This is a genomic window from Microbacterium sp. NPDC077184, from assembly GCF_040687055.1.
Classification (GTDB): Bacteria; Actinomycetota; Actinomycetes; order Actinomycetales; family Microbacteriaceae; genus Microbacterium.
Genome location: NZ_JBFBMM010000005.1, coordinates 56,505 through 114,175, shown reverse-complemented (window position 1 = coordinate 114,175; position 57,671 = coordinate 56,505). Strand labels below are relative to the sequence as shown.

Genomic DNA, 57,671 nt, shown 5'->3' with positions numbered 1-57,671 from the left:
GGCGTCGTCGTAGCCGACGAGGTCGACCACCACGTCGTCGCCGTCGTCGTAGGCATTCACGTGATGGAAGGCGAAGAACGCCGGGGCACGCAGGGTCCGCACGTGCGCGCCCGTCTCGCGGTCGAACAGGTGGAAGCGCGCACCGCGGCGGGGCTCCCACCGGAAGTTCTCGATGTACGGGCGGAGCCACAGCAGCAGTGAGATCGGGTTGACCACGAGGGGGAACTCCGCCAGCACCAGGTAGCGCCCCGACATCCCGAACGAGTGGATGTACGACGGCTTGGCGACCCGTCGGGTGGCGAGATCGGTGCCGTCCAGCGCGCCGCCGTCGGCGAGATCGACCTGACGGAAGACGTACTGGCTCGACGCGCCGTAGCGGACGACGAGGTTCACGGCTTCGCCGCGGTCGGCATCGACGTGGGGGTGGACCGTCGTCATCCGCCCGAAGGTCGAGGTGTCCCAGCTGTCGACGCCGACGGTCTTCAGGGTCTGGGGGTCGAACTCCACCTGCACCGGCGTCTCCGCCAGCGCCAGGTAGCGCTCGGCGAGGCGGGTGATGTTGACCTTGGCGCTGTCGGTGACCTGCGGGTCGAACACCGCCATCGCACGGGCGAAGAGCGAGCGGCACGGATCGGTGGCGAACTCGGGGTAGGCGATGCGTCCGTCGTCGCGGGCAGCGGAGTAGGCCTTCGTCTCGAGGAATCGGTTCGCGTACGACACGCGGCCGCCCTGCAAGGTGAAGCGGTGCAGCATCGCGAGTCCGTCGAACCAGTGCCGGTAGCGGCGCTCCCCCACCTGGAACGTGCCGGGACCGTTGCGCAGCAGCGTGCCCTCGAGCCAATCCGGCAGGATGCCGCGCACGGGCACGTCGTCGAGCTCGACCTCGGGGCTGTCGCCGAACCCGTGGGTGAGGAAATCCGGGGTGGTCACGAGGCGCTCCGAGCGGATCGGGCCGAACGGGCGGAGGTGCCCGCGCCCGCGCGCTCGGCGATGAGGTTCGCGGCGATCTTGCCGGAGGCGAGGACCGCGGGGACGCCGGCGCCCGGGTGGGTGCCCGCGCCGACGAGATACAGACCGTCCACCTTCGGCGAGCGGTTGTGCGGGCGGAACCATCCGGACTGGAACAGCGTCGGCCGAAGGGAGAACGCCGCACCGCGCGGGGTGTTCAGGACATCGCGGAAGTGCTCGGGGCCGATGGCGTGCTCGACGACGAGATGGTCGCGCAGGCCCGGGAGGTAGCCGGCCTCGAGCACATCGAGCACGCGGTCGCGGACCCGCGCGTCGACGGTGGCGGCGACATCCGGACCCTCGGGCCGCGAGGGGAGCGGCGGCGACGCGACCAGCACGTAGAGCGCCTCGCACCCGGGCGGGGCGATGCTCGCGTCGGTGCGCGTGGGGACGTGGACGTAGAGGAAGAGGTCGTCGGTGGCGTCGGGAGCCGTCCGGCGGCCGCTGCCCGAACGGCCGAACACCCGTCGGAGCGCCCGGTCGGGATCGCCGCGGAAGAGCAGGTTGTGATGGTGGAGGGGCGACGCGGGCCACGTGCGGTCGGCGCCGAAGTAGAGGACGTGCAGCGACATGCTCGGCTCGACGGGGCGACGCGTCGACGTGCGGCGCGCGGCCGGAGCCGGCGCCTTCTGGAGCAGTTCCCCGTAGGTGTAGCCCGGGTCGGCGTTGGAGACGACGACGTCCGCGTCCCACTCCCGCCCGTCGCGCGCACGGACACCGCGCACCGCTCCGTCGTCGACGAGGATGCGCTCGACGTCGACGTCGCAGACGATCGTGCCGCCGAGGCGGAGGAACAGGTCCCCGAGAGCGTCGACGAGCGCGCCGGTCCCCCCGACGGCGTAGTGCACGCCCCAACGGCGTTCGAATTCGGCGATGAGTTCGTACAGCGCCGGAGTGGATGCCGGGTCGCCGCCGATCAGGAGGGGATGGAAGGAGAGCGTGCGGCGGAGGAACGGGTCGCGGATGCAGCGGTCGACGACGCGCCGCACCCCGAGCGCGGCGCCGTGGCGGAGGAGGTAGGGCAGCATCCGCACCATGGCACGCAGCTGCATCAGCGGCCGCTCCGTGTACGGGTAGAACACGTCGAAGATCCGGCGGATGTGCTCCTGGAGCCTCCGGAACCCGGCGGCGTCGCGGGGGCTCCGGCGGGCCACCTCGGCCTGGAGCGCGTCGTCGTCGGCGTGGAAGTCGAACGGCGCACCGTCGCCGTCGAACGCCCGGTAGAAGGGATCGAGCGGCACGAGGGTCACGTGGTCGGCGAGGGTCTCCCCCGCGAGCGCGAACAGCTCCTCGAACATGAACGGCGCGGTGAGAACCGTCGGTCCGGCGTCGAATCGGAAGCCCTCGAGTTCGTATTGGTACGCCCGTCCGCCGATGCGGTCGCGCTTTTCGAGCATCGTCACGTCGTGACCCGCGGCGGACAGCCGGATGGCGGCGGCAAGACCACCGAATCCGGACCCGACGACGACCGCCCGCATGAGGGAATGCTAGTGGCGGAATACACAGCCCGGGGCGGCCGGAGGAAAACCTCAGGGGAACCGACGCGATCCTCCGGGCATAGGGGATCAGCCCCGGAGCCTCCGTGCGGGGTTCGCGAGCGCCAGGGTGCACGCCGCGGCGAGGGCGGCAGCGGCATGGGCGGGATCGACCGCGCGCGCCGACGGCAGCGCCTCCGCCGACAGGCGATCGCGGAGCGCGGCATCCTGAAGCACGCGGACGAGCGTCTCGGCGAGCGCGTGCTCGTCGCCGTCGGGCACGAGTACGCCGCCTCCGCGCGCGAGGAGTTCGCGCGGGCCGTACGGGGCATCGTAGGAGACCACCGGGCATCCGGTCGCCAGCGCCTCGGCGAGGGCGAGTCCCTGCCCTTCGTAGGCGGAGGTCGACAGGAACACGGCGGCGTCGGCGAGGATGCCGACGGGCTCGTCGGTGCGCCCCCGGAGGTGCACGGCCCCCGCGAGGCCGAGGTCGTCGACGAGGTGCTCGAGTGCGGCGTGCTCGGCTCCCTCGCCGTAGATGTCGAGGGTGGCGTGCGGCACCGCGGCCCGCACCTCCGCGAACGCCCGGATCGCGTGGTCGACGCGCTTTCCGGGAGCGAGACGGTTCAGCATCACGACGCGGCCGACGGAACGCTGCGCGGGCGAGGAGACCGCGGGAACCTCGACGCCGTGCGGCGCGACGACCGAACCGGGGGCATCGCCGAACCGGCGCGCGACGTCCGCGCGCTGCGCCGCGGTCGGCCACAGGATCGCGTCGAACCGGTCGGCGACGGCGAACCACCGGCTCCACAGCGCGTTGATCGGGGCATCCGGGGTGTAGGGCGGCTCGAGGTGGATGGTGTGGATCGCGTGGAGGATGCGCGCCCCGGGATCGGACCACGGCACGAGGAGCTCGCCGAGCTGCCGCGACTCGCACACGACGACGACCGGCCGCGGGCCGGAGGGTGCGATCACGCGTTCTCCTGCCACGACGTGGTCGAGCCACGCTCGGTACAGGGCGCCGAAACCGGCGAGCGCGCCCACGACGGAGCCGTTCCGCCCGTGCACCCGCACGGCGGCGGTCGAGGTGTGCCAGTCGGGGTCACCGGCGATGACCGGCAGCCCGATCACCGGAGCCCCGTCCGCGCCGGTGATCGTGCGGTACTCCGGCGCGTCCACGGGAGCCGCGGCATCCGCGTCGGTCTCGCGGGCGAGCGCCGCCTCCCGGAGCCATCGGGCCGCGCCCCCGTCCGGATCGCCGGCCTCGTCGAAGAGGTTCCGCATCCGCTCCGGATGCCGCACGAGACCGCGCTCGGCGAAGATCGTACGGTGCCGCGCGTGATCGGCCGGCGTCCCCGGATCCACCGTCAGCAGGAGCGGACCGGCGCCGGCGGCGACGCCGGCGTCCGCCATCTGCCGCGCCCGTGCGAGGGTCGCCAGGGTGAACCCCCCGTCGAGATCGGGGATGAGCCGGCTCGACAGCACCAGGTACGCGGCATCCGGGAATGTCGCGTGCGGGGCGGGATCCTGCGGGGGAATCACTCCCACTCGATGGTGCCCGGGGGCTTGGAGGTCACATCCAGCACGACGCGGTTGACGTCGCGGACCTCGTTGGTGATGCGGTTGGAGATCTTCGACAGCACGTCGTAGGGCAGACGCGTCCAGTCGGCCGTCATCGCGTCTTCGCTCGAGACCGGGCGCAGCACGATCGGGTGGCCGTACGTGCGGCCGTCGCCCTGGACGCCCACCGAGCGGACGTCCGCGAGGAGCACGACCGGGCACTGCCAGATCTCGTTGTCCAGGCCCGCCGCCGTCAGCTCCGCGCGGGCGATGGCGTCGGCGTCACGCAGGATCTCGAGACGGTCAGCGGTGACCTCACCCACGATCCGGATGCCGAGGCCGGGCCCCGGAAACGGCTGGCGACCCACGATCGCCTCGGGAAGGCCCAGCTGGCGACCGATCGCACGGACCTCGTCCTTGAAGAGGGTCCGCAGCGGCTCGACGAGCTCGAACTGGAGGTCTTCGGGGAGTCCGCCGACGTTGTGGTGGCTCTTGATGTTGGCCGTGCCGCTGCCGCCGCCGGACTCGACGACGTCGGGGTACAGGGTCCCCTGCACGAGGAAGCGGATCGGGTCGCCCTCGGCCGCGGCGTCGGCGATGAGGTCGGCCTGCACCTTCTCGAACGCGCGGATGAATTCGCGCCCGATGATCTTGCGCTTCTCCTCGGGGTCGCTGACGCCGGCGAGGGCGTTCAGGAACGTCTCGCGCGCGTCGACGGTGATGAGGCGCACGCCGGTGGAGGCGACGTAGTCGTTCTCCACCTGCTCGCGCTCACCCTTGCGCAGCAGGCCGTGATCGATGAAGACCGCGGTGAGCTGATCGCCGACGGCTTCGTGCACGAGCGCGGTGGAGACGGCGGAGTCGACGCCGCCGGACAGCGCCGACAGCACGCGACCGGAGCCCACCTGCGCGCGGATCTTCTCGACCTGCTCGGCGATGACGTTGCCGCTGTTCCAGTCGGCGGGAAGGCCCGCGGCCTTGTGGAGGAAGTTCTCCAGCACCTGCTGACCGTGGTCGGAGTGCTTGACCTCGGGGTGCCACTGCACGCCGTACAGCCGACGCTCGTCGTTCGCGAAGGCCGCGACCGCGGTCGCTGCCGTGCGCGCGAGCACCGTGAAGCCCGCGGGGGCCGCGGCGACCTGGTCGCCGTGACTCATCCACACGTTCTGCTCGACCGGCTGGCCCTCCAGCAGCACGTTGTCGGTGATGATCGTGGCGTCGGTGGCGCCGTATTCGCGCAGCCCGGTGTTGGCGACCTCTCCCCCGAGGGTTCGGGCCATGACCTGGAAGCCGTAGCAGATCCCGAGGGTGGGGACCCCGAGCTCGAACACGCCGGGATCGAGGCGCGGCGCACCCTCTTCGTACACCGACGACGGCCCCCCGGAGAGGACGATGCCGACGGGGTTGCGCGCCGAGATCTCCTCGGCCGAGACGGTGTGCGGGACGATCTCGCTGTACACCCCCGCCTCGCGGACGCGTCGCGCGATCAGCTGCGCATACTGCGCGCCGAAGTCGACGACGAGGACGGGACGTTGCGACGTCTCGGTCTGTTCGGTCACCGGGTGCCTTCCGAAGCGGGGACGGTGGACGATGCGGATGCCGCGGCCGCGGCCTCGCGCTCGGAGAGGTAGCGGCGGACCTCACGTGCCACCCGCGCCTCCATGAAGAACGACAGCAGCGGCACGACGCCGCCGAGGGCCAGGGTGATGAAGCGCAGGAACGGCCAGCGCATGAGGCTCCAGATGCGGAAGCACGCGAACAGGTACACGACGTAGAACCAGCCGTGCGCGACGAGGATGAACAGCGAGATGTTGAATCCGTCGCCGGTGGAGATCATCTCGCAGGAGTTCGTGCTCGGGAGGAACAGCGACCACCACTCGCAGTCGGCGCCGGCGATGACCGGAGCGAACCACAGGAACCCGCCCGTTCCCCCGAGGAAGAGCTCGATGTGCATCGGGGTGTACTTCAAGATCATCTCCGCCACGAGGAGGAGCAGACCGACACCGGTGATGATCGAGGCGATCTGATAGAAGGTCAGCGCACCGCGGATGGCAGGGAAAGACGCGAGTTTGGGGGCGCGGGGCATGCCCTCCAGTGTAATCGCGCGCGCGTATCGCCCCGCCCCCGAGGGGACGGGGCGATACGCGCCGGTTCACTCCGCGGCGGGAAGGGTGATGCTCACGAGCCCCGCGGGGTAGCGGTCCCGCGCCGAGACGAACAGCATCCGACGCTCGGCATCCACCGAGACGCCGTAGACCTTGTTGCCGTACTCGTGCGCCGACAGACGGACGACCTCGGTGAGGTCCTCCGCGCGGTAGACGCTCACGCCGGACTGCTCGAACAGATCGGTCTGGCAGCCGACGATCACGGTCCCTCCCGCGGCATCCACCGCGATCGAGCGGAAGTCCGCGTCGGCGAACGGCATCCGCTGCACGAGCGCGTAGTCCGTCCCGGCGTAGACGCGGATCCCGTCGGTGGAGCCGCCGGCGTCGCTCGTCGAGACGTAGATGCGGTCGGATGCCGCGTCGTACGCCACGCCGTGCGTGCGCCACGCGCCCCCGTCGGCCGGGCCGCTGACCTGCTGGATGAGGTCACCCGTGACCATGTCGCGGACTTCGAAGCCGTCGCCGCGCGTGGCGCCGAAGACCCGCCCGCCCGCGACGTCGACATCCATCCCCCGGACGCCGCCGGAGAACGCGAACGGACCCGCGAGCTTCTCGCCCGTGGCGGCGTCCATCTCGACCCAGTTGCTGCCGAACGCGACGAAGAGCCGGCCGCCCTCGGGATCGAGGGCGATGTCGCGCATGCCGTCCTGAACCGGGTCGAGACTCGGCACCGTCATCACGCGCACGACACGGTCCTCGGCGGGGTCGATGACGTGGACGCGCGCCGGGCGCATCTCATCGGCGACGTAGACCAGGCCCGTGGCGGGATCGACGACTGAGCCGACCGCGCGGATCTCCGCCGCCCCCTCGGGGGTCTCGGTGGGGATCGCGGTGAGCGCCGTCGCGACCCACGGCTCGGTCGGAGCCGGGTCCACGGGGTCGGTCGGGTCCGTCGGGTCGGTCGGATCCGTGGGATCGGTCGGGTCCGTGGGATCGGTCGGGTCCGTGGGATCGGTCGGCTCGGCGTCGAGGACGCGCGTACTGACGGTCACCGCGGCAGCCGTCATCTCCTCGCCCGGAGGGTTCAGACGGAAGTCGCGGTTCGCGACGAACACGCGCTGAAGCTCCTCGTCGATCGTGATGCCGTACCCGTCCTTGCCGTAGTCCGGGCCCACCATGTCGACCAGCTCCTGGCCGGTTTCGAGGTCGTGCACGGAGAACCCGCCCGCGGAGGCCGAGGTGCCCGTGTATCCGATGTAGAGCAGCCCGTTGGTGCTGTCGATGTCGACCTGACGCGCGCCGGCCCGGGCTTCGCGCTCCCAGATGCGGGCGAACCCGCGCGTGGAGTCGAACGCCTGGATGCCGATGGCCCCGGCGACGGAGTAGAACTTCGTCGTGACGATGATGCCCGTCGCGGGGTCGGCCGCGACGTAGTACGCGTCCGCGGTGCCGTTGACGACGCCGAGCGACTCGCCCGTCGAGGCGCGGAACACCTCGACCCCGCGCGCCGGAACGGCGACATAGACGAAGTCGTTCACCGGATCGACGTCGAGCGACCGGTTGGACTCGATGATCGGGTACGACCCGCGCACCACCCGCCCGAAGTCCTCGTCGGCGATCGAGACGACGACCCAGTTGCGGTTCTGCTGCCCGACGTACAGGAGCTGACGCTCCTCGTCGACGCCGAGGTCGCGGATGTTCTCCGGGAGCGTCATCTGGCGGAGCACGGCATCCGTGTCGGGATCGATCTCGAAGATCGTGCGGCCGTTCTGATCGCCGAGGTACAGCAGATCGCGTTCCTGGTGGTACGCCACCCCCGCGGGAAGCGCCGCGTTGGAGCGGTTGACCGAGAGCAGGTCCTTCGTGCGCTCGTAGACGAACGACGCGTCGGGGTCGCCGGGCTCGGTCGGATCCGTGGGATCGGTGGGCCCGGGATCGGGGTTCGGCTCGCACCCGAGGCACGGTGCCGGGGTCCCCGGGTCGATGACCTGCGGCTCGACGCCGTCGACGACGAGCTTGCGCCCCTCGGTCTTGGTGATCGTGAAGCCGTCGAGGAAGGCCCCGTCGGCCGTCCGCGCCTCGAAGCGCATCGTGCCGCCCGCGACGTCGATGACCTGGTAGGTCTGCACGCCCGTCACGAGGCGGCGCAGGTGCGCGTCGTTCTCGTTCCAGTGCCGCGGGCCCGCCTCGTAGAACTTCGTCCCCACGCTCGCGCTGACGTAGACCGGTCCGGTCTGGCTGAGCTCGGCATCCGCCCCCGCCGGGAGATCCACCTCGTTCGCACGGAGGTTGCCGCGCCCGTAGGCGTGGTCGTGACCGCTGAGGACGAGGTCGACATCGTGCTCCTCGAGGATCGGACCCCACGACTGACGGATGCCGAGATTGTTGCGGCCCTCGTCGAGCGAGTACACGGGGTGGTGGAAGAACACCACGCTCCAGGGGTTCGGGTTCTCCGTCAGCACCTCATCGAGCCACGCCGCCTGCACCTCGAGTCCCTCGGTGTCGACGACGTTGCTGTTGAGGGCGACGAAGCGCACGCCCTCGTGATCGCTGTAGTACACCGTGCCGTCGAGGCGGTCGTAGACCTCGCCCTCCCCCTCGGGCCCGTTGTCGGCGTAGGGGAACTGGCTGCCGAACTGCTCGGACAGCCCGCCGTCGTACTCGTGGTTCCCCGGAGTGGTGAGGATGTTCTGGGTGCCCAGCGTGTACGAGAACGCGTCGTAGAGCTCGCCCCACTGGTCGTCCGCCTCGGCGTCGTCCACCAGATCGCCGATCTGGACGACGAGGTCGGCGTTGGGCCGGTCACGGAAGGCGTTGCGCACCACCCGGGAGCCGTCGCTCAGGATGCCGTTCTGGATGTCGCCCAGGTAGACGAACGAGAAGCGGTCGGAGGTTGTCGAGGAGGTCTCGAAGTCCTGCCACTCGCTGAAGGTCGTGCCGTCGCCGACGCGGTACATGTAGGCGACACCCGGCTCCAGACCGGAGAGGGTCGCCGAGTGCACGACCTGGCTGTAGCCGAGCGCGGTGGCTTGCTCGACGCGCCGCTCGGCGGTCGCGGTGAGCACCCCGCCCGGGTAGGGCTCGGGGGTGACCGCGCGGTACTGCACGATCCCCTCGGTCACCTGCGTGGACGACCGCCATGAGACGGTCTGCTGCGTGGTCGGGTCCGCCCCCGGGGTGAGGGTGATCCGGTCGGGTTGGCGAAGCGGGGCGTAGCGCTCCGCAGCGGGATCGGTCGCGGCGGAGGCGGTGGGGGCGAGGACGATGCCGCCGGTCGCGGCGATGCCCAGGGTGACCGCCGTGGCGATCAGGCGCTGTCGTGCGCGTCGAGCGCGGGAGGGAGCCATGGCTCAGGAGGCCTTTCGGTTGCGGAAGAACGAGCGGAGGAGGACCGTGGCGCCGCCGGCGGTCAGGAGTGCGCCGAGCGTGATGAATCCGACCGGAGCCGCAGCGCCCGTGACCGCGAGGCCGTCGGAGGCCGGGGCGGCGGAGGCCGTCGGGGTCGGGGTCGGCGAGACGGGTACGTCGATCGGCGCCGAGGGAGTCGGGGTCGGGGTCGGCGTGGCACCGCCGTCGTCAGGGCCCGTCGGGTCCGTCGGGTCCGTGGGATCCGTCGGGTCCGTGGGATCCATCGGGTCCGTGGGATCCGTCGGGTCCGTGGGATCCGTCGGGTCCGTGGGATCCGTCGGGTCGGTCGGGTCCGTGGGGTCGGTCGGGAGGGCCGGGGCCGCGACGCCCTCGCGGGTCGAGCCGGGGCCGCCGAGCCACGCCTCGTCGTTCGAGACGACCTTGCCGTCGGCATCCTTCGTGATGGTGAACGCGTCGAAGAGCGCCCCGTCGACCGTGCGCGCCTCCACGTGCATGCGCCCGTCGTCGGTCACGTCGACGGTCTGGAAGAACTGCAGGTCGCGTCCCATCGTCCGCAGGTTCGCCCCGCTCGTGGTCCAGTTGCTCGTCTCGATCGGGTCGGGCACGTACATCTTCGGACCCGCGACCGAGACGAGGTACACCGGACCGGTGTGGCTGTCGGCGGCATCCGTGCCGGCGGGGAGGTTCTCTTCGTTGACGAAGAGGTTGCCGCGGCCGTAGGCGTGGTCGTGGCCCGAGACGACGAGGTCGACGTCGTACTCCTCGAGGAGGGGCAACCACGCCTCGCGGATCGTGGCGTTGTTCCGCCCGCTCGAGACCGAGAAGAGCGGGTGGTGGAAGGTCACGACCGTCCACGGGTTGTCGTTGTCGCGCAGCTGCTGCTCGAGCCACACGGTCTGCTGCTCCAGCAGCGCACCCGAGGCCCGCATCGAGTTGAGGCTGAGGAAGCGCACGCCCTGGTAATCGACGCGGTAGACCGTCTCGTCGAGGACCTCCGCGTCGGGACCGTTCAGCGGGAAGGCGAACTGGCTCCGCCAGTACGGCGCGAGGTCGGGCCCGGGGTAGTACTCGTGGTTGCCGGGGGTGGCGATGAGGTTCATGTGCTGGTTCGCCAGAGCACCGGCCTCGTTCCACTCGCCCCACTCGGCATCGCTGGTGTCGGTGTCGATGAGATCGCCGACGTGGAGGGCGAGCTTGGCGTAGGGACGGGCTTCGAAGGCCGCGCGGAAAGCGCGCGAGGTGTACGCGCGGTTGTCGTTCTGCGCGTCGCCCTGGATGAGGAAGCTGAACCCGCCCGCATCCGTCGCGGCCGTGCGGAACTCCAGCCACTCGCTCCAGGTCTCACCGTCGCCGACGCGGTACAGATAGGCCGTGTCGGGCTCGAGTCCGGTGAGCGTCGCGGTGTGGAAGCGCACCTCGTAGCCGAGGTCCGCCGTGTGCGCGGTGGTCTGCGCGTCGACCGACCCCGCGACCGTCGCCGGGCCCGTGGTGGGCACAGCCCATTCGACCCGCGGGGTGGTCACGGCATCCGACGTCCGCCAGGTCACCGACTGGGTCGTGGCCGGGTCGGCCGACGGGGTGAGCATGATGCGGTCGGGCGCCGCGAGCGGGCGGTGGATGCCGGCGGGATCGGCGGGCGGCGGGGCGAGACCCCCGCCGGCGGCGACGGCGACACCGCCGGCCATGCTGCTCATGCCGACGCAGGCGGCGACGATTCCCGCCGTGATCAGCGTGGAGTGTCCGATTTTGGGCACGCGAAAGGGCCTTTCCAGAGAGCCGGCTTCGGGAGGCCGGGCGAGAGGAGCGCTGGGGGCGCGAGCCCCGTGGCGGGGCCCGCGGTCAGTCTGGCGGCCCGGCTTCGCCGAAACCGGTGGGTTAGCGCGAACTTCCCCGTCTGTTCACCGGAGGCCGGGCCGCGGCATCCGTCTGCGCCGGCGCCGCCCGCACTCTTCTCCGGGGTGTCGCCGTCACGTGGACATGGCGTCGCCGCCCGTTCACCCGCGCGTCACCGGCCTCTGGACCCTCGTCCGTTCAGTGGCGCCGTGGTGCGGGTGCGACGGGCTCGGACCCGCCGGAAGGCGCCACTGAAGCGCCACCCTCGGGGTCCGCGGGGGCGTCGGGGTCGTCCTCGAGGTCTTCGAGCTCCTTCTCCCACTGGTCGCGCGCGAGGCGGTACCAGAGGTAGAAGGCGAAGCCGGCGAAGATCGCCCATTCCAGCGCGTAGAAGATGTTCAGCCAGTTGACGGGCGAGGAGGCTTCGGGCGCGGGCGAGTCGATCTCGACGAGCCCCGGCGCGGCGGCGTCGTCGACGATGAACGAGCGGAAGACCTCGAGCCCGTCGGTGTCGCTCCACTGCGCAAGGAGCGCCGGCGGCGACATCCGGGTGATGGTCTGCGGGTCGTCACCGCTGTCGGGGAGGGCTGGACCCTCGTCGGAGATGAGGCGTCCCGTGATGTCGACGACCTCTCCCTCGGATGCCGCGGCCGCGGCGTTCAGGTCGTCCACCGCGTCCTGCGCGACGGCGGCGTCCGGTGCCCAGCCGACCGCGACCGCGATCGAGGTGGGGACGGCGGCGTCGGCGAGGCGGAGCTGCCCGGTCACCCAGTACCCCTCGACACCACCGTTGAAGCGGGAGGAGACGATGAGGAAGTCGCCGGGCACCCACGCCCCGCGCGTCTCGACCCGCTGACCGACGAACGGCTCAGGGAGGTACTCGCCCGGCTGGGTGATCTCCTCCAGCGGCTGGACCTGCTCGGTTGCACCGGGCGGGGGCGGATCGGTGTCGATCGCACGCGAGAGCTGCCACTGTCCGAGCCACGCGAAGATCCCCGCGATGACGAGGCACAGTACGAGGAGGGCGATCCACTGCGGCCGCAGCATCACCTCGCGCAGGGTTGGCGGGAACACCTCCACGTCACCCGGCTCCGCGGGCGGAGCATCCGGAGTGCGGGTCGTGCTCATCCGGTTCCGTAGGGGGCGACGACGACCTCGACGCGCTGGAACTCCTTCAGGTCGGAGTAGCCGGTCGTGGCCATCGACTTCTTCAGCGCGCCGATGAGGTTTGCGGTGCCGTCGGCGACGGGGGCGGGTCCGTAGAGGATCTCCTCCAGCGGCGCGACCTGGTCGACCTTCACGCGGCGGCCGCGCGGGAGCTTGGAGTGGTGGGCCTCGGGGCCCCAGTGGTAGCCCTGGCCGGGGGCATCGGTCGCCCGGGCGAGCGCGACGCCGAGCATGACGGCATCCGCTCCCATGGCGAGGGCCTTGACGATGTCGCCCGAGGTACCGACGCCGCCGTCGGCGATGACGTGCACGTAGCGACCGCCGGACTCGTCGAGGTAATCGCGGCGAGCCCCGGCGACGTCGGCGACGGCGGTCGCCATCGGCGCGTGGAGACCGAGGGTCGCTCGGGTGGTGGATGCCGCTCCGCCGCCGAAGCCGACGAGGACGCCCGCGGCGCCCGTCCGCATGAGGTGGAGGGCCGCGGTGTAGGTGGCGGCACCACCGACGATGACGGGGACATCGAGGTCGTAGATGAACTTCTTGAGGTTCAGCGGCTCGTCGACGCTGGAGACATGCTCGGCCGACACGGTGGTGCCGCGGATGACGAAGAGATCCACACCGGCCGCGACGACGGTCTCGTACAGCTCCTGCGTGCGCTGGGGCGTGAGGGACCCGGCGACGGTCACGCCGGCGGCGCGGATCTCGGCGAGGCGGTCACGGACGAGCTCCGGACGCACCGGCTGCGCGTACAGCTCCTGCATTCGGCGGGTCGCGGCGGACTTCTCCATGCCGGCGATCTCGGCCAGCAGCGGCTCGGGGTCGTCGTACCGGGTCCAGAGGCCCTCGAGGTCGAGGACGCCGAGCCCGCCGAGCTGGCCCAGCATGATCGCGGTCCGCGGGCTCACGACCGAGTCCATCGGGGCGCCGATGACCGGGATGTCGAACTGGAAGGCATCGATCGACCACGCCGTCGAGACGTCCTCCGGGTTGCGCGTGCGCCGGGAGGGCACCACGGCGATGTCGTCGAACGTGTACGCGCGACGGGCGCGCTTGGCGCGGCCGATCTCGATCTCCATGGTCACGCCCTCCAGCCTACCCGGCGGTCGCGTCGGGGAACCGGCGCTCGGCGCGGCGCCCGTACAGGCGGGAGAGCAGGGGGTCCAGCGCGAAGATCGCGAAGGCGATCGACCCGGTCCACGGAGCGATCAGGAGAACAAGGGTGCTCAGGGTGACGGCGCTGGCGGAGTCCGCGCCCATGACCGCCGCCTCCTTCGCGGTGACGTCCGGCATGAGCTCTGCGCGTCGCCGCCGCGCCCAGGCGAATTGAAGTCGGCTGAACAGCACCGCTCCGAAGAAGACGACCGGCATCGCCAGGCGTCCGGCGAACCACTCCGAGTACTCGGTCGTCAGCGCGGTGGCGAAGGGGACGAGCACCACGAACAGCAGCCGACCGTTGTTGAGCCAGAGCATGACCCCATCCACGCGGGCGATGAACTCGAACTGCGCGACGTGCACCATCCACAGCAGGCAGAGCAGCACGAAGCTGAGGACGAAGTTGAACATCTGCACGCCCATGCCCGACAGGGCTTGCCACATGCCGGCGTCCGAAGTCACCGTCCCCAGCGAGTAGGACGTCAGGTCGAGCACGAGCAGGGTCGCCGCGATGGCGAAGACCCCGTCGGTGAAGGCCTCCAGGCGGGTCGTGCGCTGGGTCGCCTCGGGGTGCCGTCGCGTCCTGATCACGCGACCAGGGTAGCGGCACCGCGGCGCGCCGCCCCGGGGCGCGTCAGCGCTTGTAGTTGGGCGCCTCGACGACGATCTGGACGTCGTGGGGGTGCGACTCCTTCAGGCCCGCGGGGGTGATCCGCACGAACTTCCCCTTCGCCTTCAGCTCATCGATCGTGCGCGCGCCGACGTAGAACATCGACTGCCGCAGTCCCCCGACGAGCTGATAGGCCACCGCCGAGACGGGACCGCGGTAGGCGACCTGCCCCTCGATGCCCTCGGGGATCAGCTTGTCGTCACTGGGCACGTCGGCCTGGAAGTAGCGGTCCTTCGAGTACGAGGTCTTCTTGCCGCGGGTCTGCAGCGCTCCGAGCGAGCCCATACCGCGGTAGAGCTTGAACTGCTTGCCGCCCTGGAAGACGATCTCGCCCGGCGACTCGTCGGTGCCGGCGAGGAGCGAGCCGAGCATCACGGTGTCGGCACCGGCGACCAGCGCCTTGGCGATGTCGCCCGAGTACTGCAGTCCCCCGTCGGCGATGACCGGGATGCCGGCCTCGCGGGCGGCCTGGAACGCCTCCCAGATCGCGGTGACCTGGGGCACGCCGACACCGGCGACGATGCGGGTCGTGCAGATCGATCCGGGCCCGACGCCCACCTTGACGGCGTCCACACCCGCGTCGATGAGCGCCTTCGCGCCCTCGCGGGTGGCGACGTTGCCGCCGATGACGTCGATGTGCGCGAACGACGCGTCGGCCTTGATGCGACGGACCATGTCGATGACGCCGGCCGACTGTCCGTTCGCCGTGTCGACCACGAGGACGTCGACACCGGCGTCACGGAGCGCCTCCGCGCGCTCCCACGCGTCGCCGAAGAAGCCGATGGCGGCGCCGACGCGCAGACGTCCGTGCTCGTCCTTGGTGGCGAGGGGATACTTCTCGCTCTTGTCGAAGTCCTTGATGGTGATGAGTCCGGCGAGCTTGCCGTCGTCGTCGATGAGCGGCAGCTTCTCGACGCGGTGCCGCGCGAACAGGGCGATCACCTCGTTGGCGCCGATGCCGACGCGTCCGGTGATGAGCCCCTCGCGGGTCATGACGTCGCGGACCTTGGTCGTCTGACGCTCGAAGCCGGAGACGAAGCGCATGTCGCGGTTCGTGATGATGCCGAGGAGGACGCCGTCCTCATCCACGACCGGAAGCCCCGAGATGCGGTACGTCGCGCACAGCCCGTCGACCACTTCGATGGTCGCGTCGGGCGTCGTGGTGATCGGGTCGGTGATCATCCCCGACTCGCTCCGCTTGACGCGGTCGACCATGGACGCCTGCTCGGCGATCGCGAGGTTGCGGTGGATGATGCCGAGACCGCCCTCGCGGGCGATAGCGATCGCCATGCGCGCCTCGGTCACGGTGTCCATCGCGCTGGAGATCAGCGGCGTGGCCACGGTGACGCGGCGGGTGACCCGCGACGAGGTGTCGGCTTCACTCGGGATGACGTCGGTGTGCCCCGGGAGGAGCAGCACGTCGTCGTAGGTGAGACCGACGAAGCCGAAGGGGTCGTGCTGATCCATGGTTCTCCTGCGCTCGGGGGCATCGCGGGCACGCTCGCGCGCGTGCGCGGGCCGTTGCTGACGATTCTAACGTCGGCGTACGAACCGTATTCCCGGCGCGTCGCGGCCATGCACTCTGCTCGCGCGGCACCGCTCCCAGATCACATCTCGGTATCCGCATCGATCGGAAAGTAGGCGAAACACCGACGAAACAGTAACCTCATACCGTCGTTCATCACGGCCGATGCGACCCGGACTTCGGCGTGCGCGTGGTGCTGAACTGGAGGTTCCGTGGGTCCTACGACTGTGACCGCAAAGCAGCTGTCGCGCGGTCGACCACTGCATCGGGTGGTGATCATGGCCGGTGCACTGATGGCGGCGGCCATGATGCTGCTGGCCACCCCCACCGGAGCGAATGCCGCTCCCCCGGCATCCGTCGACGCGGCCGAGACCGCCGAGACCGCCGAGACCGAGTCGACGCTCGTCGCCCCCGATGAGCCCGGGGGTGATCAGGAGCAGACGCAGTTCTACTTCTCAGGACTCATCGACTTCGAGGGTGCACCGGTCGACGGTGTCGAGGTGTCGATCGAAGGCGGCGGATTCGACGCCACGACCGTCACCGACGCCGACGGCCGTTGGCGACTGTACGTGCCCGAGAAGGACACCTACACCTTCATCGTGAACGAGGACACGTTGCCGGACGGGGTCATCGTCGACCCGACCCTCCTCCCGGAAGGGATCGCGCCGGTCCAGGGCACGTCCGCCTCCTTCGAGGTGGAGTTCGGACTCACCAACTCCCGCGTGCTCAACCTCTTCCTCGGCGAGGGCACGCGCGTGACCACGTCGTTCGTCGACCAGTTCGCCGAGCGCATCGTCAACGGCGTGAACTTCGGACTGCTCCTCGCCCTCGCCGCCGTCGGCGTCTCGCTCATCTTCGGAACGACGGGCCTGACGAACTTCGCCCACGCCGAGATGCTGACCTTCGGCGCGGTGATGGCGCTGCTCTTCGCGGGCTTCGGATTACCGATGTGGATCGTGATCCCCCTGGTCCTCGTCGCCGGCGTCGCACTCGGTTGGGGATTGGATGCCGGTCTCTGGAAACCGCTGCGGCGGCGCGGCATCGGGCTGGTGCAGCTGATGATCGTCAGCATCGGTCTTTCACTCGCCGGCCGCTACGCGTTCCAGTTCTTCATCGGCGGCGGCACGTACCAGCTTCCCGGCGCCGGATCGCCCAAGATCGATCTGATCGGGCCCATCAGCCTCTCCGTCATCGACATGTGGTCCATGGGCATCAGCGTCCTCGCACTGGCGGGCGTCGCCTACTGGCTGCTGCGGACCCGCATCGGAAAGGCGACGCGCGCCATCTCGGACAACCCGGGCCTGGCCGCGGCATCCGGCATCAACGTCGACCGCGTCATCCGGGTCGTGTGGATGCTCTCCGCATCGCTGGCGGCGATCGCCGGCGTGCTGTGGGCCTACTTCCGCCCCGGCGTGAAGTGGGACATGGGCATGCAGGTGCTGCTGCTCATCTTCGCCGCGGTGACCCTCGGCGGTCTCGGGACGGCGTTCGGCGCCCTCATCGGTTCGCTGATCGTCGGCATCCTCGTGGAGATCTCCACCCTGTGGATCCCGTCGGACCTCAAGTACGTGGGGGCCCTCGTGGTACTGATCCTCATCCTGCTGGTGAGACCTCAGGGAATCCTGGGTCGCAAAGAGAGACTCGGGTAGGGGCCGACCGTGGACTTCGGACAGATCATCAACCTCAGCCTCGGCTACATCTTCAGCCCGGTCACGCTCGCGTACGCGCTGGCGGCCGTGGGACTGGCGGTGCACTTCGGCTACGCGGGCCTGCTCAACTTCGGTATGGCGGGCTTCATGGCCATCGGCGCCTACGGCTACGCCATCTCCATTCTCAGCTTCAACCTCCCCTGGTGGGTGGGCATCCTCATCGGCTGTGTCGGCGCGATGATCTTCGCGCTGATCCTCGGCATCCCGACGCTGAGGCTGCGCGCTGACTACCTCGCGATCGTGACCATCGCCGCGGCAGAGATCGTGCGCCTCCTCTTCACGACGCAGGTCTTCGACGAGTACACCAACTCGGCCGACGGGCTCGGCGGGTACCACGCGGGCTTCCGTGGCGCGAACCCCTTCCCGCCCGGGACGTACGGCTTCGGACCCTTCACGTACTCGGCCGACCAGCTGTGGGTGCGCGTGTTCGGCCTGATCCTTCTGGCGATCGCGGTCTACCTCGTCTGGGCGCTGATGCGCAGCCCCTGGGGGCGCGTCCTCAAGGGCATCCGCGAGGACGAGGACGCCGTGCGCTCGCTCGGGAAGAACGTCTTCGCCTACAAGATGCAGGCGCTCATGATCGGCGGTGTCTTCGGAGCCCTCGGCGGCGTCGTCTTCGCCCTTCCGTCCGCCGTCGTCCCCGCCGTCTACCAGACGTCGCTGACGTTCTTCATCTGGACGATCCTCCTCCTCGGCGGTGCCGCGACCGTGTTCGGTCCGGTCGTGGGGGCGGTCATCTTCTGGGTGCTGATGGCGTTCCTCGACGCCTTCCTCCCCGCCCTCGCCGCGGTCGGCGTCCTGCCGATCACCTCGATCCAGGCGGCGACCCTGCGATTCATCCTGGTCGGTGTGGCGCTCATGCTCATCGTGATCTTCCGCCCCCAGGGCATCTTCGGAAACAAGAGGGAGCTGACCTTTGTCAAGTAACCCCACCCCGGGCGCCCGTCGCCCGAAGACCACCGGTCTCGCCACCGGCGAGGCGGTCCCCGGCGTCGCCAAGACCGATCCGATCATGGTCATCGACCACGTCACGCGCCGCTTCGGCGGCCTCACCGCCGTCGACGTCGACCACCTCGAGATCCCGCGGAACGCGATCACCGCGCTCATCGGACCCAACGGGGCCGGCAAGACCACCCTGTTCAACCTCCTGTGCGGCTTCGACAAGCCGAACTCGGGCACCTGGTCGTACGACGGGACGCAGCTCTCCGGCATCCCGTCGTTCAAGGTCGCCCGCATGGGCCAGGTGCGCACCTTCCAGCTGACGAAGGCACTGTCGCTGCTGACGGTGCTCGAGAACATGAAGCTCGGCGCCTCGCATCAGAAGGGCGAGAGCCTCTGGGCGAGCATCATCCCCGCCATCTGGCGGAAGCAGGAGACCGACATCGAGGCGAAGGCGCGTGAGCTCCTCGCCCGCTTCAAGCTCGATGCCAAGGCCGACGATTACGCCGCCTCGCTGTCGGGCGGTCAGCGCAAGCTCCTCGAGATGGCGCGGGCGCTCATGAGCGACCCGCAGCTGGTCATGCTGGACGAGCCGATGGCAGGCGTGAACCCGGCGCTCACGCAGTCGCTGCTCGATCACATCCTCGACCTCAAGGAACTGGGCATGACCGTGCTGTTCGTCGAGCACGACATGCACATGGTCCGCCACATCGCCGACTGGGTCGTCGTCATGGCCGAGGGCCGCGTCGTGGCCGAGGGCCCGCCGGACACCGTCATGAACGACAAGGCCGTCATCGACGCCTATCTCGGCAGCCACCAGGACGTCGACCTCGGCGTGGTGACCGGCCGCGTCGAGGGGAAGATGAACACCGAGGCGATCCAGCTGGTGGAAGAGATCAAAGAGGCCGAGGAGTCCGCCGTGCACGAGGCCGAAGAGGAGCAGAAATGACCGCCGACCCCGCCGCCTCCCCCACCCCGCCGGCCGCCGCCTCGACGGCGGCGGAGGACCTGGTCGTCAACGTCAAGGACCTCTATGCGGGCTATCTCCCCGGCATCAACATCATCAACGGTGCGAACCTGACCGCCCGCAAGGGCGAGCTGATCGGCATCATCGGTCCGAACGGCGCCGGGAAGTCGACTCTCCTCAAGGCGATCTTCGGCATGGTGAAGGTGCGCGAGGGCGAGATCACCGTCGACGGCAAGAGCGTCGTCGGGCTGAAGTCCGACAAGCTCGTCGCCCGGGGGATCGGTTTCGTGCCGCAGAACAACAACGTGTTCCCCTCGCTCTCCATCGAGGAGAACCTGCAGATGGGGCTGTACCAGAAGCCCAAGGCGTATGCCGAGCGCCTCGAGTTCGTCACGGGCATCTTCGCCGAGCTCGGCAAGCGCCTGAAGCAGCGCGCGGGGTCGCTCTCGGGCGGCGAGCGCCAGATGGTGGCGATGTCGCGCGCCCTGATGATGGACCCCTCCGTGCTGCTCCTCGACGAGCCCTCCGCGGGACTGTCCCCCGTGCGTCAGGACGATGCGTTCATCCGTGTCTCCGACATCAACAAGGCCGGCGTCACCACGATCATGGTCGAGCAGAACGCCCGCCGGTGCCTGCAGATCTGCGATCGCGGGTACGTCCTCGACCAGGGTCGTGACGCCTACGAGGGCACCGGCCGCGAGCTGCTGAACGACCCGAAGGTGATCGGTCTCTACCTCGGCACGCTCGGTTCCGAAGAGGACTGACCGCGCACGCACACGCACACGACATAAGAGAGGAGCCCCCGGGATGACTCCCGGGGGCTCCTCTCTTGCTGTGTCAGCGAGACTCAGAGGTCGATGCGGTTGAAGATGTTGTCCGCGTCGAACTCGAAGATGCCGATGGTCGCACCGGTCGGGTCGCCGTTCTCGTCGAACGAGATCGGTCCGGAGTAGCCGTCGTAGTCGGCCACGCCGCCGCCGAGGATGATGTCGGCGCACTCCTCGTAGGTGGTGCAGGTCTCACCGTCGCCGGTGCCACCGGAGACCTCCTGGAGCTTGCCGGCGATGTCGGCGGCATCCGTGGAGTTCGCCGCGAGCGAGGCGAGGGCGAGCAGCACGACGGCGTCGTAGGACTCGTTGGCGTACGCGAACTCGGCGAGGTCGGAGTTGCCTTCGCCGACCCACCACTCGTTGAGGCGCTCCTGGAAGTCCTCCGGGGTGTTCGGGCCGGCGGGCGTGGTGCCCTTGGCGCCCTCCAGGCTCGCACCCTCGGGCCAGTCCTCGGACTCGCCGAACTGGGCGAGGTTGCCGTCGACGAAGTAGAGGTCCTCACCGGGGAAGCCGGCGTTGATCAGCGCGGGAGCGATCGTGTAGACCTCGTCGAAGGTGATGAGGACGATCGCCTCGGGGTCCTCGGCGAGGACGGCCGAGATCTGCGCGTCGAACGTGGTGTCACCGGCGTTGAACGACTCGGAGGCGACGACCGTGCCGCCGGCGGCGGTGAACGCGTCGGTGAAGAACTGGTTGAGGCCGGTTCCGTACGAGTCGTTGAGGTAGATCGTCGCGACGTTCTGGCGGCCGTCTTCGGCGACCAGGTTGCCGAGGACCTCACCCTGGAGCACGTCCGAGGGGGCGGTGCGCCAGTACAGGCCGTTGTCGTCCCACGTGGTGAACTCGGCCGAGGTGTTCGCCGGCGAGAAGGTGATGACGCCCGCGGCGACGTGGTCGTCCAGGAACAGCTTGGTCACACCGGAGGATGCCGCACCGATGGCCGCGGTCACGCCCTCGGAGATGAGGCGCGGGCTCGTGGTCTGCCAGGCGTTGTTCGCCGCGTCACCCGAGTCGCCCCAGACGATGTCGTCGATGGTGAGGCCGGTGGTCTCGGAGTACGCGTTGACGTCGGCGGCGGCGAGGCCGACACCCGCCTCCTCGGGCGGGCCGAGGAAGGCCAGCGCACCGGTCTGCGGGAGGATCGTGCCGATCTTGAGGGTGAGGTCGCGCGTGTCGACGGGCTCGCCGGTGGCTCCGCCGCCCGAGTCGCCACCGGCGCAGCCGGCGAGGACGAGGGCGCTGGCGCCGGCGAGCGCGATGCCGCCGAAGGCTGCCTTGCGCGAGCGGGTGAAGACGCTCATCTTGCTCCTTGTGGGTTGTGATCGCGGGAACGGCTCGGGCGCCGACCCAGTGCCCTAAACCTAGTGCGGGGCCCGCGTCGGGAATGTTGCCATTCGTTAACGATGTGTAACGCGCCCGAAGAGCGGCCGCGCGAGCCGAGATTGTGCAGATCGCTCGATTCCCGGCCGCGATACCCAGGCGGGGTATACGATGAGATGTCGTACCCCCCTCCCGTATTCCTCACGAAGGAGTCGAACGATGTCCCAGGCCTCGACCTATCAGGTGACCGGCATGACCTGCGGCCACTGCGAAGCGGCCGTCCGCACCGAGGTGACGAAGATCGACGGTGTGCGCGACGTGGCCGTCGACGCCGGCACCGGCGTCCTCGCGATCACGAGCGACGCACCCCTGACCGACGACGACGTCCTCGCCGCCGTGGACGAGGCCGGCTACGAAGCGGTCCGCGCCTCGTGAGCGTCCTCCCGCCCGACAGCCTGACCGAGCCGCGCGCCCGGATCGGGCTGGAGATCGGCGGGATGACATGCGCCTCCTGCGCCGCGCGGATCGAGAAGCGCCTGAACCGGATGCCGGGGGTCTCGGCATCCGTCAACTTCGCCACCGAGCGCGCCGTCGTCACGGCCCCGGTCGATCTCGATCCGGCCGACCTCGTCGCGGAGGTCGGCCGGACCGGGTACTCCGCCGCGCTTCCCGCCGCCCCCGGCGACGCCGGCGCACCCGCGCAAGCCGTGTCCGATGCGGATGCCGGAGCGGACGGAGGTCCGCGCGAGGGCGCCGAGCTCCGCGCGCTCCGACAGCGCCTCCTCGGCGCCGTCGTCCTGTCTGTGCCGGTGATCGTGCTCGCGATGGTGCCCGCGTTGCAGTTCACGTACTGGCAGTGGGCGAGTCTCGCCTTGGCTGCCCCCGTGGTGGTGTGGGGCGCGTGGCCGTTCCATCGGGCGGCCACCATCAATCTGCGCCACGGTGCCGCGACCATGGACACCCTCATCTCGATGGGCGTGACGGCGGCGTTCCTGTGGTCGCTCTACGCCCTCTTCCTCGGACACGCGGGGATGCCGGGAATGACCCACGCCTTCGAATGGACCGTCCAGCCCAGCGACGGTGCCGGCGACATCTACCTCGAGGTCGCCGCAGGCGTCACCACCTTCGTCCTGGCCGGCCGCTACATCGAGATGCGCGCCAAACGCCGGGCGGGTGCCGCGCTTCGCGCGCTCCTCGACCTCGGCGCGAAGGACGCCGCGGTCCTCCGCCCGGATGCCGAGGGCGTCCTGGTCGAGTCCCGCATCCCGATCGCGGCGCTCACCGTCGGCGACCGCTTCATCGTGCGCCCCGGCGAGAAGGTCGCCACCGACGGAGTCGTGGAGGCGGGCACCTCTGCGCTCGACGTCTCCATGGTCACCGGCGAGTCAATCCCCCGCGATGTCGCGCCGGGCGACGCCGTCGTCGGCGCGACGGTGAACACCGCCGGCCGCCTCGTCGTGCGCGCCACCCGGGTGGGCGCCGACACCCAGCTCGCCCAGATGGCGCGGCTCGTCGACGAGGCCCAGTCCGGCAAGGCCCGCATCCAGCGCCTCGCCGACCGGATCTCGGGCGTCTTCGTTCCGATCGTGCTGGTGCTCTCCGCCCTCACCCTGACCACCTGGCTCGTGCTCGGCGCCCCCGCGTCGTTCGCCTTCACCGCCGCGGTGACGGTGCTGATCATCGCGTGCCCGTGCGCACTGGGTCTCGCGACCCCGATCGCACTCCTCGTCGGCACGGGCCGCGGCGCGCGGCTCGGCATCCTGATCAAGGGTCCAGAGGTGCTCGAGTCCACGCGACGCGTGGACACCGTGGTGCTCGACAAGACCGGGACGGTGACCACCGGACGGATGTCGGTCACCGAGGTCCGCGCCTTCTCCCCCGCCGCCGAGACCGACCTCCTCCGTGCCGCCGCGGCGCTCGAGGACGCCTCGGAGCACCCGATCGCGCGTGCGATCGCCGCGGCCGCCCCCGGGGAGGCTCCTCTTCCGGCGGCCGAGGCGTTCCAGAACGTCCCGGGGCTCGGCGTCTCGGGGCAGGTCGAGGGCCGGACGGTGCTCGTCGGACGCGCCGCTCTGCTGCGCGAGTGGGCCGTCGCCGTGCCGGACGACCTCCTGGCCGCGCAGACGTCGGCCGAGACCGCGGGACGGACGGCCGTGCTGGTCGCCCTCGAGGGGGTCGCGGCCGGGCTGATCGTCGTCGCAGACACGCCGAAGCCCGACGCGCGTCAGGCCGTCGCCGACCTCCGCGCCCTCGGGCTCACCCCGATCCTCCTCACCGGCGACAACGCCGGGGCGGCCCACGCGGTGGCCCGCGAGGTCGGGATCGACGAGGTCGTCTCCGACGTCCTCCCCGCCGACAAAGTCGACGTGGTCCGGAAGCTCCAGGCGTCCGGCCGCGTCGTGGCGATGGTCGGCGACGGCGTGAACGACGCCGCCGCCCTCGCGCAGGCCGACCTCGGCATCGCGATGGGGACGGGAACGGATGCCGCGATCGAGGCGTCCGACCTGACGCTCGTCCGCGGCGATCTGCGCAGCGCCGCCGACGCCATCCGCCTCTCGCGCGCCACGCTCCGCACCATCAAGACGAATCTCTTCTGGGCCTTCGCCTACAACGTCGCCGCCCTGCCGCTGGCGGCTCTGGGATTGTTGAATCCGATGATCGCCGGGGCCGCCATGGCGCTGTCCTCGACGTTCGTCGTCGCGAACAGCGCACGCCTCCGCTCGTTCCGGGCACTGTCCGCGACGCCGCGCTCCGCCACCCCCTCGCCCGCGCCGATGAAGGAGTCCTCGTGACCGACACCCTCGACACCACGCACGACCACGCCCACCACGGGTACATCACCGATAAGGAGAAGTACCTCGCGCGCCTCAAGCGCATCGAGGGGCAGGCGCGGGGCGTCCACCGCATGGTGGACGAGGAGAAGTACTGCATCGACATCCTGACCCAGATCAGCGCGCTCACGAGCGCGCTCGAAGCGGTCGCCGTCGGGCTGCTCGAGGACCACCTGCGCCACTGCGTCGTCGACGCCGCGCGGCTGGGTGGCCCCGAGGCCGACGAGAAGATCACCGAGGCGACGCAGGCGATCGCGCGCCTCGTCCGCTGAGGGCCCTGGGGAGGGGCCGATCAGGTCAGCTCGGCGACATCCGGGACTCCTCGTCGTCGCGCGTTCACGAGCGAATCGACGGTGAGGACGGCGAGCGCGACCCAGACCAGGGCGAATCCGATCCACCGCTCCACCGGCATCGGCTCCTGCAGGATCCAGACGCCGATGAGGAACTGCAGGATCGGCGCGACGAACTGCAGCAGCCCGATGACGGTGAGCGGGACGCGTCGCGCGCCGGCGGCGAAGAAGAGCAGCGGCACCGCGGTGACGGCACCGACGCCGACCAGGAGCACGGTGTGCAGGGTCCCGGCGGTGCCGAGGGTGAGCCCGGTCGTCATGCCGACGACGGTGAGGAGGACCACGGCCACGGGCGTCAGCCACGCCGATTCGAGCGTGAGACCGCTGACGGCGTCCACTGTCGGGCCGACCCGCTTCTTCACGAGGCCGTAGAGGCTGAAGCTCGCCGCGAGGGTCAGCGCGATCCAGGGGAAGCTGCCGTAGCCGACGATGATCACGATCACCGCGACGGCGGCGAGGCCGATCGCGATCCACTGCGTGATCCGCAGCCGCTCGTGGAGGACCAGGACGCCGAGGAGGACGGTCGCGATCGGGTTGATGAAGTAGCCGAGGCTCGTCTCGATCACGTGCCCGGTAAGGGCACCGTAGATGAAGACCTGCCAGTTGATGTAGATGAGCCCGCCCGCGAGCGCCGTGAGTCCGAGGATCCTCGGCTGCCGCACGACGCGCGCCAGGCGCCCCCACGAGCGCGTCACCGACAGCAGCAGCACGCAGAAGACGAGGGAGAAGACGATCCGCCACGCGACGAGCTCCCACGGCCCGGTGGGTTCGAGCAGGACGAAGTAGAGCGGGAGGAATCCCCACAGCAGGTACGCGCTGAAGGCGTAGATCCCGCCGACGGTGCGTTCGCGCGGGGTGTCGTTCGGGGCGGCGTCCCGCACGCCGGGCAGAGCCGATTCCGCGTTCACCGGATCAGCCTAGGCGCTGCGACGCTCACGCCGAGCCGCTCCACGGCGCCGGGACGATCACCCACAGCGCGACCGCCGGCTCACCGCCCTCGACGCGCCACGTGTGCGGCTCGCGCCCCGGGAAGGTGAGGGCGTCGCCGGCGGTCATCGTGATCGTGCGGTCGGTGAAGCGGACGCTGACGGTCCCCGATACGACGTGCAGGGTCTCGACCTCGCAGCTGATCGTGTAGAGGTCCGCGCCACCGTGCGCGTCGGGCGCCAGGTCGGAGCGCAGCAGCTGCACCCGCTGCTCCCCGCGCGGCGACAACAGGCGCTCGTCGGCGTTCACCCCGCCGAGATTGATCCGCGGCGCATCCGCGAGCGTGACGTGCTGGACGTCGGGCGCGGCGAAGAGAGCGCCGACCGGCAGGGAGAGCACCTGGCAGAGCTGGACGAGGGTCGCGACGCTCGGCGAGGTCTCGTCCCGCTCGACGCGGCTGAGGAACCCCTTGCTGAGCCCGGTGGTCTGCGCGACCTGCGCGAGGGACATCCCCTGCGCGGTCCGCGCCGCGCGGAGCTTCGCGCCGATGGGGGTCTGCGCCGCGTCGGCGGCGGGGTGGATGGCGCGCACGGAACTCCTGAACGGGTTGACGGCGGTGGCGCACCGCGCGTACGGTGATCGCGACAGTTGACCATAGAGTATCGAAGGTTGCCAAATATGCAACACCCCTCCGCGTCGGACTCGTCCCCCGCTCCGATCGGCCCGGTGGACGCCAGCGTCGTGCCCCGGTTCGCCGGGATCGCCACCTTCGCGCGCCTGCCCCGGATCGAGGACATCGCGCACGCCGACATCGCCGTCGTCGGCGTCCCCTTCGACAGCGGCGTGAGCTACCGCCCGGGTGCCCGCTTCGGTCCGGCGCACGTCCGCGAGGCCTCGCGCCTCCTCCGCCCCTACAACCCGGCGCAGGATGTCTTCCCCTTCGGCAGCCAGCAGGTCGCGGACGCCGGCGACATCGCCGCGAACCCGTTCGACATCACCGAAGCCGTCGCCGCCGTCGAGGCCGGTGCCCGCGCGCTCCGCACCCGCGCCGACCGCCTTGTGACCATCGGCGGCGACCACACGATCGCACTACCCCTCCTTCGGGCCGTCCACGCCGAGCACGGCCCGGTCGCCGTCCTCCACTTCGACGCGCACCTGGACACGTGGGACACGTACTTCGGCGCTCCGACGACGCACGGCACGCCCTTCCGCCGCGCATCGGAGGAAGGGCTCATCGACATGACGGCCAGCATGCACGTCGGCATCCGCGGTCCGCTGTACTCCAAGGGCGACCTGGAGGACGACGCGCGCCTCGGCTTCGCGGTGGTGACCTGCGAAGACGTCGAGGAACGGGGCCTGGACGCCGCGATCGCGCGCATCCGCGCCCGCATCGGCGACGCCCCCCTGTACATCTCGATCGACATCGACGTCCTCGACCCCGCACATGCCCCCGGCACCGGCACCCCCGAAGCCGGCGGACTCACCAGCCGCGAGCTGCTGCGGATGATCCGCGCCCTCAGCGACCGGCGGATCGTCGGCGCCGACGTCGTGGAGGTCGCGCCCGCGTACGACCACGCGCAGCTGACCGCCGTGGCGGCGAGCCACGTCGTCTACGAGCTGCTGAGCGCCATGGCCCCCCGCGGGGGTGCGCGATGACCGCGGCGGCACTTCCGGTCCCGGCCGAGGACGACGTGCGCGCGGCGGCGGAGGCCGTCGTCCGCGCGTTCGCCGCCAACGACGGCGACACCTACTTCTCGCTGTTCAGCGAGGATGCCACGTTCGTCTTCCACACCGAACCCGCCCGGCTCGACATCCGCTCGGCGTACGAGGAGCTGTGGCGCGCCTGGATCGCGGAGGGCTGGCGGGTCGCGTCCTGCCGCTCGAGCGACGCCCGCGTGCAGACCTTCCCCGGCGGTGCGGTCTTCACCCACACGGTCCACACCACCGTCGACACCGCCGAGGGGCCGGAGTCCTCGATCGAACGGGAGACCATCGTCTTCCGGACGACGGATGCCGGCCCCCTCGTCGCCGTCCACGAACACCTCTCCGCCCAGCCCTGACCTCTCGCCGACCCGACCCGAACCCTGAGGAGCCCCGAAGATGTCGCTCTACTCCCGACTGGAGACCCGCCTCCAGAGCAACGCCGATGATGCCGGCCCGGTGAAGGGGACCTCCTCCACCGGCCGGATCCTGATGATCTGGCTCGCCGCGAACCTCGTGGTGACGACGCTCCTCACCGGCACCCTGTTCGTGCCCGACGTGTCGTATCCGCTGGTCATCGGACTCATCGTCGCCGGCACCGTGCTCGGCGCCGGCGTCCTGGTGACCATCGGCGCGATCGGCACCCGCACGGGGCTTCCGACCATGGCCCTGACACGCGGGCCGTTCGGCATCCGCGGGAGCCTCCTCGCGGTCGCCGCGAACGTCGTCATCCTCATGGGGTGGAGCTGGGTGCAGGCGATGCTCGCCGGCATCGCCCTCAACTTCCTCGTCGCGACCCTCACGGGTTTCTCGAGCCCCGTCCTGTTCGCGGTGCTCTGCCAGACGATCGTGGTGATCCTCGCGATCTTCGGCCACGCCGGTGTCGCCCGCGTGGAGCCGTGGTTCGCCGCAGCGATCCTCGCACTGGCGGCCTACATCTTCGTCGTGGTCTTCACCGCGTACGCCCCGGCGGACTTCGCCTCCCTCGCCGCCCCGACGGAGCCGTTCTACACGCCGGGTCTCGCCTTCGACGTCGTGCTGGCGACCGCGATCTCGTGGACGGTGCTCTCGGCCGACTTCAACCGCTTCGCCCGCTCTCCGCGCCGCGGGGTCATCGGCTCGGGGATCGGCTACACCCTGTCCACCGTGATCGCGATGACGCTCGGCGCGACCGCGATCGGCTACGTCGCCCTGCAAGGACTGGAGGTCATCCCCTTCGACCCGGTGACGATCATCGAGCCCTTCGGCGCGCCGCTGGCGGTCGCGATCTTCCTGTCGGTGATGGCCACGAACACGATGGTCGTCTACGGAATGGTCACGAGCGTCGTCAACGCCCTGCCGGGAAAGCGGGTCCGCTTCCTTCCGACCGCGCTCGTGCTCGGAGTCATCTCGGTGATCGGAGCGACCTTCTTCGGCCTCCTCGACCAGTTCACGACCTTCCTCGTGACGATCAGCGCGCTGTTCGCGCCGGTGTTCGCGATCATGATCGTCGACTACTACGTGATCCGGCGCGGCCGCTACGGCGCGGACATCCTCTCCGCCCGCGGCGGGTCGTTCTGGTACACCGGCGGCGTGAACGTCTGGGCCGTCCTGTCGTGGGTCGTGGGCGCGACCTCGGCCTACGTCTGGGCGTACGTGTGGCCGCTGCCCTTCGGCGCGACCGTGCCCGCGTTCCTCCTCACCTTCGTCGTCTACCTGCTCGTCTCGCTCCCCCGCCGGTCGGCTGAGCCGTTCGGGCCGGCCGTCCACCTCGCGGATGCCGTCGACGAGGCGTCGGGACCGGAGCCGGAGCCGGGGCCGCGACGGGCGGCGAAGCGTGCGTGACCTGTCGCACCCGGTCCGCGGGGGGATGACGGTCTACCCGGGCGACCCCGCGGTGTCCTCGGAGGAGGCGCTGACGCTGTCGCGCGACGGGGTCGCGGTGACGTCGTGGCACCTGGGCTCGCACACGGGGACGCACGTGGACGCGCCGGCGCACACCGTCGCCGGTGGCCGCACCATGGCGGAGGTGGCGCTGGACGAGCTCGTCGGCGACGCGATCGTCCTGCGGGCGCCCGGACTCCGTGAGGGGCAGCGCTACGGGCGGGCGGAGCTGGAGGCCGCGGAGCCGCTGCCCGCCGGCGTGCCGCCGATCGTGATCATCGACACCGGCTGGGCGGCCCACTTCGCCGGCGACGCCGCGGTGCGGCATCCGTTCCTGGATCCGGATGCCGCACGGGAGCTGCGGGCGCGCGGCATGCGGGTCCTCGCCGTCGACACCCTGAGCCCCGACCCGACGGAGCCGGCGGCGGACGCGTTCCCGGTGCACGAGGTCGTGCTGGGCGCGGACGGGTTGATCGTGGAGAACGTCTGCGGTCTGGAGGGACTGCCGCGGCTCGTGCGCGTCGGGTTCTTCCCGCTGCGGATCGACGGCGACGGCGCGCCCGTCCGCGCGGTCGCCTTCCTCCCCTGACGCGCGTCCTCGGGCCGTTCAGTGGCGCCTTCGCGTGGGTGCGAAGCGTCGGGACCCGCACGAAGGCGCCACTGAACGCGGCGGCGACGCACGAAAGAGGGCCGGATGCCGAAGCATCCGACCCTCTCTGCGAGAAACGCGAAGAACGCGGATCAGCGGACGACGACCGCCAGGACGTCGCGCGCCGACAGGACGAGGAACTCGTCCGCACCGAACTTGACCTCGGTGCCGCCGTACTTGCTGTAGATCACGCGGTCGCCGACGGCGACGTCGAGCGGGACGCGGTTGCCGTTGTCGTCGATGCGACCGGGGCCCACCGCGACGACCTCGCCCTCCTGGGGCTTCTCCTTCGCGGTGTCGGGAATGACCAGACCGCTGGACGTGGTCTGCTCGGCCTCGACCTGCTTGATGACGATGCGGTCCTCGAGCGGCTTGATGGAAACCGACACGGGTCTACCTCTGCTTTCCTGTGAGACTCAAGACTCGTTAGCAACCTCACGGTGAGAGTGCTAACGCAAGTGTAGGCAAAGCGTTGGCACTCATGCAACGTGAGTGCCAACCTCGTGGCGTCGGATGTCGCGATCCGCCCGTCGGCGATGTATCAGGCCCGGCGCCCCCGCCTCCTCGATCACGAGGGTCTCCCTCTCACATGTCGATCGGTGACGCAAGATGCCGATCGGGCCTCGCGCGGACGGGGCAGGCGTGGTAGACAGTTCCCGGGGGAGGCCGACGCCGAATCGTCATGGGGGACGAAATGCCGAGGCCCTACATATTGGCTGTCGACGCGGGCACAAGCCGCACCGCAGCCGCTATATCGCACACAACAGAAGATGAGGGGAAACCGCAGGTACACATCCTGCCTCTGGGGAGGCATGCTGATGCGGCACCGAGTTCGATCTACGTCTCCGCCGGGGACGTACTCTTCGGCGATGCCGCGGAGCGCAGAGGGCTGGTACAGCCGGAACGTCTCGTCCGCGAGGTCAAGCGCCGCGTGGGCGACGAGGTGCCGATCAATGTCGGCGGGCGCACGTTCGGGCCCGAAGACCTGCTCGCCCTCCTCGTCGACTGGGTGTCGACAGTGGCGACGGAGCGCTTCGGGCGTCTGCCGTCGTCGGTGGTCGTGACCGTCCCGGTCGCCTGGGGCACGTACCGCACCGACCTCATCCGCGCCGCCCTCGTGCGCGCCGGCATCGGCCAGGTCGAGATCATCGCCGAGCCGGTCGCCGCCGCACGCCACTACGAGGCGACCAATCCGCTGGCGCCCGGGTCGACGCTCGCCGTCTACGACTTCGGCGGCGGCACCTTCGACGCCGTCCTGCTCCGCAAGACCGCGTCAGGTGCGTTGACGATCATCGGCTCGCCGACCGGCATCGAAGACCTCGGCGGCGCCGACTTCGACGATGCGGTCCTCCGTCACGTCCTCGACGCCGCTCGCCTGGACGTCGCCACGCTCCTCGGCGACGCCGACGCGCGGGTCGCCCTCGCGGGGCTCCGGCGCGAATGCGTCGAGGCCAAGGAGGCGCTCTCCTTCGACTCCGAGGCCACGGTCCCCGTGCTCCTCGGCGGCACCTCGACCGCCGTCCGCCTGACGCGCGACGAGTTCGAGGCGATGATCGAGAACGACATCGAGCGCACCATCGAGGTGCTCGGCGACGCGATGGAAGCCGCCGCGGTGGAGGCATCCGATCTCGACGCGATCCTCCTCACCGGCGGGTCCTCCCGGATCCCCCGCGTGGCACAGCTGCTGTCGGAGCGGTTCGACCGGCCGATCGCCGTCGACACCGACCCGAAGGCGGTCATCGCCCTCGGCGCCGCCCTGGAGGCCGCCGACGCGGCGATCGTCTCCGCAGCGGATGCCGCGGCCGAGGCCGAAGCCTCCGAGGCCGCGGCCGCCGCTGCCGCGGAGGACGAGGCACCGCCGTCGCGCCCGCGCCGCCCGTGGCTCCGCCGCGTGCCCGCCGCCGCCTACGTCTCCGGTGGCGCGGTCGCCCTCGCGGCAGTGGTCGCCGTCAGCGGCGCCGCTGCGGTGTACGCCCCGGAGGTCTTCGGCGGCGACGCGCAGCTCGCGAGCGAGAACGGGCTCGACCGCGGCGGGTACAGCATCGGCGCGCCGCTCCCCACGAGCGACGCCCTCGCCGCTCCGCTGCGCATCGACGGCGCGCTCTTCACGGGCGGCACGACGACGGATGCCGAGAAGAAGGCCGAGGCGGCGAAGCCCGTCGAGAAGGTCGAGGTTCCGGCGCCGCTCGCCCCGGTCGTCGAGTCGCCGTTCCGGCGGATCGACCCGCCTCGGGAGCGCGCGAACCCGCGCGCGACGCCCTTCCAGGGTCGCGGCGTGACGCCGAGCGCCGCTCCCCGCGGCGGCTCGTCGTCATCGCCGTCGAAGAGCCCGTCCTCGCAGCCGACGAAGAAGCCGTCGGCCTCGGCGTCTCCGAAACCGAGCACGTCCGCCTCGCCGAAGCCGAGCACGGGACCGACGACGCCCGCACCCGGCCCCAGCACACCCGCACCGACGACGAACCCGGACCCGACGAACGAGCCGGACCCGACGACGAACCCGGACCCGACCAACGAGCCGGAGCCCACGACGAACCCGGAACCCACCACGGACCCTCAGCCGACGACGGACCCTCAGCCTGAGCCGCCCGCGCCGAGCGACCCGCCGCCTCCGGCGCCCGAGCCCGAGCCCCAGCCGACGTCGGAGCCCACCTCCGAGCCGTCGGGCACACCCGACGCCACGCCCGGCGCCGAGTAAGGGACGGACGATGAGCATCACTCTCCACTCGCGCTCCGTCGCGCCCGCGACCGTCACTCCGCTCCCTCGCCTCGTACGCCACCAGATCGACGATCTCCTGGCCGACGCCGATCAGGCCCCGGTCCGGGCCCTCATCCTCGGGCCCGCCGGGTCCGGGCGCTCGTCGCTCGTGCGGTCGCTCGCGACCGCCCTCCGCGGGGACGGCATCGGTGTCGTCGATCTGAGTACAGCCGGACCGCTCGCGGCGCTGGCGGCGGAGACCGTCCTGATCATCGACGACGCGCACCTCCTCGACGATGCGACCCTGCAGTCCGTGCGCGCCCGGGCGGCGCGAACGGATGCCGCGCTGATCGTCGCGGTGCGCCCTGACCCGACCCGATCCGAGCTCGCGGCCCTGACGCAGGAGCTCGAACGCTCGCACCCGCCCCTCATCCTCGGAACCATCCGCGTGGAGGACGTGCTCGCCGACCCCGCGACCGCGCACCTCGCCCGTGCCTGCGCGCAGGCGATGGTCGACCGGGCGGGCGGGCTCGCGTGGCTCGTGTCCACCTCGCTCGCCCTGCACGACGACGACTGCGCCGGCCCCGCGGGCCACCACGCCATCGACGAGGCCCTCGCCGACGCGATCGCGCACCGGACGGCATCCCTCGACGACGACCTGCGCGGGTACATCGAGGCGGCATGCTTCGCCGACGCGCCCCTGGGCGGCGACGAGCTCATCGACCGTGGCCACGCGGCGGGACTCCTGCGCCGGAACGGCACGCCCCCGCCGACGGTGAAGGCCGCCGTCTGCGCGAACGCCCCCGCCGAGCGCGTGCTCGCCGGGTGGCACGGCGATGCCGCCGACGGCGAGATGGGAGAGGCTCTGATCGGACTCGGCGACGAACGTGTCGCCTCGTTCCTCCTCGACCGTGCGACGGCGACGCTGCCGGTGGATCCCCAGCGGGCCATCGGGCTCTTCCACGACGCGCAGGCCGCGCATGCCTCGCGGGCGGCGACGACCCGCGGCATCCTCGTCGCCCACCACCTCCTCGGTGATCTCGACGTGGTGAGCGCGGGCCTGGATGCCGCGCTCGTCGACCCCGACGAGCAGGTCACCGATCTGGCTGCCGCGCATTGGATGGCCCGGGGCATGGCGGCGCAGGCCGATGCCACCTACCGAACGCGTCCTCCACGCTCGTTCAGCGGTCGGGTCCAGGCCGCTCTCGCCGCCCTCGCCCTGGGCGACCGGACGCCGCTGGACGCTCTCGTCGCCGAGCAGGCCCCCGCCTCGCTCTCCACCGCCGACACCGCCGCTCAGCTCCTGCTGCGCGGTCTCGTCGCCACGCTCGGCGCCACCCCGGCGACCGCTCTCGGTGACCTCGCGCGCGCCTCCGACCTGTGCACCGCAGCGGGATGCGGACAGTTCCTGCCCGAGCTCCCCGCCGTCATCGCGGCGCAGTGCGCGATCAACGTCGGCGAGCTCGACGTCGCGCGCTCGGTCCTCGCGGACGCGCTCCGCGGCGGGCAGGGCGGCATCGCCGGTCGCGACCGTCTGCGCCTGTGGTCGGCCTGGGTGGCGCTCCAGCGCGAGCGGGCGCACGACGCCGAGGCGTTCCTCGCCGACGCCGTCGGGTCGACCCGCCCGCTCGACCCGCGAGACCGCCTCCTGGCTGACGCACTGCGTCTGGCGACGGCGCGTCGGTACGGTGACGCCACCGACCTCACCATCGCGTGGAACGCCGCTCGTGACGATCTGCTGCGCACCTCGTTCGACCTGTTCAGCCTGCTGCCGCTCACGGAGTTCGTCGTCGCGTCCGCGCGAGTGAAGGACCCTGCTCGGGTGGAAGGCTTCTTCACCGAAGCGGACGCTCTCGTCGAAGGGCTCGGAGCACCCATCGGCTGGGGCGTGCACCTGCACTGGGCGGGCATTCAGCGCGGCATCCTCTCCAGCAAGCCCGAGGATCTCCCGCCGCACGCGCGTGTGCTGGTCGCGGCCGCGGCGCAGAACCGCATCGCAGCGATGATGGCACACGCCGGACGGGTCTGGATCGCCGTCCTCGCCGGCCAGGTGGATGCCGATGCCGTGGAGTCGGCGGCGATGGGGTTGGCGTCCGTCGGACTGGCGTGGGACGGGGCGCGGATGGCAGGCCACGGTGCGCGCCGCACCGACGACAAGCGGATCGCCGCCCGCCTGCTCGCCTGCGCCCGTCAGCTGCACCCGCGCGAGGAGCAGGGCCCCGTCGACGCCGGTTCGACCGCGACAGCGGCGGCGAGCACCGCCGCGGAGCCGAACGGACCGCTGTCGCCGCGTGAGCGCGAGGTCGCGGAGCTGGTGCTGCAGGGCAAGACCTACACCGAGATCGGCGCGACGATCTTCATCTCGCCCCGGACCGCGGAGCACCACATCGCGCGCATCCGCCGGCGGCTCGGTGCCACCTCCAGGTCGGACCTCCTCGCCAAGCTCCGCGCGGCCCTTGCGGGAGAGGATGCGTCCGGCGCACCCTACCCGGCAGGTGATGAATCCGACACCCGTTCCCCTGCAATCCCGCGGATTCCGGGATCCCCCTCTCCCGACCCCCTAGTGGGCGAGGACGGACAAGGGGGCATCCACCGACGCGGTGAGAGCCGCACCAGTCTTACTGTCTAAATCAGACCGATATCTAAGGAGCCAACCATGAGTATGACGCTCGCGACAGTGGCAGACGCCCTGATCGAGTTCATCCTCAGCCTGCTGCGCGATCCCGCGCTGTCGGATGAGTTCGATGAAGATCCCCAGGCGACGCTGGCCAGTAACGGTCTGAGTGGTGTGACGGCGGAGGACGTCTGCGCGGTCGCGCCGATCATCGCCGACCGGCCGCAGGTCGCGCCGAAGCCGGCACCCGACCACCCGATGCCGACCCCCCCGAAGCCTCCGGGACCGCCGGAGCCGCCGGCTGTGCACGAGATCATCAACATCAAGAACAACCTCACGTGGATCGACGACCGTGACACGATCGTCGACCAGTCGGTCAACCAGAACATCTGGGCGGGCGGTGACGTCACGCAGGTGTTCGACAACGAGGCCATCGTCGCCTCCGGCGACGAGGCGATCGCCGCAGGCGACGACGTCGATGCCTCGACGAACCTCGATGCGTCGACCAACATCGGCAACGGCGCGGAAGGCGATGTCAACGTCGGCAACGACACCGACACCACCACGATCGAGGACTCGTTCAACGACGAGTCCGACAACTCGACGAACACCGAGAACAACGCGGACGTCGACGTCAACGAATCGTTCAACGAGAGCACCGAGACGAACACGACCGAGGGCTCGAACAACGAGACCACGGTCGTCGACACCACGGTCAACTCGGCCGAGACGACCGTCTCGGTGGACAATTCCAGCCAGGTCGCGGTCGTCGCCGAGAGCGACATCTCCACGGAGAGCGACGCCGCCGTCTTCGAGACGGACGACAGCGCCATGACCCAGGAGTACGTCGCGGATGACGAGTTCTGACGTCACGGGACCCCGCGACAGCCCCGCGAAAGCGTCAGGCGCCCCCGAACCCGCCGAGAGCACGGACATCGTGCGCTCGGCGGGTTCGCCCGCGCCGGCGCCTGTGGTGAAGGTGACTCCGGCGCGACCCCCGTTCGCGGCACAGACGCGCGACGCTCCGCTGCGCCCGGCTCTCTACAACAAAGAGGGGATGCCGGTCCTCGTCCGGCTCCCTCCCCCCGCCTCCGTCCGGCTGGCGATGGTCTGCTGGGTGCTGAGCCTCATCGCGGGCGCCGCCGGGGCCGCGTACCTCTTCATCATCCGCATCCCGCAGCTCCCTGAGATCGCGGACGTGTTCCGCGAGGTCGAACCCGACCGCGCGGACGAGACGTACGAGATGGCGGCCGACATCGTCTTCTGGAGCATGTTCGGCATCCTGGTGGCCCTCCTGCTCATCCAGATCACGCTGCTGGTCGCGTTCTCGAACCGTCGACCGAAGATGCGCTGGTGGATCTTCGGCAGCACCATCCTCCTGGGCGTCGTCTTCGTCCTCTCGCGCGACATCGTCGCCGTCACCGAGCGCGGTGTGCCGCTCGAGCGGATCCTGCTGATCCAGCTGGCCCTGCTGGTGCTCGGCCTCCTGCTGAGCATCCTGCCCGGTGCCCTACGCTGGACCGCCCGCAAGCACGATGTCCGACGCGGATCGGATCTTTCCGCGAGCGGCGAGTTCTGACGCCACGCCCTCGATGCTCCGGACGACCGTCCGGCATGCCTCAGCCGTGGCGCGGGTCGCCAGGGGCGACTCTCCGAGCGTCCGCCAGCGTGCGAGCAGTTCTTCCACGCGTGCGGTGATGTCAGGCGCGTCGGCTGTCTCCGGCAGCCCGAGTCGCGTCAGCGCCGCAGTGCCCGAGCCGCCGACGATCTGCTCCGCTTCGGCGATGTCGGATGCCGGCAGCACGCCGGTGCTGGTGCGCAGGCCGGCGAGAAGCGTCAGCTCCCGGAGTTCGTGCGTCGCGGCGATCTGCCGCTCGATGCCCGCGAGGAGCTCGGCGTCGCCGTCGCGGCGGCGGGCACGGACGAGCGCATCGAGCCCTGTCAGGACGCCGCGGCTCTTCAGGGCGGCGGCGCGGGCGCGGAACTGCGCGGTGATGAAGCGTTGCACCTCGAGGAGTCCGCTCTGCTGCACCAGGCGCTCGGCGAGGTCGGTGGACGTGGTGGCACCCGCGCGGATGAGGGCCGCCGACAGGCGCACCCCGAACAGCCCGAAGCGCTGCAGGAGGCGCCGGCGGTCGGGCACACTGACGCCGACCTCGTCGGAGCGTCGACAGAATCGATCGACGGAGATCAGGAGCCGCTCGCGGACATCGCGGTCCAGGTCGGCGATCTGGCGGAGGGCGGCGAATTCGCTCTCACGGAGCGTCCTCGCGCCCTCGGCGAGGAGCCCCGCCACCGGAATGACATCGAGGGCGAGCGACTGCAGCTCGCCGTCGCGGCGGTACCGATCGGCGATGCGGGATGCCGAGAGGAGCGAGTCGATGCGTGCGGAGCCGATCTCGTCGGCGCGGGAGAGGACCGCCAGGGCGTTGACGGTCTGCGACGGACCCGCGGCGGTGTCGCGGAACGCCTCGAGGAACCCGAGGTCCTCGGCGTGCACGTGCCGCAGCAGGTAGACGATGGCGTCGGCGACGCTCGGGGCATCCTGAGGGAGGAAGAAGTCCGCGGACCGCTGCGACGTCTGCGACGAGAGCGAGGCGATTCCCGGGGTGTCGATCAGCACCGTCTGCCGCAGATGCTCGGAGGGCCACTCGATGTCGATCCACGCGACCTCGTCCGCTGTCCGCTTGCCGAGATCGAGGCTGAGCCGTCCGTCGACGCGGCGCACCGGCATCCGCACGGGCTCACCCTCGTGCAGGTGCACGGTGATCTTCGGCGTGCGTCCGTACCGGTACCAGGTGATGGTGCGCGTGCACTCCCCCGCGTCGGTGGGGGCGATCTGCTCGCCGATGAGGGCATTGAGGAGCGTGGACTTCCCCGCCTTGACGATGCCGGCGAGCGCGAGCCGCAGGGGTTCGCGCATCCGCTGGTCGTAGGCGTCGAGGATCTCCATCGCGTCGGGATCATCGGCGTAGAGTTCGCGAGCCCGGTCCACCAGCGCCGCGACGTCGGCGATGTCGCTGCGGCTCATGCGCGGTCCCGACCCGCCTCGACCGCCTTGGCGGGCGGGCTGGAGCGCAGCTCCGCGGCGGGCACGTCGCGCGAGCCGGGGACCTCGGCGCGGATCGCCTGGATGCGTTCGATCTGCGCGCGCAATTGACGAACGCGGGCGTCACGGTCGTTCTCGTACATCGCCGCCGCGCGTTTGGCCGCGAGCACCGAATCGGAGAGCGACCGGTGCACCTCCTCGGCGAGGGCGCCGAAGTGGTCGCGCGACGCGCGCTGCACGAACCGCAGGCGGTCCTTCAGCTGCTTGCCGACCTGGAAGACGACGTCTTCGATGTGCCGGCGGACGATGTTCTTCGCCTCCATCTGACGGCGCGCCAGGCGGGAGGACATGTCCTCTTTGTAGGCGCGGCGCCCGACGAGGACACCGGCGAGGAGCGAGAGGGGGTTGAGGAGCGTCAGGCCCACGACGCTCGTGGCGAGACCCACCATCAGAACGCCGCCGTAGGAGCCGCGGACGCCGATGTAGATCTTCTCCGCGGCCGACAGACGGCCCTCATCGAGCCCGCGGATGTCTTCGACGGGATCCAGGACGCCGTCCATCGCGGAGACCTCGATGGCGGGGATTTCAAGCTCGCCGGCGGCGAACTCCTGCGCGACCTGCTCGGCGAGCCACGTGGATCGCTCGTCGGTCCAGACGAAGGTCTCGGAGACGGCGGCGGCGACCCGCTGATCGAGCCACTCGGCGATCTGTTCCCAGATCGGACCGGGATCGCCCTCTTCGATCGAGTTCTCCGCCTCGCGCTGCACCTTGCGGAGGCGATCGCGCAGGTCATGCTCGGTGTCGGAGATCAGGTCGGCGATGCCGTCGCTCAGGGTCACCTGCCAACGGGAGGAACGCCCGCGGAAATCATCCGCACGCTCCTTGGCGTACTCGAGCTGGGCGATGAGGTGCGGCGTCTCCTCCGGGTGGAGGAGGGCGTTCAGCTCGGTGGACAGCGAGAGTGTCAGCTGGTCGACGACCGAGAGCAGGTCATGGGATGCCGCGCGCTGCTGGATGACCTCGGCGCGGCCGACGACGTCACGCCGCAGGTGCGCCACGAGCGCCGGGAATCCGGACTCCTCATTGAGCTCGCGATCCTGGTGGCCCGCGGCGAGGAGCCGGAGGTCGCTCGAGATCGAGAAGAGGGGGATCTTGCCGACCTCGCCGAGGTGGCTGCGATCGATCTGCTCGATCTCCCGCCACTGCGGGTAGACATCGGTCTTGGACAGCACGGCCGCGACGTTCGGGGAGATCCGCATCGCGTGCTTGAGGAACTGCACCTCCGGCTCGGTGTACTCCTGGGAGGCATCCGAGACGAGAAGCACCGCGTGGGCGCCGGAGAGCGCGGCGAGCGTGCTGAGGGATCGGGTGGACTCGAGCCCGCCGACACCAGGGGAATCCACCACGCGGAGGCCGCCTTTGAGGATCTCGCGGGGCAGCGACACCTCCGCGCCCACGACGTGCTGGCCGTCCTTCGGCTCCTGGTGCTCGGCGAGGAAGCGCTGCAGGTCGTCGATGGGCACGGGAACGCGGTCGACGACGACGTCCTCTCCGGACTCGGTCTTCACGACGACGAACGCTTCGGGCTGTTCGCCGTAGCCGACGGCGGTCGGGACGCTCGTGGCGACGTCGTCGTCCACGGCGCAGATCGGGGCGTTGATGAGGGCGTTGACGAGCTTGCTCTTGCCCTGCTTGAACTGGCCGACGACGATCACACGGATGTCGGGGTCGAGCAGGCGCGCCTTGGTGTGGTCGAGACGCTGGGCGAGGTCGCCGCGGCCGATCTGCTCGGAGACGAGCTTCGTGCGCTCGACGATCGAGACCAGGCGGGCGGGGTCGGTGGCGTCGCCCTTCGGGGCGACGACGGGTCCGGGGTTCGATCGCGGGGAAGACGTCACGGCAGCGGCAGGTCCTGATCGGTGTCGGCGGCGGCCGTTCCGGTGTCATCCGCGCCCCAGATGAGGTCGGCGTCGATGTTCCAGTCGTCGGCGTGGATGCCGGCGAGCTCGTCCGCGAAGGGGTCGGTGGTGAAGAGGTCCGACACGAAGGCGTCGGAGAAGGCAGCGTCGGCGCTCGGGACGTCGTCGAACGAGCCGTCGGCGAGCGGGTCGCGCGGGTCGTCGATGTCCATGGCGTCGGTCACTTTCGGGTCGGGGGGAGTCTACGCCGCGGGGGCGGAAGACGGGAGGGGCCCGCTCGGCGAATGGGGGTTCGCCGAGCGGGCCTCTTCGTGCCGGGGAGGGCTCGAATCAGAAGTTGATGTCGTCTCCGGCCAGGGCAGCGTTCACGCTGTTGTCGACGATCTCGGTGACGTCGATGTCGGTGTTCAGCTCCGTGAAGGTCAGGTCCGCGGTGTTGAACGAGTCCATCACGTCGACGTTGGCCTCCCAGGTGTTGAAGGAGTCGTCGATGTCGACGTCGATCGAGTTCAGCGTGTTGACCGAGTTGTCCGAGAAGTCGTTGTACGAACCGACGATGTTCTGGGTCCAGGTCTCGTTGCCCACGTTGACGTCGCCGCCCGCGCCGTTGCCGATGTTGGTCGACTGGTCGAGGTACACCGACGCGTCGACGTCACCGCCGGCTGCGACCGCACCCTCGGCCGATGCGACGACGGCCGACGATGCCGAACCGACCGCCACGTCGCCACCCGCGGCGATGTTGTTGTTGAGCGACTGGTCGACGATCGTCGTGTTGGAGGTGACGTGCGCAGCACCGGTCGCAGCGGCAGCAGCGCCGCCATCGAAGGTGGCACCGGTGTTGTACTGACGCACACCCGCGTTGATCGACTCGTCCGTCCAGGAGTTGTCGGTGTTGTACGAGTCGTCCGTGTTGAACGAGTCCTCGGCGTTCATCGAGTTGTCCGAGTTGTCGGTCCACGAGTTGTCCGACGCGTCGATGTCGACGTCCACGATCGTGTTGATGGAGTTGTCGGAGTTGTCCGAGTTGTCGGAGTTGTCCGAGTTGTCGGAGTTGTCCGAGTTGTCGTTGAACGAGTCCTCGGCGTTGGCCGAGTTGTCGTTGAACGCGTCGTCGATGTCGACGTCGAGGTTGTCCGAGTTGTCGTTGAAGGAGTCCTCGGCGTTGTTCGAGTTGTCCGAGTTGTCCGAGTTGTCGGTCGCCTCGAGGTCGACATCGATCGAGTTGTCCGAGTTGTCCGACGCGTCGGTGTTCACCGAGTTGTCCGAGTTGTCGGTCGCCTCGAGGTCGACGTCGATCGAGTTGTCGGTGTTGCCCGAGTCGGAGACGTTGGTGGAGTTGTCCGAGTTGTCGGTCGCCTCGAGGTCGACGTCGAGAGAGTTGTCGGTGTTGAACGAGTCGTCCGCCGCGGCGACCAGGGAGTCGTCGACGAATCCAATTTCGTTGGCCATGAGAGTGTCCTTTGTTCCCGGGGCCCGGCCCCGACGTGCGGTTGGTAGCTACAAGGTATGACCGGCGCCTCAGCCCCCACATCGGGGATGCCTACGGGGATCGCCCGGGGCGCCCCCGGGGTTTCGGGGTACGGGGTGCGGGGTGGGAGGGGGATCGGGAGTCGTCCGACGAACCGCGGAGCCTAGGGTGGGACGGGTGGACATGGCTGAACTCACCGCCCTGCTGACCCCCGACGGTCTGCGCCTGCTCGACGAGATCCCGGTCATCGAAGCGGCCGACGATGTCACGCGGACCGTGTCGCGGCTGCGGGCCGCCGGACACTCCCCCGACCTGGTATCGGCAGTGGTGGGACAGGCGCGCCTGCGCGCACGGGCCCGCGCGAAGTTCGGCGACTTCGCGTCCCGCATGCTGTTCACGCGCGCGGGGCTGGAGCAGGCCACGCGTCTGCCGATCGCTGCCGGGCACGCCGGACGCTTCCAGGATGCCGGCATCCGTCACGTGTTCGATCTCGGGTGCGGGATCGGCGGCGACGCGCTCGGTCTCGCCGCGCTCGGGATGACGGTCGACGCCGTCGACGCCGACGAGGTCACGGCGGCGATCGCGGCGTACAACCTCGCCCCGTTCGGTGCGGACGTCCGGGTGCGGCACGCGCGGGCCGAGGATGTGGTCGCCGAGTGGGGATCGGAGGCGCCCGCGACGACGGCGGTGTGGCTGGACCCGGCGCGGCGGACCGCGGGGCATTCCGAGACTGCGCGCACCCGCCCGGAGGACTGGTCGCCGTCGCTGGAGTGGGTGTTCGATCTCGCCGCGCGGGTGCCCGCGGGGGTCAAGCTCGGTCCGGGCCTCGACCGCGCGCTGATCCCCGACGACGTCGAGGCGCAGTGGGTGAGTGCGGACGGCGCGACGTTGGAGCTCGTGCTGTGGTCGGGCGCGCTGAAGCGCGACGGCGTGCGGCGGGCGGCGCTCGTGTTCCGCGGCGACGGTGTGCATGAGCTGAGGGCGGCCGGCGACGCGGCGGACGAACCCGCGCGGGACCTGGGGGCGTTCGTGCACGAGCCGGACGGTGCGGTCATCCGCGCCCGCCTGATCGGAGATGTGGCGCGGTCGCTCGAGGCCGGGATGCTCGACCCGCAGATCGCCTACCTCACGTCGGATGCGGCGCTGACGAGTCCGTTCGTGCAGTCGTTCCGGGTGCGGGAGGAGCTGCCGACGGACGTGAAGGCGCTCGCGCGGGCGCTCCGCGAGCGCGGGATCGGGACGCTGGAGATCAAGAAGCGCGGCGTCGACGTCGATCCCGCCGTCCTCCGGACGAAGCTGAAGCTCCGCGGCGACGACGCCGCGACGCTCCTGCTGACCCGGGTCGGCAGCACGCGTCGCGCCATCCTCGCCGACCGCGTCTGACGCTCCGGCCGGCGCCGGGCAGGGGCGCGCCGCGCCGCGCCGCGCCCCGCCGGACGGCCCTCGCGTCGGAAACGCGGGACGACACGCGACGCCGGGGCCTCCACCGAACCCGCGGCGCCGAAATCCCCCGCGTTTTCGACCGGGCGCGGGCCCGCCGCGTGAAACCCCGGGGCGAAATCGACACCCACGCCCCTCCGGGGGCCCCGAAACGCCGAGATCACCCCGGCGTTTCACCGGGACGCTCGGCGCACGTGCGGTCGGACGGCCCTCGCGTCGGAAACGCGGGACGACACGCCACGCCGGGGCCTCCCCCGGGCCCGAGGCGCCGAAACCCCCGCGTTTTCGACCGGGCGCGGGCCCGCCGCGTGAAACCCCGGGGCGAAACCGACACCCACGCCCCTCCGGGGGCCCCGAAACGCCGAAATCACCCCGGCGTTTCACCGGGAGGCCCGGGCGGTCAGTCGAAGAGGTTGGTCTGGGTGGCGGCGAAGTACAGCCACCCGCCGCTGTAGACCAGCGACAGGGCGCCGAGGCCGATCGCCCACCACGCCACGACCGTGCTCTCGAGCGCCCGGCGAAGCGCGAGGAGCCCGGCGACGATCGCGACGAGACCGAGCGGGAAACCGAAGCCGACGAAGAGCGACACGACCAGCCCCAGGAGCGCGAAGACCAGCGCCCACGCGGCGAGCCCCCGGCGCGGAGGTGCGGGTGAGGTCATGAGCCACTGCGCGGTGACCGCCGGGGTGGGCCCGGATTCGGTCCCGGGCTCGCGCGGCGCGATCTGCTCGGTGATGCCGACGGGCGCGGTGGGAAGTCGGTGGAACCCGCCGCGGTGCGCGCCGGGGAGCGGCGACGCTTCGTCGGCCAGCGTCACGTCGGGCGACGGCGGTTCGACGACAGCGGGAACAGCGGCGACGACGGGCGGGATCCCGGGCGGCAGCGGCGGCACCGGCGGACGCGCGGGGATCGGCGCGGCCGGCGCGGCGACATCCGCCGAAGCCGGAGGCGCGACCTGCGCAGCCTCCTCGGGCACCGGCGCCGCCGGCGCGGACTCCGCCGGCGTAGCCGGCACGATCGGCCCGGCGGGCGCGGCACCCTCGGGCGCCGCCGCCGGAATCGGACCGGTCGCCAGCGGCGGTATGGGGCCTGTCACGAGCGGCGGAAGCGAGGGCACGGGGGTCGGCTGCGCGCCGCGGGAGCGGCGGCGGAGGGGCGGGTCGCCGGCATCCGTCACGGGTGCGCCTCAGCGGCTTCGCGCGCAGCGACCTGGATCTCGGTCACGGGGAGCGTGGAGTCCGCCCCGAAATCGAGCGCGGATGCCGGTCGCCCCGAGCGGATGAGCTCGGCGGCGAGCGCCGCGATCATCGCGCCGTTGTCGGTGCAGAGCGACAGGGGCGGGATGCGCACCGCGACTCCGGCCTCCGCGGCGCGCTCGAGCGCGACCTCGCGGAGACGCCGGTTGGCGATGACTCCCCCACCGAGGAGCAGGCGCGGGACGCCGTGGTCGCGGCACGCGGCGAGCGCCTTCGTCACCAGGACGTCGACGACCGCTTCCCGGAAGGATGCCGCGACATCGGCCACCGGCACGTCCTCGCCTGCTGCCTCGCGCTGCTCGACCCACCGGGCGACGGCGGTCTTGAGGCCCGAGAAGGAGAAGTCGTACCGGTGTGCGGCCATGTCGGACGCACGCGACAGCCCGCGCGGGAACGGAATCGCGCGGGGGTCGCCGGACGCCGCGGCGCGATCGATCTCGGGTCCACCGGGGTAGGCGAGGCCGAGGATTCGGGCGATCTTGTCGAACGCCTCGCCCGCGGCGTCGTCCATCGTCTCGCCGAGCATCTCGACGTCGGAGGTGAGGTCGCGGACGAGCAGGAGCGAGGTGTGCCCGCCGGAGACCAGCAGGGCGACGGTCGGGTACTCGACGGGCGCGGCATCCGTGTCCGGCTCCAGCGCCGGAGCACCGTCGCCGTCCGGGCGCAGGATGTCGGCGGCAATGTGTCCGACGAGGTGGTTGACGGCGTAGAGGGGTTTGTCGAGTGCGACGGCGAGGGCCTTCGCGGCGCCGACGCCGACCATGAGCGCTCCGGCGAGGCCCGGCCCGCTCGTGACGGCGACGGCGTCGAGGTCGGCGAGCGAGACGCCGGCTTCGGCGAGCGCGGCGTCGATCGCCGGCTGCAGGGCTTCGAGGTGCGCGCGGGCGGCGACCTCGGGCACGACGCCGCCGTAGCGGGCGTGCTCGTCCATCGAGCTCGCGATGGTGTTCGACAGGAGCGTGCGCCCGCGGACGATGCCGATCCCGGTCTCGTCGCAGCTCGTCTCGATCCCGAGGACGAGGGGCTCGCGCGGCACGCCCGCGTCGGCGTGCCCGCTCACGAGCACGCCCCCTGCGTCGCGCCGGCACCGGCACCAGCGCCGGCACCCTGCGCCGTCCAGCCGGCGAGGTCGAGGCGCATGATGATGGCGTCCACGTCGTCGGGCTGGTAGTACCGGGGGCGGCGTCCCATCTCGACGAAGCCCTCGCTGCGGTAGAGCTCCTGGGCGACGGGGTTGTCGGCGCGCACCTCGAGGAACACCGTCCGCGCGCCACGTTCGTCGGCGGTGCGCAGGAGATCGCGCAGCATCGACCGGCCGCGCCCTCGTCCGCGCGTCGCCCCGTCGACGGTGATGGTCTGGATGTCGGCATCGGCCGCTCCGGACACCGCCCGCAGGCCCGCGTACCCGACCACGCGGCCGGCTTCTTCGTCGACGATGTAGCGTCCGTGCGGCGAGACCAGCTCGGCGCGCATCATCTCGGCGCTCCACGCGTCGGAGGGGAAGGACGCCCGCTCGAGCGCCATGATCGCGTCGAGATCGGATGCCTCGGCGGTGCGGATGCTCACGCGATCACCTTCTTGCGGGGGGCGGGCAGGGTCACGTCGGGCGAGCGGAGGTACAGCGCGTCGTCCGGTCCGATCACGCGCCCGGCGGCCACGGCGCGGGCGGCGGCGACGGCGAGGAGGGAGGCGGGGATCCGTTCGGCATCCCGACGCAGGATGCCGCCGGCGGCGAGCACCCCGTCGATCTCGGTGCGGAGGGCGAGCGCCGGTTCGGCGAGACGGCACGGAAGGCCGTCGTCGTCGAGGCCGCGGTAGACGGTGTACGCGACCTCGCGGCGACGGGCGTCGGTGACGACGGCGAACGCCTCGTCGTCGGCGTCGTCGAGTCCGCCGGTGAGCGCACTGTGGAGGAGGAGCTCGAGAGCGACGGCGTCGTGGCTCACGACCGGGACCACACGGATGCCGCGCCCGCGGTCACCGCCGAGGGCGAAGGCGCGCGCGGCGGCGATGCCGACCCGGAGGCCGGTGAAGGGTCCGGGACCCATGCCCGCGGCGACGCGGGTGATGTCGGCGGACACCGCGCCGGCCTCGGCGAGGACACGCTCGAGGAGCGAGCCGATGACCTCGGCGTGACCGCGCGGATCGACGCTCTCGACCTCGGCGCGGACGTGGCCGTCGTCGTCGATCACCGCGACGGCGGTGCCGAGGGAGGTGTCGATGCCGAGGATCACGGTTCCCAGGGTAGTCGGGGTGCCCGCGGAGGCGCGCTCAGGGCTGCCGTTCAGGGCTGCCGGGTCACCGTCACGAGCCGCGGGGCGGCCGCGTCGAGCTCGTCCTCGCGCCCGATCGTGCCGCACGCGTTGTCGACGCCGTGGCCGTGCCACTCGCGACCGATCTCCACATCCCACCACGTGTCGCGGAGGCCCTCGACCATTCCGCGTCCCCACTCGACGATCGTGACCGATGCGTCGAGGTCGAGGTCGAGGTCGTCCAGCTCGGCGGGCGAGCCGAGCCGGTAGGCGTCGACGTGGATGAGCGGCATCCGTCCGACGAGGGACGGGTGCGTGCGCGCGATGACGAACGTGGGGCTCTGGATCGGACCGCGGACGCCGAGGGCCTCGGCGATGCCGCGGGTGAGCGTCGTCTTGCCCGCGCCGAGGGGGCCGGTGAGGACGACCAGGTCGCCGGGTCCGAGGAGGGCGCCGATCTCGCGGCCGAGATCTTCCATCGCTTCCGGAGAGGCGATCTCGCGCTCGCCGATCAGCGCGTCGAGTCCGGTCATGGTGCGCTCCTCCCCCGTGCCCACGTCGCCCGTGCCCGCGTCGCCCGCGCCGGACCCCGCGTCGCCCGCGCCGGTCACGACGTCACCGACCTGCGGACGACACGCGGTCCGATGCGCGTGACGATCTCGTAGTTGATGGTGTCGGCGGCGCGCGCCCACTCGTCAGCGGACGGCATCCCGAGCGTGGCATCGCCGAAGAGCACCGCCTCGTCGCCGACCGCGACGGGGTGATCGCCGACGTCGACGACGAACTGGTCCATGGCGATCCGGCCGCTCACGGCGAAGCGGCGTCCGCCGATCACCACCGGTCCGCCGTTCGACGCCTGCCGCGGGACGCCGTCGGCGTAGCCGAGGGGCACGAGCGCGAGGGTGGTGTCGGCATCCGTGCGGTGGGTGTAGCCGTACGAGACGCCGGTGCCGGCCGGCACGCGCCGGACCGCGGCGACCGGCGCGCGGAGGGTCATCGCGGGGCGGAGGCCCAGGTCGGCGGAGGTCTGGTCGTCGAACGGCGACAGTCCGTAGATCGACACCCCCAGGCGCACGCAGCCGAACCGCGCCTCGGGAAGGGCGATCGCCGCGTGCGAGGCCGCGAGGTGCCGGAGGGGCGGCGCGAGACCGGCGACCGCCGCGGCGCCGAGGCCCTCTTCGAATCGGCGGAGCGCCGCCCGGTCGTCGTCGGCGGAGGTGTTGGAGAGGTGCGAGAAGATCCCGCGGACGCGGAGGTGTCCGATGCGCTCGAGCCGCGCGGCCTCCGCGAAGAGGACCCGCCAATCGGCCGGGGCGACCCCGTTGCGCGAGAGGCCCGTCTCGATCTTCAAGTGCACGGTGACCGGATGATCGGCGGATGCCGCGGCCGCCGCCTGCTGCAGCTGCTCGTAGCGCGAGATGCCGAGCTCGATGCCGTGGGCGGCGGCCTCGCCGAAGTCTTCGTCGGGTGCGTGCAGCCACGCGAGGATCGGCGCGTCGATGCCGCCGCGGCGGAGCGCGAGTGCCTCGCCGACGTCGGCGACCCCGAGGCGCGCGGCACCGCCCGCGAGCGCGGCGGCGGCGGAGCGCACGGCGCCGTGCCCGTACCCGTCGGCCTTGACGACGGCGATGACCTCGGACCCGGTGAGGGCGCGGAGGTGTCGGACGTTGTGCTCGATCGCCGAGACGTCGACGAGCGCTTCGCGGAAGCGCGGCGCGGCCGGGAGATTCATGCGGGCCTCTCTCCGCCGGCCGTGGGGCCCGCCCCTACCGCTTCGGCGACGACGTACGCGGTCGCGAGGTTCGCGTCGTGCGACATCGACAGGTGCAGCGTCGTGATCCCGCGTGCGGCGACGACCTCGGCGGTCGACCCGGTGAGGGTGAACCACGGACGCCCCGACGCTTCGGGGGTGATCTCGATCTCGGTCCAGTGGACGCCGTCCGAGCCTCCGAGCGCCTTGATGAGCGCCTCCTTGGCGGCGTAGCGGGCGGCGAGGGAGCGGGGCTTGCGCACGCGCTCGGATGCCGAGAACAGTCGCTCGGCGAGGCGTGGGGTCCGCGCGAGGGTGCGCTCGAAGCGGTCGATGTCGACCAGGTCGATGCCGATCCCCACGATCACCGGGGCCTCCCTCCGCGCCGCGGCGCGGCATCCGCCACTTTATCGCGCGCCGCGGCGAGTCCCTCCGGCGGGGAGCCGGTGAAAGCGCGGGGAGAAATCGACGTCCCGGGCCCGTTTCGGGCACTTCGACGTCGATTTCTCCCCGGCGTTTCACCACCGAGGCCGGGGACGGCAGGCTCGCGCGTCGAAAACGCGGGAGGTCCGGGCCTCGGGGCCGACCTCCGGGGCCGGCGACCGCGTGTCGTCCCGCGTTTTCGACGCGAGAGCGCGGTGCCGGCCTCGGGGTGGCCGCTGTCAGGCGGCGCGGCGGCGGATCACCAGCACCGCACCCAGCGCGAGGAGGAGCAGCGCCCCGCCCGCGGCGAGCCCGAGCGCGAGGCCGTCGGTGCCGGTGGCCGGGAGCGCACCCGGTCCGGCGGCGCTCCCGCCGTCGGCGGGCGCACCGGTCACGGGCGGGTCGGCGGGGTCGACCGGGTCGACCGGCGCCTCACCCGCGGCGGGGAGGACCTCCAGGCCCGCCCAGCCGAGGACGCCGTCCGCGGTCTGCACCACGAGCGTGTGCATACCGGTGGCAGTGCCGGCCGGGACCACGGCCCAGACGGTGCCGTCGGCGCCGACCTGCGTCCACGTCCCGAGCGCGACCGGGTCGGAGTGCAGCCACAGCTGGACCCAGGTTCCGGCGAGCGCGGCATCCATCCGCACGGCGAACGGGTCACCGATCCGGACGGCGTCCGGCACCGTGATGGCGCCCTCGAGCGCGGGGTCGATGTCGTCGAGCGCGACCGGCACCGACGGGGTCTGCGGACGTCCGTCGCCCGGCCCCTCGCCCTCGCCGTCACCGGGCTCGCCGTCGCCCGGCTCACCCTTGCCCGGCTCGCCGTCACCGGGTCCCTCACCGTCACCCGGCTCCTCGGCCGCCTCGACGACGAGCGTCCGCACCTCCGAGTCCGCCGTCGCCCCATAGGGGTCGACCGACGTGAGATACCAGCCGTGCGTGCCGAGTCCCGGCTCCCACGCGGCGGTGACGTCTGCACCGCTCTCGACGTCGGCGAGCTCCGCGATCGGCGTGGAGGTCAGGATGTCGGCCCGGAACGCGTCGGTGGCGAGCACCTTCTGCATCGGCTGGATGCCGAGCCCCGCGTAGGGCATCGAGAACTCCTGGTGCTCGAGCTCCAGCGTCGGGTCGTCGGCGTTGTAGTCCGCCAACGACGGGCTGTAGGTGCGCGAGAGGATCTGCTGGCCGGCGTTGTCGAAGTGCATCAGACGGAGGTAGCCCATGCCGCCCTCGGCGAGTCCCTGGTAGTCGAAGAGGATCTGGTAGACCTCGCGCTCCTCGATGCCGTCACCGTCGTCGTCGAACGTGTCGATGCGCGTGAAGGCGTCGTGGTAGTGCCCGGAGAACACCGTCCGGACGTTGGGGTTCGGCGCGACGACCTCCTCGAGGATCCGCTGCGGCATGGGTCCGAGTCCACCGGTGGTCAGCATGTACTCGTGCAGGTTGAGCATGACCGTGCGCTCGGGGTACTGCGCGATGATCTCGTTCATCCAGTCGATCTCGGCATCCGCCGGTCCCCATCCCATGTAGAGCATGAGGAAGTCGATGCCGCCGGCGGTGATCAGGTCGTAGTGCCCGCGGTTGTCGAGGTAGTCACCGCCCCACCAGGGGTTGTCCTGGAACCGTGCGGCCCCGAAGTACCGGCTGTAGTTGTCGTAGTTCGCGTCGAACGCGCCCACGTCGTGGTTGCCGGCGAGGACGCCGTAGGGCAGGCCCGCCTCGTCGAGCGTGGCGTAGGCCGGATCGGCGCGCTCCCACTGCGCCATGTCCTCCGCGATGTTGACGATGTCGCCGGTGTGGAAGAGGTACTGCAGGTTGAGGTCGGCCCGCTCCGCCAGCAGGTACTCGTGCATCGCGAGCTGGTGGTGGTAGAACGTCTCGTTGTAGTACTGCGTGTCCGACTCCCACGCGAAGGTGAAGTCGTATGCCGACCGCGGGGTGTCCTCCGGGTGGTTCGGCTCGATCGCGCTGTCTCGCGCGGAGAGGTTCTCTCCGGCGAAGCCCTCGGAGTGCTGCACGAGCACCGTCACCGCGCCGTCGGCGACGTGACCGGCGACCGGCACCATCGCCTCGAGCGTGAACGCGGTGGGCGCCCCGCCGGTGGTCAGTGCGCGGTCGAACTCGTGCCAGGCCCCGTCGGTGCCGAGGACGTACAGGAGCACCTTCGCGTCGGCGTTCGCCGAGCCGTCCCAGCGCACCCGTACGCGGGCGTCGTCGCCGGCCTCGGCCGGGACCTCCACCTCGAACAGCTGGTACGGGAACGCGGTGTCCGACGTCTGGGTCGCGGCATCCTCGTCCCAGCGTCCGATCTGCGCGACCTCCTCCGCCGTCAGCGCGCGTGCGGCGGTGCGGTCGGTCGACAGCGCCGTGCCGGTCTCGCCGGTGAAGGCCTGGATGCCCTCGCCGATCGCCGGCCGGTACGCCTCGCGGAACGCCACGTCGAGCCGATCGCCGGTCGGGTCGGTCGCGCGGGCGGTGAGGTCGATCTCGTCGTCCTCGCCGAACACCGCGCCGTCCTCCGGCGAGAGGAGCTCGTTGCCGGGCTCCTCGACCGGGGTCGCGAACACCACGGTGCGCTCGGCGACGTTGCCCGCGGCATCCGTCGCCCGGAACAGCACCGTGTGGTCGCCGTCGCCGAGCGAGAGGGATCCGGTCCGGTAGGGCAGCTCGATCGCGCGCCCGTCGAGGGTGGCGGTGAGGGCGGTGACGCCGGCTCCGGCATCCGTCGCCTGGCCGTCGATGACGAACTCGCCCTGGTACAGGCGGCCCTCCTCGAGATCCGTGGTGATCGACGGCGCGGTGTTGTCGACGTTCACGCCGACCTCGACGCTGTTCTCTCCGGATGCCGCGGCCACGCGGTGCGGGCCGTCGGCGACCGTCGTGGTGTCCCACGTGTAGCCGACCGCCGTGCGCGCATCGGCGGGGATCGCGAAGGTGCCGTCGAAGTTGTCGAGGCGGCCCGTGCTGTCGCCCATCGGAAGGATGCGGGTGGGGTCGTCGTAGCCGGCGGGGGTGAGCGTGCGTCCGTCGGGCAGGATCAGGCGGACGCCGCGGATCGAGAAGTCGTCGTTGTTCTCGTTCAGGTCGATGCCGGGCTTGGCCTTCGTGCCCGCCCAGACCCCGATCGTGACCTCGTCGCCTTCGAGGTAGGACACCGGGACCTCGACCGAGATCGTCTCCCAGTTCGCGTAGGTGCCGCGCTCGAAGATGTGCAGGATGTCGTCGCCGATGAGCACACCGTTGCGGAAGAGGTTGTCGGTGCCGCTCGCCTCGACCGCGAAGACGGCGGGGCGCTCGATGCGCGGGGAGGCCTCGACCTCGGCGCCGTCGATCGAGAGGCGCAGGTCGGTCGGGTAGGCGGTGCCGCCCGCGGCGACGTCCACCTGACCGGCGAGCCACTGGCCGTCCTCGAGCTGCAGGCGCACCGGGGAGGTGTCGACGCCGGTGACGGCCACGCGGGTGGTCTCGCCCGTCGTTTCGTTGCGGCCGTCGCGGGCGATCACGCGGTACTCGAACCACGCCTTGCCGGTGAGGTCGACCGCGGGGATGACGTGGCGGTAGGTCTGGCCGTCGGCCTCGGCGAGGAGGTCGAAGCGGATCGGCGCCTCGTCGAGGTTGCTCTTCACCTCGAGCGTGACCGTTCGCACCTGCGTGTCGTCGGTGATCGTGTGGACGATCGGGAAGTCCGCGCCGGGCGCGATCTCGGCGGCCGTGGTGTCGGTGACGATCGGGGCCGTGGTGTCGGCGGGAGCGATCATGAGGCCGGGCTCGACCTGTTCGGCGTAGACGGCGCCGGGCGTTGCGGCGGCGGTGCCGAGCTTCGTCTGGATGGTGAGGTCGTCGCGACCCGCGGCGTACTGCACCGGCTGGTCGGCGGTGGTGTCGTCGACGCCGCCGAGGTTGTAATAGGCGCGGTTGACGCCGAAGCCGGTGTTCGTGACGATCTCCAGGCCCCGGGGCGAGCCGTTGGCCATGCCGCCGGAGGCGATCTCGAACAGCGACTCGTCGGCGACGAGGGCGCTGCCGAAGTGGGCGTTGAAGTCGGCGGCGGTGAGGGCGTCGTTCGCGCCGTTCTTGATCCAGAAGACGATCGTGCCGCCGGAGGGGATGACGGCGTTCCGGTTCGTGGCGGGCCACAGCACCGCGTTGGAGTTGGTGAGGTCCTCGAGCGGATACAGGTACTTCAGGCTGTAGTCGCGGAAGTCGATCGCCTCGGTCGTGGCGTTGTAGACCTCGATGAACTCGTACGCGTCGGCGCCGGCGACGTTCGCGGTGTCGGGGGCGACCTCGGTGATCTGCAGGGGCGCGGTGACGAGCTCAGGGTCGGGGTCGCGAACGATCGGGGCCGGGACGAACGCCTCCGGGTCGACGATGCCGGGGGTCGCCGGGGCGAGCTCGCGGAGAGTCGCCATCGCGGTGGACGCGCTGTCGGAGGGCAGGCGGTAGTCGACCCCGAGGCCGTTGCCGACCTGAGCCGCGAGGTAGCGCGCCTCGCTCAGGACGGTGTCGCCGGCCTGGAGACGGATGCCGCGCTCGGCGCTGTTGGCGAAGCCGGACTGGCCGGTGACGGGGATGACGGTGTACGAGACCTCCGAGGAGTAGAAGGCGCGGAAGTCCTCGTCGGTGAGGCCGTCGGTGTTCGGGGAGTACTGCAGCCACAGCACCGCCACTCCCCCGGCGGGGATGACGGCGTCCGCCGGGTAGGCGAGATCCTTCTCGGCAGAGAGGTAGTCGTAGACGACGCGGACTCCGGCATCCGTCAGATCGATGTCGCGCGCGGTGGTGTTGACGACCTCGACGTACTCGTAGGCGTCGGTGCCGACGTTGTTCGGGGCGAACTCGGTGACGAGGAGGTCGCGGGCGACGAGCGGCTCGGTGACCGGCTCTTCCGGCTCTTCCGGCGCGGGCGGGGTGAGCGTGCCCTCGTTCAGGATGCCGGGGGTCGGCGCCGCGAGCGTCTCGAGCACCGCGGCGCTCGTGCCGGCCGCGGGGGCCCGGAAGAGGGTGCCCCGGTCGGTGGCGAAGCCGCCCGACGGGGCGAAGGAGCGGCTGATCTCGGCATCGGCGGTGGCGATGCGGATGCCGCGGTTGCCGCCGTTGGCGATGCCCGCCTGGCCCTCGACGCGGACGACGTCATACGCGGCATCCGGCTGAGTGGCGGCGAAGTGCGCGCGGAAGTCGTCGACCGAGCGGGCGAAGCTGTCGACGGTGGACGTCGTGTAGCTCAGCCAGAACACGACGGTCTCGCCGGCGTCGATCGTCGTGCCCACCGGCACGGTGAGACGGACGTCGGATCCGCGGTCGTCGGCGTCGCCGAAGATGTACGAGAACCCCACGCCCTCGGCGTCGAGGTCGATCGTCCGGTCCGAGGGGTTGTGCACCTCGAAGAACTCGAAGTCGTCGTAGCCGACGTTGTCGGCGACGATCTCGGTGATGAGGAGGTCGGTAAGGGCGGCCGGTTCAGCAGCGACGGCGCCCGCCGGGACGGAGAGTCCGACGAGACCGACCACAAGGGCCGGAGCGAGGGTTGCGGCGAGGGCGGCGCGGGACGAGCGGGACGAGCGGGACGAGCGGGAACGCAGGCGTGACATGAATCGCTTTCGTGTGGGGGTTCCCCGTCACGCTAGGGATCCCGTCCACGGGGAGCGGTCGGCGCGGTGAACCGCCGGTGAACGCCCCGCCAACGTCGCGTGCGGGGGTCGCGTGCGCGGCCTCGCGTGCGCGGGCCGCGTGCGCGCCGGGTCGCGTCGAAAACGCGGGAGATCCGGGCCTCGGGGCCGGCTCCCGGCGCACGCCGCCGCGTGTCGTCCCGCGTTTTCGACGCGTGAGCCACCGCCCGGCGCGGCGGACGGTGAAACGCCGGGGTGAAATCGACGTCTTGGGCGGCTCAGAGGCCCGGACAGGTCGATTTCACCCCGGCGTTTCACGGGGACCGCGGATTACTCGACGGTGACGGACTTCGCGAGGTTGCGCGGCTGGTCGACGTCCAGGCCCTTGGCCGTCGCGAGTCCCATCGCGAAGATGTGGAGCGGCACGACGGCGAGGAGCGCCTGCGTGATCGCACCGGTCAGGGGGATGCGCAGGACCTCGTCCGAGATCGGCAGGACCGCGGCATCCCCTTCCTCCGCCACCGCGATGACACGGGCGCCGCGGGCGTGGATCTCGCGGATGTTCGAGACGACCTTCGAGTGCAGCACCGGCGACTCGCGCGGCGAGGGCACCACGACGAAGACGGGCTGGCCGGGCTCGATGAGCGCGATCGGTCCGTGCTTGAGCTCGCCGGCGGCGAAGCCCTCGGCGTGGATGTACGAGATCTCCTTGAGCTTCAGCGCACCCTCGAGGGCGATCGGGTACCCGACGTGGCGCCCGAGGAAGAGCACCGAGCGGGTGTCGGCCATCCAGTGCGCGAACTGCTCGATGTGCGACTGCTCGTCGTCGAGGATGTGCTGGATCTTCTCGGGGATCTGCTCGAGCTCGGCGACCTGCTCGGCGACCTGCTCGGCGGAGAGCTCGCCGCGCACCGTGGCGATGTGGAGGGCGAGGAGGTTCAGCGCGGTGATCTGCGCGACGAAGGCCTTCGTCGAGGCGACGGCGACCTCGGGCCCGGCGTGCGTGTAGACGATCGCGTCGGACTCGCGCGGGATCGTCGCACCCTGCGTGTTGCAGATCGACAGCGTTTTGGCGCCGCGCTCCCGGGCGTACTTGACCGCCATGAGGGTGTCCATCGTCTCGCCGGACTGGCTGATGGAGATCACGAGGGTGTCCGGGCCGATGACGGGATTCCGGTAGTGGAACTCGTGCGCAAGGTCGACGTCGACCGGCACGCGCGCCCACTCCTCGAGGGCGTACTTGCCGACCATGCCGGCGTAGGCGGCGGTTCCGGCCGCGATGATGACGATGCGCGAGATCCCGCGGAAGAGGTCGTCGAGACCGTCGAGCTCGGGGATCGCCACGGCGCCGTCACGGATGCGGCCGCGCAGCGTGTTCGCGACGGCCTCGGGTTCCTCGGAGACCTCCTTGGCCATGAAGCTCGACCAGCCGCCCTTCTCGGCGGCGGAGGCGTCCCACGTCACCTCGAACGGCTCGACCTCGACCGTCGCTCCGGCGAAGTCGGTGACGGTCACCCCTTCGGGGGTGATCGCGACGATCTGGTCCTGGCCGATCGCGAGGGCGTTGCGGGTGTGCTCGACGAAGGCCGCGACATCCGATCCGAGGAAGTTCTCGCCCTCGCCGAGGCCGATCACGAGCGGGGAGTTGCGGCGCGCACCGACGACGAGACCGGGGTGGTCGGTGTGGACGGCAAGGAGGGTGAACGCCCCCTCGAGTCGGCCGACGGTGGCACGGAAGGCGGCCTCGAGGTCGCCGTCGTGGGCGCGGTATTCGCGGGCGAGGAGCGCGGCGGCCACCTCGGTGTCGGTCTCGCTGAGGAAGGTGTGGCCCTCTTCGAGGAGCTCCTCCTTCAGGGGGGCGTAGTTCTCGACGATGCCGTTGTGGATGACGGCGAGCTTGTCGTCGTCGGCGAGGTGCGGGTGGGCGTTGGCGTCGGTGGGGCCGCCGTGGGTGGCCCAGCGCGTGTGGCCGATGCCGGTCGTGCCGGCGGGCAGCGGGTGCGACTCGAGGTCGTCGCGGAGGACGGCGAGCTTGCCGGCCTTCTTCCGCATCCCGAGGTCGCCGCCGTCATCGATGACGGCGATGCCGGCGGAGTCGTACCCCCGGTACTCCAGGCGCGACAGACCCGCGAGGAGGATGGACTGGCTGGGCCGCGGGCCCACGTAACCGACGATTCCGCACATGGGGCCAATCCTAGATCTGACCCGGGTGGGAGCTTGCCGCATGCCCGCACGCGTGGGCGGGCGCCGGGCCGGGCCGGTGCGGCCGGCTCGCCGTACCCAACTCCTCCGATCCGGCGCGCGCAGCCCCGAAACCCGCCCGGCCGGGCGCATCGTGCGCGGATCGGAGGAGTTGCGTACGCGGCGGATGCCGCACCCCCGCCCGCATCGCACCACCCGCCGAGCTGGGGCGCGGCGGGTGCGGCGGGGCGCGGCGGGTACGCCCGGCACCCCGTACCCAACTCCTCCGATCCTGTCCGCGACGGCCTGAAACCCGCCGATACGGGCGCAACGCGCGCGGATCGGAGGAGTTCGGTACGCTGCGGTGGCCGCACCCCGCCGGGCGCGCGCAGGCGCCGGGACCACCCGACCCCCCCCGGACGGCCCGAGGCCCCGCCGCGCCGGCGCCGGCGCGGCGGGTGGCACCCCGTACCCAACTCCTCCGATGCGCGGCGCACGGGCGCGAAACCGGCCGAGAGAGGCGCGCCAGGCGCGGATCGGAGGAGTTCGGTACGCGTGGCGGCGCCCACCGACGACACCGGCGGGGTCAGAGCTTGCGGAGCAGCACCCGCTCGACGGTGTGGTCGGCGGCCTTCTGCAGCACCAGCGACGCACGGTGCCGGGTCGGCAGGACGTTCTCGACGAGGTTCGGCAGGTTGATCGAGTTCCAGAACCCCAGGGCCGTGGACTCGGCCTCGGCGTCGTCGAGTTCGGCGTAGACGTTGAAGTACGAGTTGGGGTTCGCGAACGCGCCGCTGCGCAGCTTCATGAAGCGCTCCACGTACCACTGGGCGATGTGGGCGGGGTCGGCGTCGACGTACACCGAGAAGTCGAACAGCTCGCTGACGGCGACGTCGTTCGGGGCGGGCGGCGGCTGAAGCACGTTGAGCCCCTCGACGATGACGACGTCCGGACGACGCACCGTGATGGAGGCATTCGGCACGATGTCGTACTGCATGTGCGAGTAGAACGGCGCGCGCACCTCGTCCGCCCCGCTCTTGACGTCGGTGAGGAAGGAGACCAACG

The 57,671-nt window shown here is 71.1% G+C and carries 45 protein-coding genes (2 of these 45 cut by a window edge); 16 read left to right on the top strand and 29 right to left on the bottom strand.

The features are described from left to right. The 11 genes from AB0O93_RS10760 to guaB all read right to left on the bottom strand — a co-directional run. On the bottom strand, positions 1–930 hold the 5' portion of the coding sequence (locus AB0O93_RS10760; RefSeq protein ID WP_363343163.1) for a carotenoid oxygenase family protein. Its footprint begins 516 nt before the window's first position; 930 of the gene's 1,446 nt are visible here — the first part of the coding sequence; it begins with the start codon at positions 928–930; its stop codon lies off the left edge, out of view. Then, entirely contained in the window at positions 927–2,486 is a 1,560-nt protein-coding gene (crtI, locus tag AB0O93_RS10755; protein WP_363343161.1) for a phytoene desaturase family protein, read from the bottom strand. The genes AB0O93_RS10760 and crtI overlap by 4 nt, the downstream gene beginning before the upstream one ends. 87 nt (positions 2,487–2,573) lie before the next feature. Continuing rightward, positions 2,574–4,025 carry a glycosyltransferase gene (locus AB0O93_RS10750; protein ID WP_363343159.1) on the bottom strand — a complete coding sequence of 484 codons (1,452 nt, stop codon included), beginning with the start codon at positions 4,023–4,025 and terminating at the stop codon, positions 2,574–2,576. After that, entirely contained in the window at positions 4,022–5,602 is a 1,581-nt protein-coding gene (gene guaA / locus AB0O93_RS10745) for a glutamine-hydrolyzing GMP synthase (protein ID WP_363343157.1), read from the bottom strand. Before guaA ends, AB0O93_RS10750 begins: the two co-directional genes overlap by 4 nt. Beyond that, the gene (locus tag AB0O93_RS10740; RefSeq protein ID WP_363343155.1) at positions 5,599–6,129 is read right to left on the bottom strand and encodes a DUF3817 domain-containing protein; all 531 of its coding nucleotides are present in this window, start codon (positions 6,127–6,129) and stop codon (positions 5,599–5,601) included. Before AB0O93_RS10740 ends, guaA begins: the two co-directional genes overlap by 4 nt. A gap of 66 nt (positions 6,130–6,195) precedes the next feature. After that, positions 6,196–9,495, bottom strand: coding sequence for a metallophosphoesterase (locus AB0O93_RS10735; protein ID WP_363343153.1), 3,300 nt, complete (start codon positions 9,493–9,495; stop codon positions 6,196–6,198). 3 nt (positions 9,496–9,498) lie between these two features. Then, entirely contained in the window at positions 9,499–11,271 is a 1,773-nt protein-coding gene (locus tag AB0O93_RS10730) for a metallophosphoesterase family protein (RefSeq protein WP_363343151.1), read from the bottom strand. Between the two features lie 277 nt (positions 11,272–11,548). Then, positions 11,549–12,397 (bottom strand): SURF1 family cytochrome oxidase biogenesis protein, encoded by an 849-nt coding sequence (locus tag AB0O93_RS10725; protein WP_363343425.1) that lies wholly within the window; start codon positions 12,395–12,397, stop codon positions 11,549–11,551. 77 nt (positions 12,398–12,474) lie between these two features. Then, positions 12,475–13,593 (bottom strand): GuaB3 family IMP dehydrogenase-related protein, encoded by a 1,119-nt coding sequence (locus AB0O93_RS10720; RefSeq protein ID WP_363343423.1) that lies wholly within the window; start codon positions 13,591–13,593, stop codon positions 12,475–12,477. Positions 13,594–13,609: 16 nt separating this feature from the next. Next, positions 13,610–14,260: a TMEM175 family protein gene (locus AB0O93_RS10715; RefSeq protein WP_363343149.1), complete on the bottom strand. Its 651-nt coding sequence runs from the start codon at positions 14,258–14,260 to the stop codon at positions 13,610–13,612. Positions 14,261–14,303: 43 nt separating this feature from the next. Continuing rightward, on the bottom strand, positions 14,304–15,806 hold the full coding sequence (gene guaB, locus AB0O93_RS10710) for an IMP dehydrogenase (RefSeq protein WP_363343147.1): 1,503 nt from the start codon (positions 15,804–15,806) through the stop codon (positions 14,304–14,306). Between the two features lie 333 nt (positions 15,807–16,139). Between guaB and AB0O93_RS10705 the strand changes: the two genes are divergently transcribed. The 4 genes from AB0O93_RS10705 to AB0O93_RS10690 are packed head-to-tail and all read left to right on the top strand — an operon-like array spanning position 16,140 to position 20,243. Then, positions 16,140–17,513 (top strand): branched-chain amino acid ABC transporter permease, encoded by a 1,374-nt coding sequence (locus AB0O93_RS10705; RefSeq protein WP_363343421.1) that lies wholly within the window; start codon positions 16,140–16,142, stop codon positions 17,511–17,513. Between the two features lie 9 nt (positions 17,514–17,522). Beyond that, a complete protein-coding gene (locus AB0O93_RS10700; RefSeq protein ID WP_363343145.1) occupies positions 17,523–18,500 on the top strand; it encodes a branched-chain amino acid ABC transporter permease in 978 nt (325 codons plus the stop codon). After that, entirely contained in the window at positions 18,490–19,461 is a 972-nt protein-coding gene (locus AB0O93_RS10695; RefSeq protein WP_363343143.1) for an ABC transporter ATP-binding protein, read from the top strand. Before AB0O93_RS10700 ends, AB0O93_RS10695 begins: the two co-directional genes overlap by 11 nt. Next, positions 19,458–20,243, top strand: coding sequence for an ABC transporter ATP-binding protein (locus tag AB0O93_RS10690; RefSeq protein ID WP_363343141.1), 786 nt, complete (start codon positions 19,458–19,460; stop codon positions 20,241–20,243). Before AB0O93_RS10695 ends, AB0O93_RS10690 begins: the two co-directional genes overlap by 4 nt. Before the next feature lie 83 nt (positions 20,244–20,326). Here the strand turns inward: AB0O93_RS10690 and AB0O93_RS10685 are convergent, their stop codons facing one another. Next, a complete protein-coding gene (locus AB0O93_RS10685) occupies positions 20,327–21,610 on the bottom strand; it encodes an ABC transporter substrate-binding protein (protein WP_363343139.1) in 1,284 nt (427 codons plus the stop codon). A 238-nt stretch (positions 21,611–21,848) separates the two neighbouring features. On the opposite strand from AB0O93_RS10685, the gene AB0O93_RS10680 reads away from it, so the two are divergent. The 3 genes from AB0O93_RS10680 (at position 21,849) to AB0O93_RS10670 (ending at position 24,732) form a co-directional block, all read left to right on the top strand. Next, complete coding sequence (locus AB0O93_RS10680; RefSeq protein WP_363343137.1) at positions 21,849–22,064, top strand: heavy-metal-associated domain-containing protein; 216 nt, start codon at positions 21,849–21,851, stop codon at positions 22,062–22,064. A gap of 62 nt (positions 22,065–22,126) precedes the next feature. Beyond that, the gene (locus AB0O93_RS10675) at positions 22,127–24,421 is read left to right on the top strand and encodes a heavy metal translocating P-type ATPase (protein WP_363343419.1); all 2,295 of its coding nucleotides are present in this window, start codon (positions 22,127–22,129) and stop codon (positions 24,419–24,421) included. Further along, complete coding sequence (locus tag AB0O93_RS10670; RefSeq protein ID WP_363343135.1) at positions 24,418–24,732, top strand: metal-sensitive transcriptional regulator; 315 nt, start codon at positions 24,418–24,420, stop codon at positions 24,730–24,732. Before AB0O93_RS10675 ends, AB0O93_RS10670 begins: the two co-directional genes overlap by 4 nt. Positions 24,733–24,752: 20 nt before the next feature. Here AB0O93_RS10670 and rarD read toward each other — a convergent pair whose 3' ends face one another. Together rarD and AB0O93_RS10660 are read right to left on the bottom strand one after the other, a co-directional pair. Continuing rightward, a complete protein-coding gene (gene rarD, locus AB0O93_RS10665; RefSeq protein WP_363343133.1) occupies positions 24,753–25,718 on the bottom strand; it encodes an EamA family transporter RarD in 966 nt (321 codons plus the stop codon). A 25-nt stretch (positions 25,719–25,743) separates the two neighbouring features. Beyond that, a complete protein-coding gene (locus AB0O93_RS10660; RefSeq protein WP_363343131.1) occupies positions 25,744–26,328 on the bottom strand; it encodes an XRE family transcriptional regulator in 585 nt (194 codons plus the stop codon). Between the two features lie 87 nt (positions 26,329–26,415). Between AB0O93_RS10660 and speB the strand changes: the two genes are divergently transcribed. Genes speB through AB0O93_RS10640 form a run of 4 tightly spaced genes read left to right on the top strand, consistent with a single transcriptional unit; the run spans position 26,416 to position 29,890 of the window. Next, the gene (speB, locus tag AB0O93_RS10655) at positions 26,416–27,393 is read left to right on the top strand and encodes an agmatinase (RefSeq protein WP_363343129.1); all 978 of its coding nucleotides are present in this window, start codon (positions 26,416–26,418) and stop codon (positions 27,391–27,393) included. After that, complete coding sequence (locus AB0O93_RS10650; protein WP_363343127.1) at positions 27,390–27,797, top strand: nuclear transport factor 2 family protein; 408 nt, start codon at positions 27,390–27,392, stop codon at positions 27,795–27,797. The genes speB and AB0O93_RS10650 overlap by 4 nt, the downstream gene beginning before the upstream one ends. A 40-nt stretch (positions 27,798–27,837) precedes the next feature. After that, the gene (locus AB0O93_RS10645; RefSeq protein WP_363343125.1) at positions 27,838–29,262 is read left to right on the top strand and encodes a cytosine permease; all 1,425 of its coding nucleotides are present in this window, start codon (positions 27,838–27,840) and stop codon (positions 29,260–29,262) included. Further along, entirely contained in the window at positions 29,255–29,890 is a 636-nt protein-coding gene (locus AB0O93_RS10640; RefSeq protein WP_363343123.1) for a cyclase family protein, read from the top strand. Before AB0O93_RS10645 ends, AB0O93_RS10640 begins: the two co-directional genes overlap by 8 nt. A 152-nt stretch (positions 29,891–30,042) precedes the next feature. Here the strand turns inward: AB0O93_RS10640 and groES are convergent, their stop codons facing one another. Then, positions 30,043–30,339 (bottom strand): co-chaperone GroES, encoded by a 297-nt coding sequence (gene groES / locus AB0O93_RS10635; protein ID WP_053548534.1) that lies wholly within the window; start codon positions 30,337–30,339, stop codon positions 30,043–30,045. 542 nt (positions 30,340–30,881) lie between these two features. On the opposite strand from groES, the gene AB0O93_RS10630 reads away from it, so the two are divergent. Genes AB0O93_RS10630 through AB0O93_RS10615 form a run of 4 tightly spaced genes read left to right on the top strand, consistent with a single transcriptional unit; the run spans position 30,882 to position 36,838 of the window. Then, positions 30,882–32,645, top strand: a complete 1,764-nt coding sequence (locus AB0O93_RS10630) for an Hsp70 family protein (protein WP_363343121.1) — start codon at positions 30,882–30,884, stop codon at positions 32,643–32,645. Between the two features lie 10 nt (positions 32,646–32,655). Beyond that, complete coding sequence (locus AB0O93_RS10625) at positions 32,656–35,274, top strand: LuxR C-terminal-related transcriptional regulator (protein WP_363343119.1); 2,619 nt, start codon at positions 32,656–32,658, stop codon at positions 35,272–35,274. Positions 35,275–35,301: 27 nt separating this feature from the next. After that, positions 35,302–36,126: an IniB N-terminal domain-containing protein gene (locus tag AB0O93_RS10620; RefSeq protein ID WP_363343117.1), complete on the top strand. Its 825-nt coding sequence runs from the start codon at positions 35,302–35,304 to the stop codon at positions 36,124–36,126. Continuing rightward, complete coding sequence (locus AB0O93_RS10615; RefSeq protein WP_363343115.1) at positions 36,113–36,838, top strand: hypothetical protein; 726 nt, start codon at positions 36,113–36,115, stop codon at positions 36,836–36,838. Before AB0O93_RS10620 ends, AB0O93_RS10615 begins: the two co-directional genes overlap by 14 nt. Here AB0O93_RS10615 and AB0O93_RS10610 read toward each other — a convergent pair. The 4 genes from AB0O93_RS10610 to AB0O93_RS10595 all read right to left on the bottom strand — a co-directional run bounded on the left by AB0O93_RS10610 (position 36,770) and on the right by AB0O93_RS10595 (position 41,676). Beyond that, entirely contained in the window at positions 36,770–38,290 is a 1,521-nt protein-coding gene (locus AB0O93_RS10610; protein ID WP_363343113.1) for a dynamin family protein, read from the bottom strand. The genes AB0O93_RS10615 and AB0O93_RS10610 overlap by 69 nt on opposite strands. Beyond that, positions 38,287–40,206, bottom strand: a complete 1,920-nt coding sequence (locus tag AB0O93_RS10605; protein ID WP_363343111.1) for a dynamin family protein — start codon at positions 40,204–40,206, stop codon at positions 38,287–38,289. The genes AB0O93_RS10610 and AB0O93_RS10605 overlap by 4 nt, the downstream gene beginning before the upstream one ends. Then, positions 40,203–40,439, bottom strand: a complete 237-nt coding sequence (locus AB0O93_RS10600) for a hypothetical protein (RefSeq protein WP_363343109.1) — start codon at positions 40,437–40,439, stop codon at positions 40,203–40,205. The genes AB0O93_RS10605 and AB0O93_RS10600 overlap by 4 nt, the downstream gene beginning before the upstream one ends. A 118-nt stretch (positions 40,440–40,557) precedes the next feature. Then, positions 40,558–41,676, bottom strand: coding sequence for a hypothetical protein (locus tag AB0O93_RS10595; RefSeq protein WP_363343107.1), 1,119 nt, complete (start codon positions 41,674–41,676; stop codon positions 40,558–40,560). 196 nt (positions 41,677–41,872) lie between these two features. Here AB0O93_RS10595 and AB0O93_RS10590 point away from each other — a divergent pair, with 196 nt between their 5' ends. Beyond that, positions 41,873–43,078: a class I SAM-dependent methyltransferase gene (locus AB0O93_RS10590; RefSeq protein WP_363343105.1), complete on the top strand. Its 1,206-nt coding sequence runs from the start codon at positions 41,873–41,875 to the stop codon at positions 43,076–43,078. 457 nt (positions 43,079–43,535) lie between these two features. Here AB0O93_RS10590 and AB0O93_RS10585 read toward each other — a convergent pair whose 3' ends face one another. From AB0O93_RS10585 to coaA, 10 genes are all read right to left on the bottom strand, one after another. Continuing rightward, entirely contained in the window at positions 43,536–44,312 is a 777-nt protein-coding gene (locus tag AB0O93_RS10585; protein WP_363343103.1) for a hypothetical protein, read from the bottom strand. Continuing rightward, the gene (tsaD, locus tag AB0O93_RS10580) at positions 44,309–45,427 is read right to left on the bottom strand and encodes a tRNA (adenosine(37)-N6)-threonylcarbamoyltransferase complex transferase subunit TsaD (RefSeq protein ID WP_363343417.1); all 1,119 of its coding nucleotides are present in this window, start codon (positions 45,425–45,427) and stop codon (positions 44,309–44,311) included. Before tsaD ends, AB0O93_RS10585 begins: the two co-directional genes overlap by 4 nt. Before the next feature lie 20 nt (positions 45,428–45,447). Further along, entirely contained in the window at positions 45,448–45,957 is a 510-nt protein-coding gene (gene rimI, locus AB0O93_RS10575) for a ribosomal protein S18-alanine N-acetyltransferase (protein WP_363343101.1), read from the bottom strand. Beyond that, positions 45,954–46,625, bottom strand: coding sequence for a tRNA (adenosine(37)-N6)-threonylcarbamoyltransferase complex dimerization subunit type 1 TsaB (gene tsaB, locus AB0O93_RS10570; RefSeq protein ID WP_363343099.1), 672 nt, complete (start codon positions 46,623–46,625; stop codon positions 45,954–45,956). The genes rimI and tsaB overlap by 4 nt, the downstream gene beginning before the upstream one ends. Before the next feature lie 50 nt (positions 46,626–46,675). Then, positions 46,676–47,176 (bottom strand): tRNA (adenosine(37)-N6)-threonylcarbamoyltransferase complex ATPase subunit type 1 TsaE, encoded by a 501-nt coding sequence (gene tsaE, locus AB0O93_RS10565; protein ID WP_363343097.1) that lies wholly within the window; start codon positions 47,174–47,176, stop codon positions 46,676–46,678. A 74-nt stretch (positions 47,177–47,250) separates the two neighbouring features. Next, positions 47,251–48,375: an alanine racemase gene (gene alr / locus AB0O93_RS10560; protein WP_363343095.1), complete on the bottom strand. Its 1,125-nt coding sequence runs from the start codon at positions 48,373–48,375 to the stop codon at positions 47,251–47,253. Then, on the bottom strand, positions 48,372–48,761 hold the full coding sequence (locus tag AB0O93_RS10555; RefSeq protein ID WP_363343093.1) for a holo-ACP synthase: 390 nt from the start codon (positions 48,759–48,761) through the stop codon (positions 48,372–48,374). The genes alr and AB0O93_RS10555 overlap by 4 nt, the downstream gene beginning before the upstream one ends. 294 nt (positions 48,762–49,055) lie before the next feature. Then, a complete protein-coding gene (locus AB0O93_RS10550) occupies positions 49,056–54,407 on the bottom strand; it encodes a metallophosphoesterase (RefSeq protein ID WP_363343091.1) in 5,352 nt (1,783 codons plus the stop codon). Positions 54,408–54,755: 348 nt separating this feature from the next. Next, positions 54,756–56,609 (bottom strand): glutamine--fructose-6-phosphate transaminase (isomerizing), encoded by a 1,854-nt coding sequence (gene glmS, locus AB0O93_RS10545; RefSeq protein ID WP_363343089.1) that lies wholly within the window; start codon positions 56,607–56,609, stop codon positions 54,756–54,758. A gap of 583 nt (positions 56,610–57,192) precedes the next feature. Further along, on the bottom strand, positions 57,193–57,671 hold the 3' end of the coding sequence (coaA, locus tag AB0O93_RS10540) for a type I pantothenate kinase (protein ID WP_310890270.1). It continues 493 nt past the right edge of the window; only the last 479 of its 972 coding nucleotides appear in the window; its start codon lies off the right edge, out of view; its stop codon occupies positions 57,193–57,195.

Coding starts and splice junctions, on each gene's coding strand:
- crtI (WP_363343161.1), bottom strand. CDS start 2,486: ATGCGGGCGGTCGTCGTCGGGTCCGGATTCGGTGGTCTTGCCGCCGCC.
- AB0O93_RS10740 (WP_363343155.1), bottom strand. CDS start 6,129: ATGCCCCGCGCCCCCAAACTCGCGTCTTTCCCTGCCATCCGCGGTGCG.
- AB0O93_RS10735 (WP_363343153.1), bottom strand. CDS start 9,495: ATGGCTCCCTCCCGCGCTCGACGCGCACGACAGCGCCTGATCGCCACG.
- AB0O93_RS10725 (WP_363343425.1), bottom strand. CDS start 12,397: ATGCTGCGGCCGCAGTGGATCGCCCTCCTCGTACTGTGCCTCGTCATC.
- AB0O93_RS10720 (WP_363343423.1), bottom strand. CDS start 13,593: ATGGAGATCGAGATCGGCCGCGCCAAGCGCGCCCGTCGCGCGTACACG.
- guaB (WP_363343147.1), bottom strand. CDS start 15,806: ATGGATCAGCACGACCCCTTCGGCTTCGTCGGTCTCACCTACGACGAC.
- AB0O93_RS10690 (WP_363343141.1), top strand. CDS start 19,458: ATGACCGCCGACCCCGCCGCCTCCCCCACCCCGCCGGCCGCCGCCTCG.
- AB0O93_RS10685 (WP_363343139.1), bottom strand. CDS start 21,610: ATGAGCGTCTTCACCCGCTCGCGCAAGGCAGCCTTCGGCGGCATCGCG.
- AB0O93_RS10680 (WP_363343137.1), top strand. CDS start 21,849: ATGTCCCAGGCCTCGACCTATCAGGTGACCGGCATGACCTGCGGCCAC.
- AB0O93_RS10675 (WP_363343419.1), top strand. CDS start 22,127: ATGACATGCGCCTCCTGCGCCGCGCGGATCGAGAAGCGCCTGAACCGG.
- speB (WP_363343129.1), top strand. CDS start 26,416: ATGCAACACCCCTCCGCGTCGGACTCGTCCCCCGCTCCGATCGGCCCG.
- AB0O93_RS10650 (WP_363343127.1), top strand. CDS start 27,390: ATGACCGCGGCGGCACTTCCGGTCCCGGCCGAGGACGACGTGCGCGCG.
- AB0O93_RS10645 (WP_363343125.1), top strand. CDS start 27,838: ATGTCGCTCTACTCCCGACTGGAGACCCGCCTCCAGAGCAACGCCGAT.
- AB0O93_RS10625 (WP_363343119.1), top strand. CDS start 32,656: ATGAGCATCACTCTCCACTCGCGCTCCGTCGCGCCCGCGACCGTCACT.
- AB0O93_RS10620 (WP_363343117.1), top strand. CDS start 35,302: ATGAGTATGACGCTCGCGACAGTGGCAGACGCCCTGATCGAGTTCATC.
- AB0O93_RS10615 (WP_363343115.1), top strand. CDS start 36,113: ATGACGAGTTCTGACGTCACGGGACCCCGCGACAGCCCCGCGAAAGCG.
- AB0O93_RS10610 (WP_363343113.1), bottom strand. CDS start 38,290: ATGAGCCGCAGCGACATCGCCGACGTCGCGGCGCTGGTGGACCGGGCT.
- AB0O93_RS10600 (WP_363343109.1), bottom strand. CDS start 40,439: ATGGACATCGACGACCCGCGCGACCCGCTCGCCGACGGCTCGTTCGAC.
- AB0O93_RS10595 (WP_363343107.1), bottom strand. CDS start 41,676: ATGGCCAACGAAATTGGATTCGTCGACGACTCCCTGGTCGCCGCGGCG.
- tsaE (WP_363343097.1), bottom strand. CDS start 47,176: ATGACCGGACTCGACGCGCTGATCGGCGAGCGCGAGATCGCCTCTCCG.
- alr (WP_363343095.1), bottom strand. CDS start 48,375: ATGAATCTCCCGGCCGCGCCGCGCTTCCGCGAAGCGCTCGTCGACGTC.
- AB0O93_RS10550 (WP_363343091.1), bottom strand. CDS start 54,407: ATGTCACGCCTGCGTTCCCGCTCGTCCCGCTCGTCCCGCTCGTCCCGC.
- glmS (WP_363343089.1), bottom strand. CDS start 56,609: ATGTGCGGAATCGTCGGTTACGTGGGCCCGCGGCCCAGCCAGTCCATC.